This is a genomic window from Pseudomonas sp. FG6, from assembly GCF_057809015.1.
In genome coordinates, this window is sequence record NZ_JBMDJD010000015.1 from 56,418 (window position 1) to 113,082 (window position 56,665).

The 56,665-nt window shown below is 62.9% G+C and carries 53 protein-coding genes and 2 pseudogenes (2 of these 55 only partly in view); 19 read left to right on the forward strand and 36 right to left on the reverse strand.

Going from position 1 to position 56,665, the window contains the following annotated elements; translation table 11 throughout:
• Together ACODSJ_RS12090 and ACODSJ_RS12095 are read right to left on the reverse strand one after the other, a co-directional pair.
• Positions 1–965, reverse strand: partial view of an MBL fold metallo-hydrolase RNA specificity domain-containing protein gene (locus ACODSJ_RS12090; RefSeq protein ID WP_489101941.1) — the 5' portion only. It extends 394 nt beyond the left edge of the window; the window shows 965 of its 1,359 coding nt (coding positions 1–965); it begins with the start codon at positions 963–965; the stop codon falls past the left edge of the window.
• A gap of 51 nt (positions 966–1,016) precedes the next feature.
• Positions 1,017–1,907, reverse strand: coding sequence for a universal stress protein (locus ACODSJ_RS12095; RefSeq protein ID WP_489101942.1), 891 nt, complete (start codon positions 1,905–1,907; stop codon positions 1,017–1,019).
• Between the two features lie 225 nt (positions 1,908–2,132).
• Between ACODSJ_RS12095 and ACODSJ_RS12100 the strand changes: the two genes are divergently transcribed.
• Entirely contained in the window at positions 2,133–3,116 is a 984-nt protein-coding gene (locus tag ACODSJ_RS12100) for a zinc-dependent alcohol dehydrogenase family protein (protein ID WP_489101943.1), read from the forward strand.
• 118 nt (positions 3,117–3,234) lie between these two features.
• Positions 3,235–3,798 carry a GNAT family N-acetyltransferase gene (locus ACODSJ_RS12105; protein ID WP_489101944.1) on the forward strand — a complete coding sequence of 188 codons (564 nt, stop codon included), beginning with the start codon at positions 3,235–3,237 and terminating at the stop codon, positions 3,796–3,798.
• Positions 3,799–4,013: 215 nt separating this feature from the next.
• On the opposite strand, the gene ACODSJ_RS12110 is transcribed toward ACODSJ_RS12105, so the two are convergent.
• From ACODSJ_RS12110 to ACODSJ_RS12120, 3 genes are all read right to left on the reverse strand, one after another.
• The gene (locus tag ACODSJ_RS12110) at positions 4,014–4,925 is read right to left on the reverse strand and encodes a universal stress protein (RefSeq protein WP_489101945.1); all 912 of its coding nucleotides are present in this window, start codon (positions 4,923–4,925) and stop codon (positions 4,014–4,016) included.
• A 121-nt stretch (positions 4,926–5,046) separates the two neighbouring features.
• The gene (locus tag ACODSJ_RS12115) at positions 5,047–6,291 is read right to left on the reverse strand and encodes an MgtC/SapB family protein (RefSeq protein ID WP_489101946.1); all 1,245 of its coding nucleotides are present in this window, start codon (positions 6,289–6,291) and stop codon (positions 5,047–5,049) included.
• A complete protein-coding gene (locus ACODSJ_RS12120; RefSeq protein WP_489101947.1) occupies positions 6,288–6,500 on the reverse strand; it encodes a hypothetical protein in 213 nt (70 codons plus the stop codon). Before ACODSJ_RS12120 ends, ACODSJ_RS12115 begins: the two co-directional genes overlap by 4 nt.
• A 252-nt stretch (positions 6,501–6,752) precedes the next feature.
• Here ACODSJ_RS12120 and ACODSJ_RS12125 point away from each other — a divergent pair, with 252 nt between their 5' ends.
• Entirely contained in the window at positions 6,753–7,676 is a 924-nt protein-coding gene (locus tag ACODSJ_RS12125; RefSeq protein ID WP_489101948.1) for a universal stress protein, read from the forward strand.
• On the opposite strand, the gene ACODSJ_RS12130 is transcribed toward ACODSJ_RS12125, so the two are convergent.
• Together ACODSJ_RS12130 and ACODSJ_RS12135 are read right to left on the reverse strand one after the other, a co-directional pair.
• On the reverse strand, positions 7,673–7,816 hold the full coding sequence (locus ACODSJ_RS12130) for a helix-turn-helix domain-containing protein (RefSeq protein WP_489102010.1): 144 nt from the start codon (positions 7,814–7,816) through the stop codon (positions 7,673–7,675). The genes ACODSJ_RS12125 and ACODSJ_RS12130 overlap by 4 nt on opposite strands.
• Positions 7,790–7,945: pseudogene (locus tag ACODSJ_RS12135) on the reverse strand (sigma 54-interacting transcriptional regulator); the annotation flags it as partial. The pseudogene ACODSJ_RS12135 and the gene ACODSJ_RS12130, both read right to left, overlap by 27 nt.
• A gap of 33 nt (positions 7,946–7,978) precedes the next feature.
• Between ACODSJ_RS12135 and ACODSJ_RS12140 the strand changes: the two are divergent.
• From ACODSJ_RS12140 to ACODSJ_RS12155, 4 genes and pseudogenes are all read left to right on the forward strand, one after another.
• Positions 7,979–8,143, forward strand: a pseudogene (locus ACODSJ_RS12140) (pyridine nucleotide-disulfide oxidoreductase); the annotation flags it as partial.
• Positions 8,144–8,201: 58 nt separating this feature from the next.
• Entirely contained in the window at positions 8,202–8,978 is a 777-nt protein-coding gene (locus tag ACODSJ_RS12145) for a sulfite exporter TauE/SafE family protein (RefSeq protein WP_489102011.1), read from the forward strand.
• A gap of 45 nt (positions 8,979–9,023) precedes the next feature.
• Complete coding sequence (locus ACODSJ_RS12150; protein WP_489101949.1) at positions 9,024–9,458, forward strand: YeeE/YedE family protein; 435 nt, start codon at positions 9,024–9,026, stop codon at positions 9,456–9,458.
• 1 nt (position 9,459) lies between these two features.
• Entirely contained in the window at positions 9,460–9,879 is a 420-nt protein-coding gene (locus ACODSJ_RS12155) for a DUF6691 family protein (protein ID WP_489101950.1), read from the forward strand.
• A gap of 21 nt (positions 9,880–9,900) precedes the next feature.
• Here ACODSJ_RS12155 and ACODSJ_RS12160 read toward each other — a convergent pair whose 3' ends face one another.
• Genes ACODSJ_RS12160 through ACODSJ_RS12190 form a run of 7 tightly spaced genes read right to left on the reverse strand, consistent with a single transcriptional unit; the run spans position 9,901 to position 16,194 of the window.
• The gene (locus ACODSJ_RS12160) at positions 9,901–11,268 is read right to left on the reverse strand and encodes an ATP-binding protein (RefSeq protein ID WP_489101951.1); all 1,368 of its coding nucleotides are present in this window, start codon (positions 11,266–11,268) and stop codon (positions 9,901–9,903) included.
• Positions 11,265–11,927 (reverse strand): response regulator, encoded by a 663-nt coding sequence (locus tag ACODSJ_RS12165; protein WP_489101952.1) that lies wholly within the window; start codon positions 11,925–11,927, stop codon positions 11,265–11,267. The genes ACODSJ_RS12160 and ACODSJ_RS12165 overlap by 4 nt, the downstream gene beginning before the upstream one ends.
• Before the next feature lie 10 nt (positions 11,928–11,937).
• Positions 11,938–12,582, reverse strand: a complete 645-nt coding sequence (locus ACODSJ_RS12170) for a tetratricopeptide repeat protein (protein ID WP_489101953.1) — start codon at positions 12,580–12,582, stop codon at positions 11,938–11,940.
• Entirely contained in the window at positions 12,579–13,388 is an 810-nt protein-coding gene (locus tag ACODSJ_RS12175; RefSeq protein ID WP_489102012.1) for an SDR family oxidoreductase, read from the reverse strand. Before ACODSJ_RS12175 ends, ACODSJ_RS12170 begins: the two co-directional genes overlap by 4 nt.
• Positions 13,375–14,049 (reverse strand): iron-containing redox enzyme family protein, encoded by a 675-nt coding sequence (locus ACODSJ_RS12180; protein ID WP_489101954.1) that lies wholly within the window; start codon positions 14,047–14,049, stop codon positions 13,375–13,377. The genes ACODSJ_RS12175 and ACODSJ_RS12180 overlap by 14 nt, the downstream gene beginning before the upstream one ends.
• Positions 14,046–15,527 carry an AMP-binding protein gene (locus ACODSJ_RS12185; protein ID WP_489101955.1) on the reverse strand — a complete coding sequence of 494 codons (1,482 nt, stop codon included), beginning with the start codon at positions 15,525–15,527 and terminating at the stop codon, positions 14,046–14,048. The genes ACODSJ_RS12180 and ACODSJ_RS12185 overlap by 4 nt, the downstream gene beginning before the upstream one ends.
• Positions 15,517–16,194, reverse strand: coding sequence for a thermostable hemolysin (locus ACODSJ_RS12190; protein WP_489101956.1), 678 nt, complete (start codon positions 16,192–16,194; stop codon positions 15,517–15,519). The genes ACODSJ_RS12185 and ACODSJ_RS12190 overlap by 11 nt, the downstream gene beginning before the upstream one ends.
• A 246-nt stretch (positions 16,195–16,440) precedes the next feature.
• On the opposite strand from ACODSJ_RS12190, the gene ACODSJ_RS12195 reads away from it, so the two are divergent.
• Positions 16,441–18,147: an amidase gene (locus ACODSJ_RS12195; RefSeq protein WP_489101957.1), complete on the forward strand. Its 1,707-nt coding sequence runs from the start codon at positions 16,441–16,443 to the stop codon at positions 18,145–18,147.
• Positions 18,148–18,530: 383 nt separating this feature from the next.
• The gene (locus ACODSJ_RS12200; RefSeq protein WP_489101958.1) at positions 18,531–19,883 is read left to right on the forward strand and encodes a S8 family serine peptidase; all 1,353 of its coding nucleotides are present in this window, start codon (positions 18,531–18,533) and stop codon (positions 19,881–19,883) included.
• 102 nt (positions 19,884–19,985) lie between these two features.
• On the opposite strand, the gene ACODSJ_RS12205 is transcribed toward ACODSJ_RS12200, so the two are convergent.
• Both ACODSJ_RS12205 and ACODSJ_RS12210 read right to left on the reverse strand, forming a co-directional pair.
• A complete protein-coding gene (locus ACODSJ_RS12205) occupies positions 19,986–20,429 on the reverse strand; it encodes a DUF4952 domain-containing protein (RefSeq protein WP_489101959.1) in 444 nt (147 codons plus the stop codon).
• 141 nt (positions 20,430–20,570) lie between these two features.
• On the reverse strand, positions 20,571–21,188 hold the full coding sequence (locus tag ACODSJ_RS12210; RefSeq protein WP_489101960.1) for a hypothetical protein: 618 nt from the start codon (positions 21,186–21,188) through the stop codon (positions 20,571–20,573).
• A 282-nt stretch (positions 21,189–21,470) separates the two neighbouring features.
• Between ACODSJ_RS12210 and ACODSJ_RS12215 the strand changes: the two genes are divergently transcribed.
• From ACODSJ_RS12215 to ACODSJ_RS12225, 3 genes are all read left to right on the forward strand, one after another.
• A complete protein-coding gene (locus ACODSJ_RS12215; protein WP_489101961.1) occupies positions 21,471–23,036 on the forward strand; it encodes a sensor domain-containing diguanylate cyclase in 1,566 nt (521 codons plus the stop codon).
• A 119-nt stretch (positions 23,037–23,155) separates the two neighbouring features.
• Positions 23,156–25,156 carry a peptidase U32 family protein gene (locus tag ACODSJ_RS12220; protein WP_489101962.1) on the forward strand — a complete coding sequence of 667 codons (2,001 nt, stop codon included), beginning with the start codon at positions 23,156–23,158 and terminating at the stop codon, positions 25,154–25,156.
• Positions 25,157–25,495: 339 nt separating this feature from the next.
• Positions 25,496–27,232 carry a dipeptidase gene (locus tag ACODSJ_RS12225; RefSeq protein WP_489101963.1) on the forward strand — a complete coding sequence of 579 codons (1,737 nt, stop codon included), beginning with the start codon at positions 25,496–25,498 and terminating at the stop codon, positions 27,230–27,232.
• A 51-nt stretch (positions 27,233–27,283) separates the two neighbouring features.
• On the opposite strand, the gene ACODSJ_RS12230 is transcribed toward ACODSJ_RS12225, so the two are convergent.
• Positions 27,284–27,511, reverse strand: a complete 228-nt coding sequence (locus ACODSJ_RS12230; RefSeq protein ID WP_489101964.1) for a DUF3079 domain-containing protein — start codon at positions 27,509–27,511, stop codon at positions 27,284–27,286.
• 214 nt (positions 27,512–27,725) lie between these two features.
• Between ACODSJ_RS12230 and ACODSJ_RS12235 the strand changes: the two genes are divergently transcribed.
• From ACODSJ_RS12235 to ACODSJ_RS12250, 4 genes are read left to right on the forward strand one after another with little or no spacing between them, the layout of a single operon-like run.
• Positions 27,726–28,256, forward strand: a complete 531-nt coding sequence (locus ACODSJ_RS12235) for an iron transporter (RefSeq protein WP_489101965.1) — start codon at positions 27,726–27,728, stop codon at positions 28,254–28,256.
• 2 nt (positions 28,257–28,258) lie between these two features.
• A complete protein-coding gene (locus tag ACODSJ_RS12240) occupies positions 28,259–28,621 on the forward strand; it encodes a cupredoxin domain-containing protein (protein WP_489101966.1) in 363 nt (120 codons plus the stop codon).
• A gap of 21 nt (positions 28,622–28,642) precedes the next feature.
• Positions 28,643–29,497, forward strand: coding sequence for an FTR1 family iron permease (locus tag ACODSJ_RS12245; protein ID WP_489101967.1), 855 nt, complete (start codon positions 28,643–28,645; stop codon positions 29,495–29,497).
• Entirely contained in the window at positions 29,485–30,852 is a 1,368-nt protein-coding gene (locus tag ACODSJ_RS12250; RefSeq protein ID WP_489101968.1) for a 4Fe-4S binding protein, read from the forward strand. The genes ACODSJ_RS12245 and ACODSJ_RS12250 overlap by 13 nt, the downstream gene beginning before the upstream one ends.
• A gap of 191 nt (positions 30,853–31,043) precedes the next feature.
• Here the strand turns inward: ACODSJ_RS12250 and ACODSJ_RS12255 are convergent, their stop codons facing one another.
• The 12 genes from ACODSJ_RS12255 to ACODSJ_RS12310 form a co-directional block, all read right to left on the reverse strand.
• Entirely contained in the window at positions 31,044–32,663 is a 1,620-nt protein-coding gene (locus tag ACODSJ_RS12255; RefSeq protein WP_489101969.1) for a methyl-accepting chemotaxis protein, read from the reverse strand.
• A gap of 112 nt (positions 32,664–32,775) precedes the next feature.
• Complete coding sequence (locus ACODSJ_RS12260) at positions 32,776–33,471, reverse strand: anaerobic ribonucleoside-triphosphate reductase activating protein (RefSeq protein ID WP_489101970.1); 696 nt, start codon at positions 33,469–33,471, stop codon at positions 32,776–32,778.
• Positions 33,468–33,629, reverse strand: a complete 162-nt coding sequence (gene nrdD, locus ACODSJ_RS12265; protein WP_489101971.1) for an anaerobic ribonucleoside-triphosphate reductase — start codon at positions 33,627–33,629, stop codon at positions 33,468–33,470. The genes ACODSJ_RS12260 and nrdD overlap by 4 nt, the downstream gene beginning before the upstream one ends.
• A 31-nt stretch (positions 33,630–33,660) precedes the next feature.
• On the reverse strand, positions 33,661–35,676 hold the full coding sequence (locus ACODSJ_RS12270; RefSeq protein WP_489101972.1) for a ribonucleoside triphosphate reductase: 2,016 nt from the start codon (positions 35,674–35,676) through the stop codon (positions 33,661–33,663).
• Between the two features lie 290 nt (positions 35,677–35,966).
• The gene (gene moaA, locus ACODSJ_RS12275; protein WP_489101973.1) at positions 35,967–36,959 is read right to left on the reverse strand and encodes a GTP 3',8-cyclase MoaA; all 993 of its coding nucleotides are present in this window, start codon (positions 36,957–36,959) and stop codon (positions 35,967–35,969) included.
• Positions 36,960–36,984: 25 nt separating this feature from the next.
• Positions 36,985–37,956, reverse strand: a complete 972-nt coding sequence (locus ACODSJ_RS12280; protein ID WP_489101974.1) for a peptidylprolyl isomerase — start codon at positions 37,954–37,956, stop codon at positions 36,985–36,987.
• Between the two features lie 10 nt (positions 37,957–37,966).
• On the reverse strand, positions 37,967–38,647 hold the full coding sequence (narI, locus tag ACODSJ_RS12285; protein WP_489101975.1) for a respiratory nitrate reductase subunit gamma: 681 nt from the start codon (positions 38,645–38,647) through the stop codon (positions 37,967–37,969).
• A complete protein-coding gene (gene narJ, locus ACODSJ_RS12290) occupies positions 38,640–39,395 on the reverse strand; it encodes a nitrate reductase molybdenum cofactor assembly chaperone (protein WP_489101976.1) in 756 nt (251 codons plus the stop codon). The genes narI and narJ overlap by 8 nt, the downstream gene beginning before the upstream one ends.
• A 2-nt stretch (positions 39,396–39,397) precedes the next feature.
• Positions 39,398–40,936: a nitrate reductase subunit beta gene (gene narH, locus ACODSJ_RS12295; RefSeq protein WP_489101977.1), complete on the reverse strand. Its 1,539-nt coding sequence runs from the start codon at positions 40,934–40,936 to the stop codon at positions 39,398–39,400.
• A 10-nt stretch (positions 40,937–40,946) separates the two neighbouring features.
• Positions 40,947–44,714, reverse strand: a complete 3,768-nt coding sequence (locus ACODSJ_RS12300; RefSeq protein WP_489101978.1) for a nitrate reductase subunit alpha — start codon at positions 44,712–44,714, stop codon at positions 40,947–40,949.
• Between the two features lie 67 nt (positions 44,715–44,781).
• On the reverse strand, positions 44,782–46,179 hold the full coding sequence (locus tag ACODSJ_RS12305; protein WP_489101979.1) for a NarK family nitrate/nitrite MFS transporter: 1,398 nt from the start codon (positions 46,177–46,179) through the stop codon (positions 44,782–44,784).
• On the reverse strand, positions 46,157–47,458 hold the full coding sequence (locus ACODSJ_RS12310) for an MFS transporter (RefSeq protein WP_489101980.1): 1,302 nt from the start codon (positions 47,456–47,458) through the stop codon (positions 46,157–46,159). The genes ACODSJ_RS12305 and ACODSJ_RS12310 overlap by 23 nt, the downstream gene beginning before the upstream one ends.
• Before the next feature lie 307 nt (positions 47,459–47,765).
• Here ACODSJ_RS12310 and ACODSJ_RS12315 point away from each other — a divergent pair, with 307 nt between their 5' ends.
• From ACODSJ_RS12315 to ACODSJ_RS12325, 3 genes are all read left to right on the forward strand, one after another.
• Positions 47,766–49,565: a HAMP domain-containing protein gene (locus tag ACODSJ_RS12315; RefSeq protein ID WP_489101981.1), complete on the forward strand. Its 1,800-nt coding sequence runs from the start codon at positions 47,766–47,768 to the stop codon at positions 49,563–49,565.
• Entirely contained in the window at positions 49,562–50,209 is a 648-nt protein-coding gene (narL, locus tag ACODSJ_RS12320; protein ID WP_489101982.1) for a two-component system response regulator NarL, read from the forward strand. Before ACODSJ_RS12315 ends, narL begins: the two co-directional genes overlap by 4 nt.
• 185 nt (positions 50,210–50,394) lie before the next feature.
• A complete protein-coding gene (locus ACODSJ_RS12325; RefSeq protein WP_489101983.1) occupies positions 50,395–51,072 on the forward strand; it encodes a Crp/Fnr family transcriptional regulator in 678 nt (225 codons plus the stop codon).
• A gap of 225 nt (positions 51,073–51,297) precedes the next feature.
• Here ACODSJ_RS12325 and ACODSJ_RS12330 read toward each other — a convergent pair whose 3' ends face one another.
• The 7 genes from ACODSJ_RS12330 to pdxH form a co-directional block, all read right to left on the reverse strand.
• Complete coding sequence (locus ACODSJ_RS12330) at positions 51,298–51,678, reverse strand: putative zinc-binding protein (protein ID WP_489101984.1); 381 nt, start codon at positions 51,676–51,678, stop codon at positions 51,298–51,300.
• Positions 51,679–51,689: 11 nt separating this feature from the next.
• Positions 51,690–52,160, reverse strand: coding sequence for a ubiquinone anaerobic biosynthesis accessory factor UbiT (gene ubiT / locus ACODSJ_RS12335; RefSeq protein WP_489101985.1), 471 nt, complete (start codon positions 52,158–52,160; stop codon positions 51,690–51,692).
• Positions 52,154–53,044, reverse strand: a complete 891-nt coding sequence (locus tag ACODSJ_RS12340; RefSeq protein ID WP_489101986.1) for a U32 family peptidase — start codon at positions 53,042–53,044, stop codon at positions 52,154–52,156. Before ACODSJ_RS12340 ends, ubiT begins: the two co-directional genes overlap by 7 nt.
• 10 nt (positions 53,045–53,054) lie before the next feature.
• Positions 53,055–54,050: a ubiquinone anaerobic biosynthesis protein UbiU gene (gene ubiU / locus ACODSJ_RS12345; protein WP_489101987.1), complete on the reverse strand. Its 996-nt coding sequence runs from the start codon at positions 54,048–54,050 to the stop codon at positions 53,055–53,057.
• Between the two features lie 125 nt (positions 54,051–54,175).
• The gene (locus ACODSJ_RS12350; RefSeq protein ID WP_489102013.1) at positions 54,176–55,411 is read right to left on the reverse strand and encodes a molybdopterin molybdotransferase MoeA; all 1,236 of its coding nucleotides are present in this window, start codon (positions 55,409–55,411) and stop codon (positions 54,176–54,178) included.
• A complete protein-coding gene (gene moaB / locus ACODSJ_RS12355; protein WP_489101988.1) occupies positions 55,408–55,962 on the reverse strand; it encodes a molybdenum cofactor biosynthesis protein B in 555 nt (184 codons plus the stop codon). The genes ACODSJ_RS12350 and moaB overlap by 4 nt, the downstream gene beginning before the upstream one ends.
• 88 nt (positions 55,963–56,050) lie before the next feature.
• Positions 56,051–56,665 carry the 3' portion of a pyridoxamine 5'-phosphate oxidase gene (gene pdxH / locus ACODSJ_RS12360; RefSeq protein WP_489101989.1) on the reverse strand. The gene runs 33 nt beyond the window's last position, so the window shows 615 of its 648 coding nt (coding positions 34–648); its start codon lies off the right edge, out of view; its stop codon occupies positions 56,051–56,053.

The following is a 56,665-nucleotide window of genomic DNA, read 5'->3' on the forward strand; positions in this document are numbered from 1 at the left end:
GCCGGTTCACGTCGCTCGTCCAGGACCATGGAATCCTTGGCCGAACGCACCGGGTGGGCGATGTGGCACATGCCTTCGCATTCTTCCCGGGACAAGCGATGCTCATCGCAGAACCGCTGGTACAAGCGGGTGACGTCGATGGCCATGGGGCTGTTGAGGTAGATCGGGATATCTGCAATCGCCTGGCGCTGCTTGAGGCGATACAGGTGGTACATCAGCAACTGCGCCCGGCCCACCGTGAACGAGGGCACCAGGGTGATGCCATGGCGCGCGGTGGTGCGAGTGATGACCTCGGCCAGTTGATCTTCCGGTGATTCGCGGGGGTGCCGGCGGTCGCCGTAGGTGGACTCCACCAGCAGGTAGTCCGCCTGCTCGATGGTCTGCGGGGCGAACATCACCGGATCCTCGGGCCGGCCCAGGTCACCGGAGCACACCAGCGTCCTGCCCGCGACCTGGATCTGTACCGTCGCCGCGCCGAGGATGTGCCCGGCGCGACGCAGCACGAGTTTCATTCCCCGGCCGATGTCCACCGGATGATCGAACGCCACCGGGTGCAGCAGTTTCAACGCCCGCTCGGCGTGTTCGCGGGTGTACAACGGCAACGCCGGGCTGTGCTTGGAAAACCCCTTGCGATTGGCGTATTCGGCTTCTTCTTCCTGCAACCGGGCGCTGTCGAGCAACAGGATCCGGGCCAACTCGCAGGTGGCCGGCGTGGCGTAGATCGGGCCGCGATAACCGTTGCGCGCAAGCACCGGCAGGTACCCGCTGTGGTCCAGGTGCGCGTGGGTCAGGACAATCGCGTCCAGCTCGCGCATCGGCAAGTCGAAAGGGTCCCAGTTATGCAGGCGCAACTGTTTGTAGCCCTGGAACAACCCACAATCGATCAGGATGCGCTGGTCCTCATGCTCCAACAGGTATTTGCTGCCGGTCACCGTGCCGGCAGCCCCCAGAAATGTCATGCGCATGAGCGTGCTCCTGAACAATCGTTGACTGTTGCGCCCTTCACGGGCTCGGCATCACACCGCCAGGACGCTGCAAGACACCTGGTAGAGGATGTGTTCCGTCGTGCTGCCCAACAGCCCTTGCAGAGCGTCGTGCTGGGACCGACCCATGACGATCACATCCACCTCCTGCTCAAGGGCGAACTCACTCAAGGCCGCCACCGGATGCCCAAGCAGAAAATGCCTGCGCTCGGCCGGCACACCGAACAGATTGGCCAATTCCTGGAAAGACTTCTCCAGGCTCTTGCGCAGCTCCTTGCCGAGCTTGGACACCAACAGGCCGCCACCGCCGGCGTCACCCAGATAGGCCGACGACTCCTGCGAGGCGTAAACCAGATGCAACTCGGCATCGCACTGCACGGCCAGGCCCAGGGCCTGGCGGATGATGCGCTCGTTGAGGCCGCTGTTCCTGGCAAACGCACTGGACGGATCCACGGCGGCGACCACTTTGCGCGGCAACGCATGGCCGGACGCACCCACCAGGTACAACGGCACCGGGCATTCGCGCAGCAGACGCCAGTCCAGCGGGGTGAAAAAGGCCCGCTTGAGCACCGACTCATGCTGCACTTGCTTGATCAGCAGGTCGGGCTGTATTTGCGTGACATGTTCCAGGATCTCTTCGCGCATCGCGTCGGCCCATCCGACCTCGGTGGTGACTCGCAGCCCCCGGCGGCGCATTTTGTCAGCCTCCTCCTCCAACCAGTTGCGGTGGTCTTGCAGGTAATTCTGGCGCGCCTCTTCGCGAGGCTCTTGTTCGAGCAGCGAGAGGACATCCAACGAGGGGATCAACGCGGTGACATGCAGGTGCGCGCCGCTGGCCGCTGCCAGGGCGGCGCCGTGGTGAAGGGCCGGAGAATGCCGCTGTGCCGGGTTGATGATCAACAACAAGCGTTGGTACTGGCTCATGATGAATCTCCGAACGTCGGCCCGAGCGCCTTGACGCGCCCAGGCAATCATATTCCGGGGCGCCCGGTTCGTCCCGGAGGCCGGCCCATGCCTGATTCTGACGCGCGGCGATGAACCCGACTTGATTTACATCAGAATCACGAAGGCCAGGCTCATCCATCTTGTCGGCTGATGGGGTTAGCGCCACCTACCGCCGTGGCGCCCCCCTTATTCAGGAGACCGCTCATGCGCGCCATGGTCCTGCACACGCCCGGCCAGCCCCTGCAACTGGAGGAGCGCCCCGTGCCGGCGCCGGCCGCCGGGCAGTTGCTGATCAAGGTACTGGCCTGCGGCGTCTGCCGCACCGACCTGCACCTGTTTGACGGCGAGCTTCCTCAGGCACGCTTGCCGCGCGTGCCTGGCCATGAAATTGTCGGCGAGGTCACGGCCGTCGGCACGGATGTGACCACGCACCGGATCGGCCAGCGGGTCGGCGTGCCGTGGCTGGGCTGGACGTGTGGCGCATGCGACTTCTGCCGTTCAGGCCGGGAGAATCTCTGCGACCAGGCGCTGTTCACCGGTTGTCAGCTGGACGGCGGCTATGCCGACTACGCCGTGGCCGATGCACGTTTCTGCTTTCCCCTCCCCGACACGCTGGACGCCGCCGAAGCCGCGCCGTTGCTGTGCGCCGGGCTGATCGGCTTCCGTGCCTTGCAAATGGTGCCAGACGCCCTGCACCTTGGCCTGTACGGGTTCGGCGCCGCCGCGCACCTGGCGATCCAGGTCGCCGTGGGACGCGGCCAGAAGGTCTACGCCTTCACCCGGCCCGGCGATGAGAACGGCCAGGCCTATGCCCGTTCACTGGGCGCCGCGTGGGCTGGTGCGTCGGACCAGGCCCCTCCCCACCCGCTGGATGCCAGCGTGATTTTCGCCCCCGTCGGCGCGCTGGTGCCGACGGCGTTGCAAGACACCACCAAGGGCGGTTGCGTGGTGTGCGCCGGCATTCATATGAGCGACATTCCGAGCTTCCCCTATCGCCTGCTGTGGCAGGAACGCAGCGTGCGCTCGGTCGCCAACCTGACCCGCGCGGACGGCGTGGCGTTCTTCGAGCAGATCCAGCGCACGCCCGTGCACAGCAAGGTGACCTGCTACCCGCTGACGCAAGCCAATCAGGCCCTGGAGCAACTGCGGGCCGGACAGGTCAACGGCGCCATCGTGCTCATCCCCTGAATCGATGGGCGGACACCCAAGCACTGATCCAGATCAGAACCCGGCTCCTACGCGGGCGTAGAACAGTCATCAATACATGGCGTTGCCGCGCCGCTCATATCCGCCGGAGGACCGCATCATGCTCACCGTCAAAGACCACAATGAACACGCCGCGGCCCTGTATGCCAGCACCCGTGGCAAGCACTGGATCCAGGCCCTCAAGGACGGTCGGCACGTGCTGATCCGGCCGATGAAGGATGAGGATCGCCAGCGTGAGTACGACTTCATCAAGCGCCTGTCGCCAGAGTCGCGGCACATGCGTTTCTTGGCGCAGGTCAACGAGCCCGGCGCAGCCATGCTCGATCAATTGATGGATGTCGACTACAAGACCCGCATGGCCTATGTCGCCCTCGTCCACGAGGACGGCCAGTTGATCGAGATCGGTGTCAGCCGCTATTGCGCGACCAGCGAAACCGCATGCGAGTGCGCCGTGACCGTTGCCGACCTGTGGCAGCATCTGGGCCTGGGCACGTTATTGATGGAACACCTGATAGAAGCGGCACGCAAAAACGGCTTTCACCGGCTGTACTCCGTCGATGCCGCCGACAATGCCGCCATGCGTGACCTGGCCCGCAGCCTGGGCTTCGAGACCCGTTCCGACCCCGACGACACCCGCCAGGTGATCCACAGCCTGCCTCTCTAGTGGCCTGTACGGTTAATTCGAGTACTCAAATTCGAGTGCCAGGGCTTGCCAGGCAAGGCGCCATGACGAGTCGTAGCCCGCTACGGCGAGGAATGGCAACGCAGCCTGGTAAGTCCTGGCGCCGAAGTTGAGTGCGCGAATTAGCCACACAGGCCACTAGCCAGGCATCGCTGCGTGAGCGCTCGTTTCGAAGCCTCACGCAGCGACAATGGCCTTCACTCCTGCGGCTTGATCGCCCATACGCTGCAGGGCGCGCGCTGCAGGATCTGTTCAGCGGTGCTGCCCAAGCGCCGGTCGAGGCCGCGATGCTGCGTCGTGCCCATGACGATGACGTCACACTGATGGTCGGTGGCGAACGTACAGATGCTGATCAACGGTGAATCTTCAATGAAATGGCGCTGCTGGGGTGGCACGCCATGACGCTCGGCCAAAGATTCGAACACCGCGTGCTGCTCCTGGCCCAGCGCCTCGTAGATGCCGGTGGCCAGGGGAAGCGCGCCAACGCCCATGTCCGAGGCGTACACGGCCGTCCAGTCGAAGGCGTGTAACAACTCGACCTGCGCGCCGCACTGCTCGGCCAGTTTTACCGCAGCGTCGACGATCTGGTCGTTGAAGACCAGGTCCTGGTCCTCGCTGCGCAGCACATCGACCACCGCCAGGATCCGACGGGGCCGTGGATGACGGGCGTCCGTGACCAGATGCACAGGCACCGGACAATCCCGGAGCAGGCGCCAGTCCAAGGGGGTGAAAAAGATCCGCTTCATGGCCGGTTCGGGCTCGGCATCCTTGATGATCAGCATCAGCGGCATTTCCATGACGTAGTGCTGCAAGGCTTGATACGCGTCCTTGGCCCACACCACCTCGCTCGTCACGTCCACCCCGTGCCGACGCGCCAGCTCAGCCTGCTGCCACAACCAGTGGCGATGGGTTTCAACATAGCCATCGCGGGCCTGCTTGACCTGCTCGGGCGCGAACAGGCCGGCGACCGACAGCAGGTCCAGGTAATCGATGGCGACGATGTGCAACGGCAGGTCCATCGCCAACGCCAGCTCGGTGGCACGGTCAAATGCAGGCGTACGGGTCATGGCGTCGGGCGCCACTAACAGCAAACGTCGAGTCTGAGACATGGAACACCTCGGCACGTGGCGACAGCCACTTGGGTCAATGGAGGGTTTCAGGATGAGGGTTTGCCCAGACACGTCGTTGATCTTTATCAAACCGCCATCAAGTCAAGGAAAAACCCGTGGTTCAAACGTGGGGAACCAGGAGCGCGACCCACATTGCCAGCGTGATCAGCACCTGCCCGGGAATGACATACCGGGCGAACCCGCGCCCTCCACTGAACCAAGACACCGCGCATTTGCTCAGCGAGTTGCTGCTGAAGGCCATCAGGGCCGGCGCGGCGACACCGTCGAACGACAGCAGCCCACCCTTCGCCAGGGACGCGACGGAGGCCGTCGAGGCATGGACGTCGGCCAAGCCACTGAAGACAGCGGTGACAATGACGCCGGCCTGCCCGAACTCATCGAGCATCATCGACGACAACACCGTGATGCCGGTCATCATCAGGGTGACCGTCAGCGCCAGTTTCAGGCTGAACGCCCCACCCACCTTGATGGACTCGGCGGCGCGAACCCTGGGCCGGGGAAACATCAGCACGGCGGCATAGACCAGGGTAGCCAACAGGCCAAACAGTAACGGTGCCCACATCCAGCGCAACAGCGCGGGCTCCACGGCGCTGAGAATAAGCCCCATCTGGACGACGGTCGCCAGGTTGGACAACACGGCGGCGGCGCTCAACACCTTGAGGTTCATCGGCTCCTTGGCCGCCATGCTGCCCATGGCGGCCACGGTCACCGTGGCGGAGGCGAACCCGGAGGCAATCGCCCCCAAGGCATAGCCATAACGCGTGCCGAGGGTTCGCACCGCGATGTGCCCCAACGCCCCGACGGCCATCAGCATGACGGTCAGCGTACAAATGGTGCGCAGGTTAATCGCGTTGTAGGGCCCAAGGTAACGGTCCGGCGCCAGCGGGAGCACCACCAGCGCCGCGATCAACAGCACCAGGCCATCGCGCAACTCGACAGCGGTCAATTGGTCACGGGCAAAGTGGTGCAACGCCTGGCGGCTGTCCAACAACCCGGCGATCACCACTCCGATGGCAATCGCCAGCGCCGGATCGCTCACGCAGAGTGCGCCCAGGGCCAGCACCCCGAATAACGCCACTTCACTGGTAATGCCCGCGTCCTTGCCCAAAGTGCGCCAATACGCGGCCGTCACCAGCGCGCCCAACCCAAGCGCCACGAACCCCAGCAGCAAGGCGCCGCCGACCTGGGCTGTGACATAGCCCAGCAAAGACGTAATGGCATAGGTGCGCAAGCCGGCGAAATGGCTTCGTTCGTCCTCACCTTTGCGGCGCTCGCGTTCAAGGCCGATCAGCAGGCCGATCCCCAGCGCGGCGGCGGCATTGGCAAAACCCAGGGTTGGGGTCATGGTGCGGCGGGCGCAGGTGTTCGCCGGGCCGCTGGCACCTGCGGCGCAACCGGTCGCAGCGCCGGCCAGGGATGCGGCGCATCAATTCGCCCCTGCAATGTCCTGGCGAAGGCTTGGGCTTCATCCAGGCGCTTGAACCCCACTTGCCAGGCGTCCAGGGTGACCACCCAACGTTGCCCCGCCTGTTGCTCTTTTATGCGAATAATCATGACCTGCCTCCCGACAGCGCCCCTATGACCTGTCGAGCGTGCGCCGCTGCCGCGCCTTGCGGATTGATCATGATCAAACAAAGCGCGGTTGCTCGAGTGCGTACCGGCCCGGACCAGGCTTTTAGGATGAGTTTGATGCAGGTCAAGTCAGCGGCGCCGATGGCGACCATGATGAGCCTGTACAGAGCACCAGACACCACGCCGGGCGAAGGGTCGCCCCGCGTCAACAGGCCCCTGCCCGGGAGGTTTGCCATGTCCGCACAATCACGCTTGATGCTGGTCGTCTCACCGCTGATGGAACACAGTCCGGCTTTCGATCGGGCAGCCGCGCTGGCCAAGGCCGAGGGTGCCGCGCTGCACATTGTCGCCTTCGACTACCTCGAAGGCCTCGCCACGGCCAACCTGGTCAACGAACAGGCCTTGGAGCAGATGCGCCTCGGCTACATCGAGCGCCATCGCCAGTGGTTGGAAGAACAGGCCAGGCCACTGCGCAAGCTGGGAATTGAAGTCACGACAGAAGTGACGTGGGTCGAGCGCCCCTTGCAGGAGATCCTGATTCACCTCAAGGAAGAACCGATGACCGCGCTGGTCAAGACGGTGGAACACGATTCCTGGCTCTCGCGCCTGATGTTCACGCCCTTGGACGTGCACCTGCTGCGCGAATGCGACGTGCCGCTGCACTTTGTCAACAAAGCCAGCCACGCACGGCCGCGCAAGATCCTGGCAGCCATCGATCCATTTCATCACGACGCCGGCTATGAAGGACTCAACGACCGGATCCTGAACGAAGCCAGCAAACTGGCGGCCTCCTGCGACGCGGCGCTGGAAGTCATCTACGCCTATGACCTGTCGTCCATCACCGCCGCCCAGTACGGTTTCGGCGATGGTTCGGTGTTCTTCTCCTCGACCCTGGCCCGTCAACTCTACGAATCCCAGGGCACCGCCTTCGACGCCCTGGCCGAACGCAACGGCATCGCCCCGGAACAACGGCGCATGATCATGGGCGACCCGGCCAAGGTACTGGCCAGCTACGCGGCGTCCCACGACATCGATGTCATCGTCATGGGGCGTGTGCGCTACGCCAATCAGCGCAAGCTGATCGGCAGCACCATAGAAAGCCTGCTGTACAAGATGCCGTGCAGCTTGTGGGTGATCGCCCCGCAGCCGGTTGGCTAACCGTCGCTGTCCAGCCCTTGGGCCTTGAGCCGTCGGTACAACGTACGCTCGCTCAGGCTCAGGTGCCGGGCCAGTTCGCTGCGGCTGCCGTGGAACGTCGCCAGGGCCTCGGCCAGCGTGCCGTCCTGGGCCGTTTCCACCAGGCCGGGCTTGCGCATCGTCGCCCCCGTGAAGGCGCCCTTCTCATGGCCGAACAGCTCGCTCTCGAACAACGTTTCGGTCAAGCCGGTACAATCGACGACCACAAAGGGCCCGTTGGCCCGGTCACTGTGCGGCTCATATTCCAGAAATGAAATCAGAGAATGGACATGCCTCCCGACACGTTGCGCCATAAGGCACGGGCTAATATTCATACAATGGGTGACGTCGCCAACACCCGCAGCGCCAGGACCGCCGCAGCCGCCCGCAAGCAGGCTCCGGTCGTGGCGCATAACCTGTGGCTGGCAAAACCGGAGCTGGCGGACTTATGAAGTCGAACCTGAAAGCCGGGAGTACGAAAACGTGACCGTGCCATTACTCGGGTTCATGGTGGGCATCATCCTGGCGTTGACGGGTGCAGGCGGCGGCATATTGGCCGTTCCATTCCTGGTTTTCGGTGTGGGCCTGAGCATGGCTGAAGCCGGGCCGATCGGTTTGCTCGCGGTGTGCCTGGCCGCCACCCTGGGCGCCGTGATGGGGTTGCGAAACCGCACCGTACGCTATAAAGCCGCGCTCCTGACCGCCAGTGTCGGGATCGTCTGCTCCCCCGTCGGGCTCTGGCTGGCCCAACGCACCCCCAACCGCCCGCTGACGATCCTGTTTGCCATTGTGCTGATGTACGTGGCGTTCCGTGCCTTTCAAAAATCATTGCCCGGTTACGCCGGAAAAAAAGCCGCGCTGCGGCAAAAACCACCGCCGTGCCTCTTGGATGACCGCCGAGGCAAACTCAACTGGACCGGCCCGTGTGCATGGGCTCTCACGGCCTCAGGCATGCTGGCCGGGGTGCTCTCCGGCCTGCTGGGCGTGGGCGGTGGTTTCGTGATGGTGCCGGCGCTGCGGCGCTACACCAACTTGAGCACGCAGTCGGTACTCGCCACCTCGCTGACCGTCATCGCCCTGGTGTCCATCTCCGGGGTGGTTGCAAGCTCGGCCGCCGGGCACTTGCAATGGGCGGTTGCCGTGCCGTTCTCCCTGGGAGCACTCTTGGGAATGGCGGGCGGGCGCCTGATCGCGGCCAGGCTGGCGGAGCCCCATCTACAAAAAGGCTTTGCCCTGCTGTCCGTGCTGGTGGCAATAGCCCTGCTGGTGAAAGCCATTGGCTGATCCCGGGGTCGTGATATCAACGTTGTTGCAGTGGAGGAACATCTCATGAATGTCGACTGGCTCAACTTCACACCCTGGTCATCCCTGGCGGGGGGTGTGCTGATTGGCTTGGCGGCGAGCCTGTTCGTCGTTGCCAATGGGCGCATCGCCGGCGTCAGCGGCCTGATTGGCAGCCTCTTGCAACGAGGCGGCGACGGCGCGGGGGAAAAGGCACTGTTTCTCCTCGGGCTGCTCGTCGCCCCGCTGCTCTGGGGAGTGCTTGCCGTCGTGCCGACGATAACGTTCCAGAGCGGCTGGTTCGGCCTCATCGTCGCCGGCCTGCTGGTGGGCGTGGGCACCCGCTATGGCTCCGGCTGCACCAGCGGCCATGGGGTGTGCGGCGTCTCGCGCCTGTCGCCACGCTCGCTGGTCGCCACGGCGTGCTTCATGCTCAGCGGTTTTGCCACGGTGTTTGTCCTGCGCCACGTGCTGGGGGTGTGACATGCTCAAATTGACTGCATTCCTGGCTGGGCTGCTGTTCGGCGTCGGCCTGCTGTTGGCGGGCATGACCAACCCGACCAAAGTCCTGGCATTCCTGGACTTGGCCGGGGCCTGGGACCCTTCCCTGGGCCTGGTGATGGTCGGGGCCATCGGGGCCGCCTGTGGTCCGTTGGCCTGGGCACGCCGGCAATCGCGCTCGCTGCTGGGAAGCCCCATGCAGCTACCCGTCAAGCGGGAGCTGGACCGACGCCTGATCGGCGGCAGCCTGGTGTTCGGTATCGGTTGGGGCGTCGCGGGCATCTGCCCCGGGCCCGCCGTGACCACCCTGCTGACGGGGCATTGGCAAGCCTGGGTGTTCAGCGTGGCCATGGTGGCGGGCATGGTGCTGTTCAGCACGCTGGAGAGTCGCCGCAGCCGCTGAGGCGGCTTGCGGCAGGGTGAGTTAAAAGCGGGCGATCTCCAACGTCGCGCGCAGCCCTCCCTCGGCCCGGTTCTCCAACCGGACCTGGCCCCCCAGGCGCTCGGCGATGGCACGCACGATCGTCAACCCCAGGCCCGCGCCCTGATCATTGCCACGGCTGTAGAAACGCTCGAAGAGCCGGTCACGCTCGGCTTCGTCGATTCCCGGGCCCTCGTCCTCGACGGCCAGCTCGTAGTGATCTGCTTTCTTTGCCAACCGAACCGTGATCACCCCGTGGTCGGGCGAGAAGTTGGCCGCATTGGTCACCAGATTGTTCAGGGCGATATCGATGACCGCCGGGTCGATCCTGACCGCCCCGACTTCAGCGCTGACATCCAGCACCGGTTCGAGTCCCTTGCTCAACAGCCAGGGGGTCAGTTGCACCAGGCTTTCACGAACCGTGGCGGCCAGGTCGATGGCCGTCGGGGTGCGCACGTCAGCCTGCGGTTCGAGGCGCGCCATGGTGAGCAGTTGATTGACCAGCCGTGTGGCCCGGTCGACTCCCGCGATCAGGTGGGCCAGGGATTCGCAGCGACTTTGCTCGCTCCCCGCCTCCATCAGGTTCTGGGCATGCACCCGGAGGACCGCCAGGGGCGTGCGCAGTTCGTGGGCCGCGTCGGCGATGAAGCGACGCTCGCGGCCCATCAACTCCTGGATCTGCGCCAACACACGGTTAAGCGCCGCCTGCATGGGCTCAAGCTCAGTCGGTAGCGGCATCATGCGCAAGGGTTCGAGCGAACCTGGATGCCTGCCGCGCAAAGTGGCAGCCATATCGACCAGGGGCTTGAGCCCCCACCCAATGGCCAGCCAGATCACGATGGCCAGGACCAGGCTGCCGATCAGGTTGGGCACGACGGTATGACGGACAATGCGATCGACCAGGTCGGCGCGCACGTCGTCACGCTCGCCAACCCAGATCTTCAAGCCATACTGCGGGTCGTCCAGGACAAACGTTCGCCACTGGCGCTGTTTCTGATCCACCACATCGCTAAAGCCTGCACCCACGGGTGCTGCCGTGAAGGTCGGTGCACTGACGGTATGGACCAGAATCGCGCCTTGCGCATTCCAGACCTGAAACGCGATCTTGCTTTCGTAGGGATGGCCGGCTCCGCCGGGGGTCGCCTGCCCCAGCGCCTGGTTGAACGCCTGGTACAACTCGGTGTGGGCCTTGCTGGCCATCGGCATGCGCATGACACCTTGCAGCAAGCGCGCGTTCTGGGCCAACTGGGCGTCATAGACTTCGGCAATCTCGTGGTTGCTGTCATGCACATTGAAGATGCTGATGATCAACTGGCCCAGGAACAGCAGGCCAAGGATCAGCGTGAGGGTGCGCCGGCGGATCGAACTCATCGACACTCCTCCACCAGGTAGCCGACACCTCGAATGGTGCGGATCAGGTCGGTAGAGAATTTCTTGCGCAAGTGGTGGATGTGCACTTCCAGGGTGTTGCTCTCGGCCTCTTCGCTCCAACCGTAGAGCAACTGCATCAGATGATCGCGGGTCATGACCCGGCCCGGTGGCGAGAGCAGTTCGTGGAGCAGTTGATACTCCTTGGGCGTCAACGCCACAGGCTTGCCCTGATAGCTGACTTGCTGGTTACCCGGGTTAAGGCTGATGCCGGCGTGTTCGATCAGCGCCTGGGCCCTGCCCGCACTACGGCGCAACAAGGCCCGCAGCCGCGCCTTGAGTTCCGCCAGGTCGAAGGGCTTGACCAGGTAATCGTCGGCGCCGGCATCCAGTCCGGCAATGCGGTCTTCGGTGGCGTCCCGGGCGGTGAGAATCAGCACCGGCAGGTTCGAACCGCCGTCACGCAAGCGGCGCAGCACTTGCAGGCCATCCATCCGTGGCAGGCCCAAATCCAGCACGGCCAGGTCAAAGGCTTCGCTTTGCAACGAATGCAAGGCGCTGCTGCCGTCCTGCAACCAGTCCACGGTGTAGCCTTCGCGGCCCAGGGCCTGGCGGATGCCGTCCCCCAGGGCCACGTCATCCTCGATCAGTAATAGACGCACGCACACTCCGTCAGTCGAGTTTCTTGTTCACGTCCACCAGCAACGCTTCGATCTCTTTGCGGCGCCCGGTGTCGGCACTTTCCCGACCGGGCCGGGGCGCGGCCTGCAAGGCTTTTTGCAGGGCCACCTTGGCTTCAGCGTAGCGCTTCTGGCGGTAGAGGTGATCGCCCCAGAAGTACAGGCTGTCGATGCCATTCGGATTCATTTGCAATGCCTGGGTGAGCAACTGCTCGGCCTTGTCCGAATCGCCAAAACCCAAGGGCCAGCCTGGCACCCGGTCATAGAGCGCGCCAAGGCTGGTGTAGGCCGAACCTTGCAGGGCCTTGGGGTCCAGCGTCAAGGCGGTTTCCAGGTCACCTTTGGCTTCCTTGACCTTGCTCAACGCACCGATCCCGCCCTTGGCCCCGGCCCAACTGCTGTTGACGATGCCGGACCAGATCCACGCCTCGGCCACCGACTGTCGTTCCTGCTTGAACGTCGAGGCCTGGGCGGCCAGCTTCTCGAAAGCGTCGGCGCGTTGCCCTTCGGGCAGTTCATATTGGATGTGTGCCCAGCTTTGCTGGATGGCCGCAAGGCGTTGCTGGTCGGCGCTGTCCAGGGCCCAGACGCTTTGGCTCAACGCACCGAACAGGACACAGGCGAGGATTTTTTTCATGGCTTGGGGTGCTCGTTCTCGGGTTTATGGCTCAGGCGGCGGACCAGTGGCAATTGCTTGCGCAAGCCACGGTCCACCAGGTTGGGCAGCAGGCTGTTGAGGCCGACGAAAAAGCGTTCGGGCCAGCCCAGGTACAGTTCCCGGCGGTCGCCGATGATGGCGTGGATCACCGCCGACGCTACGGTCTGCGGATCGTCGACATTGGCCTTGAGCGCGTGATTGAGGGCGTCGGCCGCCGGGCTGTTCATCGACGTGCGCGTGGCCCGGGGCGCCACGTAGAGCACGCCGACGCGGGTGTCCGCCAGTTCCCGGCGCAGGGCCTCGGAAAAACCGCGCAAGGCAAACTTGCTGGCGCAATAGCTGGCGTAGCCGGGATAGCCGATCGACCCGTAGGTCGAGCCGACATTGACCACCATGGCGCTGTCGGCCTGTTCGAGCAGGGGCAGCAGCAGTTTGGTCAGGCAAATCGGCGCACTGACGTTCACCGCCAGCATGGCGTTGATTTCGCTGTCGTCCAGCTGTTCGAGCATGGCGAAGTGGTTCACACCCGCGGCATTGATCAGCAAGTTGATGCCGCCGAAGGCCTCGGCGGCAGCCAGGACCTTGCGCCGTTCCGCAGAGACAGTCAGGTCGGCACCCGCCCAGAACAGCTGCTGCGGGTAACGCTCCATCAATGGCAGCAGCGCCTCGCGGTGCCTGGCCACGGCCAGCACCCGCGCACCGCTGGCGCACAGCGCGTCGGCGATGGCCTGGCCGATCCCGCCGCTGGCGCCCGTCAGCACCACGCGAGCATCACACAGGCGCATGTTCATGCCCTCCATCACGGGGCAAGCCCCGGAACATGTCGGTGTACAGTCCATACACCACTTTGGAGGCATGGATCACCGCCGCCTGGTCCGCCGGGTCGTCGAGCCGGTTCATCAAGCTGCGGTAGGTCTGCATGTGCTCAATGTCCAAGGACCCGTGGGAGCTCAGGTAGCTGAACGCACTGGCGGGCAGTTCCAGGCGCTGGCGAATGCTCTCGGCCGCATGGGTCGCCAGGGCGATGCTGGTGCCTTCGAGCACGTTGACCATGCCGAACAACCCCACCGGGTTGCCTCGGGCAATCAGGTCGTAGAGGTAGCTGACCATCAGCTCGATGGGCAACGCGGGTTGGCCGTTGCGCACCGCTTCCTTGTCGCCACCGCAGGCAGCAATGTCATCGAGCACCCATTGCTCGTGTCCGTACTCTTCCTCGATATACTCGCACACGGCCTTGCGCAGCCATTCCAAATGCGCAGGCAGGCGTGCGCCGCAGGCCATCATCAACGGCACGGTATGGCGCACGTGGTAATAGGCCTGGATCAGGAAGCCCCGGTAGCTGGTCAGGCTGACCTGACCTGCAAGAGCGTCGCGGATGATGGGCAGGTTGAACAACGTCTGGCGTTCTTGCTGGGTGGCTTCTTGCAAGGTGTCGAAAAAACTCATGACGGGGATTCCTCAGGCAGGACAGGTTCGGTAAGCAGCGTCCGGTAATGCTCGACGATGGCCTCGCGGCGCGGTCGGCCGTTGGCGGTGAGCATGCCGTTGGCGGCGCTGAAGGGTTGGTCCAGGCGCGTCCAGCGATGGATCCGGGCGTAATCGGGGAGCGCGGCGTTGGCCTTGGTCACGGCCATTTCCAGCGCCTGGTCGGGGCACTCGGGTCGGATCGGCCAGAGCAATGCGTGGTTGAGCGGCATGGCTTCGCCGTAGACAAAGGCCTGGGCGATCTCACCGCCCTGGGTCAGTTCGGCTTCCACCCATTCGGGATTGACGTTGCGACCGAAACTGGTCACGAACTGATGTTTCTTGCGCCCCCGCAGGTACAGAAAACCCTCGGCGTCGAACTCGCCCAGGTCGCCGCTGGGCCACCACGGGCCCTGGTGCGGTGGCTCTCCCAGGTAACCGAGCAAGGTCGAGCCCTTGATCAGGACTTCGCCGTCGTCGGCCAGGCGCACCTCCACATGGGGCAGCGGTCGACCGACACTGCCGGCACGCTGGGCCTGCGGTCGATTGAGGCACACCACCGAGGCGCATTCCGACAGCCCATAACCTTCAAACACCGGCAGGCCCAGGCGCTGGGCACGCTGCAACAATTCCTGGGAGGTCCGTGCCCCGCCCACGGCGGCAAACCGCAAGGTGCGCGGGTCGAACGCGTGCTGCTCGGTCGCCATGACCAGCATCAACAGCAACTGCGGCACCAGAATCAGGCTCTGTGCCCGACGCTCGGCCAGGCAACCGAACAGGCGCGCCGGGTCGATTCCGCTGGCGCCCTGGATACCGAGGGTCTTCTGGCTCGGCAGGCTGAGCATCGCGCCGGCATACAACGCCGCGTAGCAGCCGAGGTTCTCCAGCAGGATTGCCAGGGGCAACAAGGCCAGGTGATGGCCGGGCGCGACCGGGCGGCTGGCCTGCTCCAGCTCATAGGCCACCCGCAGCAGGCTGTCGGCGCTCAGGCACACGCCCTTTGGCGTCCCCGTGGTGCCGGAGGTGAAGGTCAGCTTGGCGGTACCAGGCGGCAAGCGGCCCGGCTCGTCGAAATGTCGCTGCCAGAACGCCCCGCTGCGCTGATAGCCAGCGGCTTGCAGCTCAGCGTCGAACACCGACTCGGCGAGCACGCGCTCGGCCTGGCTCTGCTCCAGGCAGTGGCGGCGCTGGGCCTGGCTGAAAAACGCCGGGAGGATGACGCAGCACACCCCCTCGAACAGTGCGGCGAGGTCCCAGAGCATCGCTTCGATGCCATTGTCCAGGGCCAGGGCGAGGACGCCGATGTGTTCGTCGCGCAGGCGTTGCTGGCGTAGCTGCACCTCGGCATAGAGCGTGGCGTAGTCCATTTGCCCATCGTCACCCCACAGCGCGACAGCCTGTCCCTGGCGCTGGGCATGTTCGTGCAGGGTACGTTTGAATCGCTGCATTTCAGGCGACATGACAGGTCTCCCCCAGCGTTGTCGGCAGTCCCAGGCGAGTGAACAGGCCGGTGTTGCGCAGATGGATGAAACCGGCGCGGATGTTGCCGACATGGACCCACGGCTGGCTCTCGTAATAACGGCCCCAGAGGTGGCGATCCTCCCCTAGCCGCTGCGGGTCGGCCGGACACAGGGTCACCGGCTTGAGCCCCAGGCGATGGAAACTGTTGACCAGTCCGACGTTGCCGGTGAATGCCACCCACTCCAGGCCGCCCATGGCCAACAGATAAGTGATCGCGATGATGCTCAACCGGGCACTGCCGGTGTCGCTGGCGGCCAGGTTGCCGACCTCCACAATGCCTTCGCGGTCCACCGGGCGATCGGCGGCGGCGTTGATCAACGGCTCGATGGGTTCGTCCAGGTAGCGCTCCAGGAACAGCGGCCCTTGCGCGGCGAGGCGCACCCCGGCCACGGCACAGAGCCGCCCCTGGGCATCGTCGAGCCCGAACAGCTCGGGCATGAAGTGCCGAATGTCAGCGCCATGGACATGACGGAAACGTTGTTGGATAAAAGCTTCGAATTCCGCCCGCCGCGCCTGTCCCGGCAGGGCCTGGTGCAGATGGCGGACGGCTTGGCCGGCCTCGCCGAAGGCCAGCGGCAGGTGGATGTTCCAGTCAAGATCAGCCATGGATAAACGTTCTCCCTCAAGCGGTTGGGAGAAGTATCGGGAGCGTTTCTTAACGAAACCTGAAGGTGGAATGTTTTTGTCAGGTCCGAGAAACAGTCTCGGTCAAACCTGGCTGCCCTTGCTCGCTCTTCCGTAGTACAGTAAGCAAAACTCGATAAATATCCACCTTTAGATAACCTGAAGTGCCAGGCCCCAACGCCAATGGACCCGCACACCCCATCATCCTTCTGCCGCGGCGGTAACTGCATGATCGACATCACCGAAGTTTCCATTGCCCAACTGCGCGCTGCGCTCGAATCCGGCCAGACCACTGCGGTCGAGCTGGTCCAGGCCTATCTCGCCCGGATCGATGCCTACGACGGCCCCGACACCCCTACCGCCCTCAACGCCGTGGTCGTGCGCAATCCCGAGGCGCTGAAGGAAGCACAAGCCTGCGACGCCCGTCGCGCCAGCGGCCAGACCCTGGGCCCCCTCGACGGCATTCCCTACACGGCCAAGGACAGTTACCTGGTCAAAGGGCTCACCGCCGCTTCCGGCAGCCCGGCGTTCAAGGACCTGGTTGCCTATCGCGATGCGTTCACCGTCGAACGGCTTCGCGCCGCCGGGGCAATCTGCCTGGGCAAGACCAACATGCCGCCCATGGCGAACGGCGGCATGCAGCGCGGGGTGTACGGCCGCGCCGAGAGCCCGTACAACGCCGATTACCTCACCGCCCCTTTCGCTTCGGGCTCCTCGAACGGTGCCGGAACCGCCACCGCCGCCAGTTTCGCCGCCTTCGGCCTGGCCGAAGAAACCTGGTCGAGCGGACGCGGCCCCGCCTCCAACAATGGCCTGTGTGCCTACACGCCGTCGCGCGGGGTGATCTCGGTGCGCGGCAACTGGCCGCTGACGCCGACGATGGACGTCGTCGTGCCCTACGCCAGGACCATGGCGGACTTGCTTGAAGTGCTCGACGTGGTGGTCGCGCAGGATCCCGATACCCGGGGCGACCTGTGGCGCTTGCAACCTTGGGTGCCGCTCCCGAGCGTCGACTCGGTCCGCCCGGCCTCCTACCCAAGCCTTGCCGCCAACCCCGGCGCCCTGGCGGGCGTGCGGTTCGGTGTCCCGCGCATGTACATCAACGCCGACCCTGAAGCGGGCACCTCCGAAGCGCCGGGCATCGGCGGCCCGACGGGCCAGCGCATCGTCACCCGCGACTCGGTGATCGACCTCTGGAACGACACTCGCAAAGCCCTTGAAGCCTGCGGCGCCGAAGTGGTCGAGGTGGATTTCCCACTGGTGTCCAACTGCGAAGGCGATCGTCCGGGGGCGCCGACGGTGTTCACCCGCAGCCTGGTTTCCAAGGAGTTCCTGCACCATGAACTGTGGGACCTGTCGGCCTGGGCGTTCGATGACTTCCTGCGGGCCAACGGGGACCCGAAACTCAATCGCCTGGCCGACGTCGATGGGCCGCTGATCTTTCCCCACGACCCCGGCACCCTGCCCAACCGCGAAGACGACCTGGCGGCTGGCATGGACGAATACGTGAAAATGGCCCAGCGCGGCATCACGCCCTGGGATCAGATCCCGACCCTGCCGGACGGGCTGCGAGGCCTCGAAGAAACCCGGCGTATCGACCTTGAGCAATGGATGGATCGGCTCGGGCTCGATGCGGTGATCTTCCCGACCGTGGCCGACGTCGGGCCGGCGGATGCCGATATCAATCCGGTGTCTGCCGACATCGCCTGGAGCAACGGCGTCTGGGTCGCCAACGGCAACCTCGCCATCCGCCACCTCGGCGTACCAACCGTCACCGTCCCGATGGGGATCATGGCGGACATCGGCATGCCGGTCGGGCTGACGTTTGCCGGGCGCGCCTACGACGACTCATCCCTGCTGCGCCTGGCTTCGGCATTTGAAGCGACAGGGTCCAAACGCCGGATCCCGCCACGGACGCCGCCCCTGTCGGCTTGATCAGCCATACAGAAGACATACCGGTGGAAGCGGCGGCTCGGTCGATGAAGAGGTCGACTGTGCCGTCGTCATCGCGAGCAAGCTCGCACACGTTAGATTTGCGCCAAGCCCTGTGGGCGAGCCTGCTCGCGACGACGGTGGATCAACTGGCATCGGCGCTGGAGGCCAGGCGGTTTCCGCCGCGTGACGGCGGCCAGGCTTCTGCTATTCTCAGCCATGTCCCGAGTTTCCCAAGGACTTACATATCGATAACGAGCAAGCAGTCGAGAGCGGCAAGAGCGCTACCGCAGTGGCACCAGCAGGCGGGCTGAACCTGAACAGGCACAGCCTTGGCCGTAGTTTGCATAGCAAGTAACTCTCAGAATGCTCCATGGAGGTGCGTGATGAATGAGTCCCATAACTTGCTTGTGAAGTTTACCCCGAACAGTATTTCCAAAGTAACAAATGGAAAGATACTCTTCAATCAATCAGCAAAACTAGCAAAGGATGCGAGTTTTTTATCTCATTTAGAATATCGCCACGCCATTCCAGACCTGACAGAGACGGGCAACATAAAAAACAAAGAAAACAGTATTGATTTCTCCCAATACAAGGGGCTCGTTTACATTAAAAACGCACCCTTCCTATCACTTGAAGAACTGCAGAGCCTCGCAACGACGCTGAGGAATATGGATATTGTAGAATATGTCGAAATCGAGCCAGTCGAACCTGAGCCCGATCCAACCGGAACTGCTCCAACGCCGCCAGGCGAATGTATGCCAGCAGCCCCCACGAGTACAACTCCAAACTTTGTAGACCGGCAAGATTATCTCCAAGGTGATTTGGGATCAAATGCTATAGGCATTGATGCCATGAATGCGTGGCGATTATATGAAGCTACAGGTCGAGGAATTAGATGTGCAGATATCGAAAACGGCCATTTCGCTTACGATCATGAGGATTTGGAAGGTACCAACTTCATAGAACTCGTTCCAATGCCCGGTGAGAACACCAATGACCACGGGACTGCAGTTGCTGGTGTCGTCTTTGGTAAAAACAACGGATTTGGCATCTTGGGCGCTGCCTATGATATTGACGTGTTTTACGGTATTTCGCAGGGGCCTCTTGGCCGGGTTGGCGGTATTGCCGAGGGCTTGAAACATTTAAGGGCCGGCGACGTATTCATCTATGAAATGCAAACTGGCGGTCGTGAGGGCCGATTGGTGCCCGCTGACTTTAACAGGGGCGTCTGGGACATAACAAAACAGGCCACTGATGCTGGAATTATTGTTGTCGCTGCCGCCGGTAATGGCGGTGAAGATCTGGACCATCCGTTTTATGAGGAATACAGAAGCCGTGGCGACAATGGAAGCATTCTCGTCGGTGCTGGAACACGGACCGGCCGTAATCGCTTCGTTTTTTCTACCTATGGCAGCCCGGTACATTTACAGGCTTGGGGTGATGGGTATGTGACCACTTGCGGCGTTGGTGATCTTTATAATGAGGGGCCTACAAGAACTTATACTTCACTTTTTGCAGCAACCTCCGCGGCCACGGCAGTTGTAGGAGCCGCCGTCATTGCGGTGCAGTCATGGTTTAAAAGGACTGGCACAGTAATAACGCCGAGACACATGAGAGAGCTATTGATTCGGACGGGCACACCTCAAGGAACAGGCGGGCATATCGGTCCACTGCCCCATATCGTGAACGCCATTGCTTCACAGTCTGAGGTCGAATCGTCGACACCGGCAATCTAAAGAAGCCAGCGGCCGCCCGCTCGCTCCACGGGCGGCCGCTGGCCATGCTGACGGTGCTGGTGCCGTCAATTGATGACGATGTCGACTATAGACCGCCCGCGCCTACGGCTCTTCCAGAAAACGGGTCACGCTGACGTGGAACAGGGGGATCCGCGGCCAATCCTGGCGACGGTTGACCAGGGTTTCACCCGAGCCCATCGAGACTTCGAAAGACAGCGCGCCCTCGTGCAGCTCTCCGTCCCGCCCGAGCTTGCCGATCGAATCCCAACCGCAGCAATAGAAGCCAAGGGCAGGCAGGTTCGCCACCTTCATGAAATAGCCCTCCACCGCTGCAGCGTACCGGCCTTCGACCTGATAATCAGCCACCAGGACCTTGAGCCCGTAGAGCACGTCCGCGCGGCAACCGACGAACGCCAGATGCGGTGGTTTGTGCTGGAGATCGAGCAGCAGGTCGCCGCACGGAGCGTTTTCACCCGGCGCAGCCAGGCCGGCGCTTGGGAGTGACAGCGCGATGAAGGTTGCGACAATAAGCTGTGCCAGGGTCAAATTCTGCCTCGATCCATCCAGGTCCGACGATCATCATGATGGCAGAATCCGCATCGCCGGCCATAGCGACATCGCCCCGACGGTGCGGATGATGAAGGCCGAAGCAGTGGCGCTTTTCCCCGAACCGTTTCACTGCGCTGCTTACCAGGTATTGATCTGCGCAAGCTTGGTGGCCAGGGGAAGCAGGTTCCAATTGTCCTTCGCCGCGCACCCGGCGGCATCGTGAGCCCAGCGGTACCAGACGTGCAGGGTCTGCGCGCCGGCGATCGCAGCTGCAAAAGGATTGAGCAGTCCCCCGCCCCCGACACCCTGCAACCATGGCAAGCAGTACTGGCAGGGATGCAACTGAACGTACATCACCCAATGCCCGGCATTGGGTGCCGGCAGGCCATGGGGGACCAGGCCGTTACCGCCCGCCACTACCAGGGCATTGCGCTCCGCGTGGCCGGAAAAACCGACCGCAGGCGCGCCGGGTACGACCGCGGCCGCTCCGATAATCGAAAAGCGTGAATTGCCGAATACAACGCCATACGGCAAGGCGGCTCCGCCTCCGACCGCCTGGCCCACGGGAAAGCCCGCACCGGGATTGGGCACGGTCGCCAACGCGGCCCAACAGGACCCATGGGCCAGGCCAGCGCCCGGTAGAGCCTGCGTGTGGGCATGGGTCGCGCATTGCCGGGCAAGCTCCAGCGCTTCGAGATAACCCGCATTCATGACGCCGCCCACGGCCACCGTGAACTGATGCAGAACAACCGGCATAAGATTATCCCTGTCTTGATCGGTTGGACCTCGGGCCGCCAGCGAACTCGTCCAGCGTTCAGCCGCCCTCCGGGAGACGCCGATTGAGCGTAGTTGTCACCACGGAAAATGCAAAATGGACGTACTGTTGCACGCCCACCAGCCCTTGACGCATAAGCGCCAGCCACTGACAGTGGACGAGCGCGCCCCTGCCTGCCTTCGCACCGCTCGCTAAAGTACTGAAATCGAATAAGATAGGCACCGCGCCAACGATGCGCAGACCCGTCGTAAAAGGAAATATTGATGCTCGGACGCAAACGGCCAGAGCCAGTGGTTGACAGCTCTGAAGCCTTCCCTCCCCAGACCGCACGGGCTGGCGCTGCCTTGCGGCTTACCGTGAGTTTCATGCTCGTGGTGGTCGTGGCATTCCTCACCGTCGAGGGCTGGCGGACCTGGCGCGATTATCGAGCCGCCTTTGCGTCTGCGCGCGATTCGGTGAGCAACCTGGCGCGGGCAACGGCCCAGCATGCCGAAGACACCATCCGCCAAGTGGACGTGGTCACTGCCGCCCTGGGTGAACGGGTCGAAGGCGACGGGATGCAGAGCCTGGACATCCCGCGCATCCACAGACTGCTGGTGCAGCAAGCGGCCATCATGCCGCAACTGCACGGGCTGTTTATCTATGGCGCCGATGGGCAGTGGCTGGTCACGGACAAGGAAACCATCCCGGAACCGGCGAACAACGCCGACCGTGACTACTTCCAGTACCACCGCACCCATGAGGACCGCAACGTGCGGATCGGTTCCGTGATCCGCAGCCGCTCCACCAACGACCTGATCATCCCGATCTCACGCCGCCTGAACAACCCCGACGGCTCGTTCGCCGGGGTGCTGTTGGGGACGGTCAAGGTCAGCTATTTCGTGGACTATTACGGCGATTTCAAGATTGACGACAAAGGCGCCCTGGTCCTGGCCACCCGGGAGGGAACGATCCTGGTCCGCCGCCCCTTCGTCGAATCGGTGATCGGCAAGAGCCTGGCCGACAGCGTGATCTTCAGGGAGCACCTGCCCACTTCGAACCAAGGCGTGGTGGAGGCCAAGGCGGTCGTCGACGGCACCGAGCGCGTCTACAGTTACCGGGCGCTGACCACCTACCCGCTGGTGGTGGAAGCGGGCCTGTCGCGCGACTCGATCATCGCACCGTGGCGTCGCGACTTGCTCAAGACGGGCGTGGTGCTGCTGTTCCTCATCGCGATACTGGTGGGCTTCGGACTGATCGTACTGAGCCAGTTGCGCTACCGGATGACCATGGAGAAGCAGATTCGCAGCGCCCACCAGACCATGAAGGACATGGCGCTGACCGACAGCCTGACCGGGCTGGGCAACCGCCGACGGCTGGACAACACCTTGGCCGACGAGATACGCCTGGCCAAGCGCCAGGGTTCGTCCCTGGCGCTGATCATGCTCGATGTCGACTATTTCAAGCGTTTTAACGACAGATACGGCCATGCTGCCGGAGATGAATGCCTCCGGGCAATCGCCGGCGCAATCCAGAACACCATCAAGCGCCCCGCTGACCTGGCGGTCCGCTACGGTGGCGAAGAATTCACCGTGTTGCTGCCCAACACCAACGGCGCGGGCGCCATCACGGTCGCCCAAGAGATCCTGGAGGCGATCAGGGCCTTGCAGATCGAACACGGCGATCATCCACTGGGCATCGTCACGGCCAGCGCGGGCGTCACCGTGAGCCAGCCGGGCACCGAGGACGTGACGCCGGCCATGCTGATCAAGGCCGCCGACGCCTTCTTGTACCTGGCAAAAAACACCGGGCGAAACCGCTGGTGCAGCGCTGGCGCGTCCCAGGGATGACCCTGGGATAACCGCCGCGCATCGGTCCAAGTCACGCAAATTCAAGTCCGCAGGTGCCTGCCGGGCGCCCGACGGCTACAATGCGCGCTTCGACCGCGACCTGCCTGATAAAAAAATACATGTCCTTGCCCAAACATCATCTGGAATTGCTCAGCCCCGCCCGCGACGTGACCATCGCCCGCGAGGCCATCTTGCATGGCGCCGACGCCGTGTACATCGGCGGCCCGAGTTTCGGCGCGCGTCACAACGCCTGCAACGAAGTGGGCGATATCGCCCGGCTGGTGGAATTCGCCCATCGCTACCATGCCCGGGTGTTCACCACCCTCAACACGATCCTGCATGACAACGAGCTGGAGCCGGCCCGCCAATTGATCCACCAACTGTACGACGCGGGCGTCGATGCGTTGATCGTCCAGGATCTCGGGGTGATGGAGCTGGACATTCCGCCGATCGAACTGCACGCCAGCACCCAGACCGATATCCGCACCCTGGCACGGGCGAAGTTCCTCGACCAGGCCGGTTTTTCGCAACTGGTGCTGGCCCGCGAGCTGAACCTGCAGGAAATCCGCGCCATCGCCGACGAAACCGATGCGGCCATCGAGTTTTTCATCCACGGCGCGCTGTGCGTGGCGTTTTCCGGGCAATGCAACATTTCCCACGCCCAGAACGGTCGCAGCGCCAACCGTGGCGACTGCTCCCAGGCCTGCCGCCTGCCCTACACCCTCAAGGACGACCAGGGTCGCGTGGTCGCCTATGAAAAACACCTGCTGTCGATGAAAGACAACAACCAGAGCGCCAACATCCGCGCCCTGGTCGAGGCCGGTGTGCGCTCGTTCAAGATCGAAGGACGCTACAAGGACATGGGCTACGTGAAGAACATCACGTCCTACTACCGCCAGCGCCTGGATGATGTCCTCGAAGACCGCCCGGACCTGGCTCGCGCCTCCAGCGGTCGCACGGTGCATTTCTTCGTGCCGGATCCGGAAAAGACCTTCCACCGTGGCAGCACCGATTACTTCGTCAGCGACCGCAAGATCGACATCGGCGCCTTCGACTCACCCACCTTTACCGGCGTGCCGGTGGGCGTGGTGGAGAAAGTCGGCAAGCGCGACCTGCAAGTCGTGACCTTCGATCCGCTGTCCAACGGTGACGGCCTCAATGTGCTGGTCAAGCGCGAAGTGCTCGGTTTCCGGGCCAACATCGCCGAACCCAAGGGCGAATTCGAAGAGGACGGCCAGAAGCAGTATCGCTACCGTGTCGAGCCCAACGAGATGCCGGCGGACCTGTACAAACTGCGTCCCAACCACCCGCTGAGCCGCAACCTGGACCACAACTGGCAGCAAGCACTGCTCAAGACCTCTTCGGAGCGTCGTATCGGCCTGTCGTGGGTCGCCCGCCTGCGCGAGGAGCGCCTGGAACTGACCGCCACCAGCGAGGAAGGCATCCGCGCCAGCGTCGCCCTGGACGGCCCGTTCGGCCTGGCGAACAAGCCTGAGCAAGCGCTGGAGCAACTGCACGACCTGCTGGGCCAATTGGGCACCACCGAATACCACGCCAGCACCATCGAACTGGACGCGCCCCAGGCGTATTTCATTCCCAATTCGCAGCTCAAGGCCCTGCGCCGCGAGGTCATCGAAGCCCTGACGGCGGCCCGCGTCGCAGCGCATCCCCGGGGTGGTCGCAAGGCCGAGACCAGCCCGCCGCCGGTGTACCCGGAATCGCACCTGTCGTTCCTCGCCAACGTCTACAACCAGAAGGCCCGGGACTTCTACCATCGCCACGGTGTGGAACTGATCGACGCGGCGTTCGAGGCCCACGAGGAAACGGGCGAAGTACCGGTGATGATCACCAAGCATTGCCTGCGCTTCTCGTTCAACCTGTGCCCCAAGCAGGCCAAGGGGGTCACCGGTGTACGGACCAAAGTCGCGCCGATGCAGCTGATCCAGGGCGATGAGGTCCTGACGCTGAAGTTCGACTGCAAACCCTGCGAGATGCACGTCATCGGCAAGATCAAGGGGCACATCCTTGACCTGCCATTGCCAGGCAGCACGGCAGAACCGGTGGTGGGCTATATCAGCCCCGAAGACCTGCTCAAGACCATCCCCCGCGCGCCGCACTGAGTCAGCGGTAGCGAGACCGAGTCGCCTTCAATCGCGAGCAGGCTCGCTCCCACAGGGATCTGCGTAGATCACAAATTCTGTGATCAGCTCAAACCCTTGTGGGAGCGAGCCTGCTCCGGGCGGCGTTCCGACGATAGCGGTGGGTCAGCTTGCATCCATGCTGATGCCACCGTGATCGGTTGCGAGCTCATTTTCGTTACTGCGCCGTTTTTGCGTTTCATCGCGACAGATTCCGCCCAAAGGCTCCCTCCGCCTCTCCTTGCAGTGTTAGGTTGCCCCTGCGTGTTTCAACCATGAAACACATTCCTCCCAACCGCCTGCAAAGGAATGCCCACCACGATGAATTTCTCGCTCAAGCAATTGGCCGTGACCACGTTGGTACTGTCCAGCCTCGCCTCCACCGCCCCCGCATTCGCCAACCTCACCGCGCAACAGAACGCGACCCTGGTCAAATCCTTTACCGACACGTCCGTCACGGATTTCCGGCAATTCCTGGCAGGCGTGGCCAAAAGCGAGCCGGGGAAAGCCGCCAACCTTGGCCCCGCCATCAGTGGATTCCTCGACAACAAACCGCTCTCGGCCGAACAGCAGAATGAAATCCATCGCTTGCTGGGCGTCTATGCGCGGGTGAAATATGGCAAGGCTGCAACCGAGACGCTGAAGGAACTGGTGGCCATCCCGACCTTTCGCAAGGACGGCGTCCCCCAGCATGAAAACCCCGAATTCCTCAAGATTGCCGACAAGATCAAGGGCCTGGCCGAGTCCTTCAACCTGGACTTTCGCAACGTCGACAACCGCGTCTATGAAATCACCCTTCCAGGCAGCGGGGACGAAATCGTGGGCATTCATGCCCATGCCGACGTGGTGCCGGTGACGCCGGAAAACTGGGTGCTCAAGGACGGCACGCGCCTGGATCCCTTCAAGGTCACCCTGGTCGGCGACCGCCTCTACGGTCGCGGCACCGAGGACGACAAGAACGGCATCGTGGTGGCGCTCTACGCCATGAAGATCATCAAGGAAGAGAAACTGCCGCTGGCGAGGCAGTTCAAGTTGTTGATCGACACCACCGAAGAAACCAGCGGCGATGCGATCCCCTACTACTTCGAGCACAACCCCACGCCCAACTACAACCTGGCGCTGGATGGCGGCTACCCGGTGGTAATTGCCGAAAAAGGCTATGGCACCGTCATGGCGAACTTCGCCCGACGCGACGCAGAGGGCGAAGGCGCGCAAATCACCGCGTTGACCGGTGGCCTGGCGACCAACCAGATTCCATCGACATCCGTGGCCACCTTCAAGGATGAGAAACCCGCCGAGCTAGCCCCCCGCCTGCTCAAGGCCGCCAACGACTATGCCTTGCGCAATGGCGGCAATTTCGAGGTGACGAGCAAGGTGATCGGCAACGACATCCAACTGACGTTCACCGGTGTGTCCGCGCACTCCTCCGAACCCGAATCCGGCATCAACCCGGTGGCAAGGATGCTGGGCTTTATCAACAGCCTCGACCCAAATATCGCCCTCAAGCACAACCACATCACCGACGCCGCCCGCTACGCCGCCGACAACTGGGGCCTCGACTACCTGGGCAACACACTGGGGATTGGTTTTTCCGATGCTTTCATGGGGCCCTTGACCGCTTCCCTGACCTACGTGGGCATGGACGAGAAGAACTTCAAGCTGGCGGTCAACCTGCGGGTGCCGGTGGGCAAGTCGACGCAAACCCTCAAGCGCGAAATCACCGACAAACTGGACGCCTGGACCCAAAAGACCCACGTTCCAGTGGCCTTCGACTACAGCATTGATGAACCGATGTACCGCAACCCCGAGGGTGAATGGGTCAAGGCGCTACTGGCGGTGGCGAGCGAGAACCTGGGCATGGAGCACAAATATGGCACCTCGGCCGGCGCCACGTCCGTCCATGACCTGCCCAACGGCGTGCAGTTCGGCCTGGCCATGCCCAACGTCAAGTACACCGGTCATAACGACAACGAGTTCAAGACGGTGGAACAGTTCCTGCTGGACTTGCAGATCGTGACGGAGATGATGGGACGCGTCGGGCAGTTGCCGAAGCTCTGAAACAGGCGTGATTGTGGCGAGGGAGCTTGCTCCCTCACCATAGGTATTACTTCATTCCTTCGGTTGAGCGGCGTTTTCAACCATGGCCTTGTCGGTGATATCGACGAGCTCCAACCCCCAATCGCCATGCAGGTACCAATCCTCCCCGATCATCTCCGACGGATGCATCGTTCGATCGGCGCCGTTGCCGCAAGCCAGGGCGCTCGTCGGACAGTAGCGGTCGCAACCCCAGCAGATGCGTTCGGGATGCTTGGGATTGAGAGGGAAAGGCTTGGCCATAGTGAACCCCGATAGCAATGGGTGTTCTTGAACCTTACCGGCTCAAGGCCGGCACCGTCTTGATCAGAATCAAGAACAGCCCATGCGCTATAGCCATTTGCGAATCGATCGCAGAATCAATCGCAGAATCTAACGAAAAATTGACAATAATCATTATTATTCGCAGCGAAGCTTTCTAGACTTGGCCATCTCTTACATCGTCCAGGAAGTCATCATGCGCACCGTTGCTCCCCTGTCCCTCGCCCTGCTGTTTCTCGCCCCACTGGCCCAGGCCAAGGAATACCCCATCGGCGAACCCCAGATGTGTCCAGGACTGGAAGTCGGTGCGGTGTATCTGCAACCGATCGAAATGGCACCGGCCGGCATGATGCGCCCTACGGCTGACTCCGATGTTCACCTGGAAGCCGACATCCGCGCCACGGCGGACAACCCGCAAGGCTTCCAGGAAGGCAGCTTCGTGCCTTACCTCAACGTGTCGTTCCAACTGAAAAAACAAGGCAACGACACCGAGGTCAAAGGCGACTTCCATGCCATGGTCGCTAATGATGGCCCTCACTATGGCGACAACGTGAAGCTGCTCGGCCCAGGCAAATATCAACTGACCTTCACCATCCTGCCACCCGGCGGCCATGGTTCCCTCGGCCGGCACACCGACAAGGAAACCGGTGTAGCGCCTTGGTTCGAGCGTTGCGAACTGCGTTATGAATTCGTTTATGCCGGCATCGGTAAAAAAGGCGGGTACTGAGGATGAACCGCCCATCCTGCGCCGGGCAACTGGCGCGCCGTCGGCGCCTGGCGGGGTTGACGCTGGCCGGTCTGCTGCTGCCTGCCCTCGCCCATGCCGAACTGCCAACCTATGAGTTGAGCATACGCGACGGGCATTTCACCCCGCAGCAACTGCAAGTGCCGGCCGGCCAGCGCTTCAAGATCGTGCTCAAGAATGTCGGCCAGGGCCCGGCGGAGTTCGAGAGCACGCCCCTGCGGGTGGAAAAGGTCCTGTCGCCCGGGGTCACCACGTTCGTGGTGATCCACCCGCTGCGCCCCGGGCAGTATCCGTTTTTCGATGAGTTCAATTCGCAACTGCCCGAAGGCGAAATTCTCGCCCAGTGACCGTCAACAGGAGGCGTTTGCATGAGTCAATCGATGTTTATTGTCTGGCGCGAAAGCGTCGAGGCGCTGCTGGTGATCGGGATTCTCCAGGCCTGGGTCAGCCGTCAGCAACAGGCCAGCCGACTGCTGCGCTACGTCTGGGCCGGCGCGGGGCTGGGCTTGCTGTTGTCTGGTCTGTTGGCCGGCCTGATCATGCTGGCCGGCGAAGCCATGAGTGGTGCCGCCAACGAATGGTTCCAGGCATCACTGGCGCTGGTGGCGAGCGTGCTGATCGTGCAGATGGTCGGCTGGATGCACCACAACGCACGCTCACTCAAGCAGGACCTGACGCGTCACGCCGATCAGCGCCTGAGCCGCCAGGGTGGCCTGGGACTGCTGGTGCTGGCATTGCTCGCGGTCAGCCGCGAAGGCAGTGAGACCGTGGTCTTTTTGTACGGCGCCGGAGCGCGCCTGGAAGGGCCGCAATTGGGGCTGTTCGCCGTGGGTGCGGCGGCGGGCCTGGTGTTGTCATTGCTGACCGTCTCGGTGCTGCACAGCAGTCGCCGGTTCATTTCCTGGCCGCGCTTCTTTGCCATCAGCGAAGCGATCCTGTTGCTCTTGGGGGCCGCATTGTTGGTCAGCGGCATCGAACGGATCGGCGGGCAACTGCTGGCGATGGACTGGCCCGAAGCGGTGTATCGCGCGATTGGCGACGCACTGTGGGACAGCAGCGCGCTCCTCGACGACGGCCACGGCCTGGGCGGTTTCCTTGCCGACTTCACCGGTTATCGTGCAAGCCCCAGCCTGCTGACTTTGCTGGTGTGGCTTGGCTATTGGCTGGTCGTTGCCGGATGGCTGCGGCCCCGTAAGGTGGAAACCCTGCCATGCCCAACCTGAATCCCTGGCTTCAACGCCTGGGCGATGGAATGCGGCGCCACGGCGCGACTATTCGCGCCGTGCAGTGGGCGGTCGTGCTGTTCTACGCGGTCTTGCTGGTGGTACCGGCCCTGCTGCCGGTACCGGACAGCCAGGCGCACATGCTCAACAACCTGACGTTGTTGGCGCAGTTTCTGTTCTGGGGCCTGTGGTGGCCGTTCGTGTTGCTGTCGATCGTGTTGTTCGGTCGACTCTGGTGTGGCGTGTTGTGCCCTGAAGGCGCCTTGAGCGAATGGGCCAGCCAGTATGGCAAGGGCCTGGGCATGCCTCGAGGGCTGCGCTGGGCAGGCTGGCCGACGCTCGCGTTCTGCCTCACCACAATCTATGGCCAACTGATCAGCGTCTATGACTATGCCCAGGCGGCGTTGCTGATCCTGGGCGGGTCGACCGTCGCGGCAGTGATCGTGGGGCTGTTGTTCGCCCGTGGCAAACGGGTCTGGTGCCGCTATCTGTGCCCGGTCAGTGGCGTCTTCGCCCTGCTCGCCCGCTTGGCCCCGGTGCACTTCCAGGTGAATGAAGAACGCTGGCAAGAAAACCTCGCGCCACGTCGCCCACCGCCCAACTGTGCACCGCTGCTGGACATTCGTCGCCTGCGCGGCGCCGCCGACTGCCACGCCTGTGGGCGTTGCAGCGGCCAGCGCGACGCGGTGCGCCTGATCGCCCGCTCCAGCAACCAGGAAATCCTTCACTCGACGGCGACCAACCTCTCGCCCTGGGACGCACGCTTACTGCTGTTTGGCGTGATCGGCCTCGCCATGGGGGCCTTCCAGTGGACCGTCAGCCCCTGGTTCATCGCCCTCAAGCAAGAGCTGGCCCAATGGCTGGTCGCCCATGACGTTTTCTGGCCGCTGCAAGACAACGCACCCTGGTGGCTACTGACCCATTACCCGCAACTCAACGACAGTTTCAGTTGGCTCGACGGCTTCTGCATTCTCGCCTACCTGGGCATGAGCGCGGTGCTGCTGGGCACGTCCCTGATGTTGTTGATGCGCCTGGCGGCAAGACTCACGGGCGATGGCGCACAGTATTGGCCCCTGGCCATTACCCTGACGCCCCTTGGCGGTGCAGGTCTTTTCCTAGGGTTGTCGGCCACCACGGTGAAACTGCTGCGCTATGAAGGGCTATTGCTGGAATGGGTACAACCGGCCCGGGCCGGCTTGCTGACCGCGGCGATTGCCTGGAGCCTGTGGCTGGGCTTCAAGCGCCTTAGGCAAACGGCCGTGTCACCGATCCGACAAGTCTCGGCCATGGCCTGCCTGGCCCTGGCCAGCGGCCTGGTGGGGTATGGGTGGTGGTTGCAGTTCTGGGGTTGGTAAAAAGCGGGCTTGCTCGCGAAGACAGTGGCACCTTCAGCATTGATGCAAGCTGATCCACCACCCTCGCGAGCAAGCTCGATCCCACAGGGGATCGGCGTGAATCACAAATGCTGTGATGAGCGCTATTCCCTGTGGCGAAGGAGCTTACTCCCACAGGGAATGTGCCAGGCTCAATGGCCGCGAGCCTGCGCCTACACTTTGAACCGCGCCACCGTTTCATGCAGCGAGCCGGCCATCTGGGCCAGGTCCTGGCCGGCGGTGTCGGTGTGTCGGGCGCCCAGCAGTACCTGCTCGGAGAGGTTGCGGATGCCCACCAGGTTGCGATCCACCTCGCGGGCAACCAGGGCTTGCTGTTCCGTGGCGCTGGCGATCATCAGGTTGCGTTCGTTGATCTGCGAGATCGAATGGGCAATTTCATCCAGCGCATCGCCGGAGCGCTGGGCCACCTGCAACGTGGCCTGCACCAACTCGCTGTTGCTTTGCATGGAGCTCACCGCGTGCCCGCTGTCCTGGCGGATGTTGCCGATCATGTCTTCGATTTCCCGGGTCGACTCCTGGGTGCGATGGGCCAGGGCCCGGACCTCGTCGGCCACCACTGCAAAGCCCCGCCCGGCATCGCCGGCACGGGCTGCTTCGATCGCGGCATTCAAGGCCAGCAGGTTGGTCTGTTCGGCGATGCTGCGGATCACGTCCAGCACGGAACTGATGTCCTGCACTCGCCCGGCCAGTTGCTGGATGCGCCCCGAGGTGTCCGTCACGCCTTCGGCCAGCGCGGTGATGGAGGCGACGGTCTCCTGGACCTGCTGCCGACCACGCTGGGCGGTCTGCTCGGAAACCCGCGAGGCTTCGCTGGTGCTCACTGCGTTGCGCGCCACTTCGTCCACCGCAGCGGTCATCTGGTTCACGGCCGCCGCGGCCTGTTCGATTTCCTGCCCCTGCAACTGCAACGTGCTGCTGGTCTGGCTGCTCACGGCGCTCAGTTCTTCGGAAGAACTGGCCACCTGGTCCACCGACGCCGCAATGTGCCGGACCATGGTGTTGAGGCTCTGCTGCATGTCATGCATGTGGCCCATCACGCTGTCATTGGCGCCAACGCCCACCGGTACGCGGATCGTCAGGTCACCCTGGGCGATGTGGCTCAGCACCCGCGCCGCATCATTGGGTTCGCCGCCCAGTGGGCGGGTCACGCTGCGGGTGACCAGGATCGCGACGGTACTCACCAGGGCCAGGCAAGCCAGCACCAGCGCCAGCATGTCGCGTCGCGCCGCGTTGTAGCGCTCCTGGGCCAGCGCTTGGCGCTCGACGAAGACCTGGCCCTGCATCGCCATCATGCCTTCGAGGCTTTTGTACACCTCGCGTTCCGCCGGGATGACACCTTGCCTGAGCTGCGTCATGGCCTCCTCCATCGCGCCCTGGCGGATCAACGCCTGGACCTGGACGAAAGCGGCCACGTAGGCCTCGCGCCGCTTCTTCAATTCGGCATACGCGGCCTTGCCTTCCGGCTGGTCGAGCAGTGGTTCCAGCGTGGCGAATGCCTGGGTGATCCGTTGCCGGGTGGCGTCGATCGATTGCTGCACCTGGGCGTTGTTCTTGTCGATCAACAGGTCCCGGGTGCTCCTGGCGTTATCGCGCACGCCCGTGGCGATCACCATGATCGGGTCAATCTTCGGCCAATCCTGCCGGACAATCTGCTCGGCCTGGTCGCGCAGCATCGCCAAGTCACTCAGGGCGTAGAACGTCAAGGCGATCAAGGCCAGCGGCGCAATGGCAAAGCCGAGCACGATACGTTGGGCGGTGGTGAGTCTGGTCATCTCAAATGCTCCCTGTTCAACTCTCTGCCAATGGGCAGCGCATCTGAAAACCTTGAAAGAAAGAAGGCCCGGTCATCCCGGGCCACTGTCGGTCGTTCATCCCGGAGGACGGTCAACTGCGCAACACAAACGAGGGGAATAATTCGCGCATGGCGGCCCAGAGCTCAGGTTGCAAGGCTTGTGCCGAAACGCTGGAGAGGTGCGGATCGAGCATGCGTGCCGTGCGCACCAACTGCACGGCAAAACGCCGCACGCCCAACTCGCTCAAGCGCCGGGCGAGGGTCAGCAGTCGCTCGGGATCGAACAAATGCCAATGCACCGTGGTGCGGCACTCATAGTCCACGCCACTGGCGAGCAGGTGGTCGAGGCTGCGCCAGTTGGCCGCGCCACTGCCTTCGACCCGGGTCACGTCCAAGGCATCTTCGGGCAGCGCCTTGATGTCGAAACCCACCCAGTCGGCTTGCCCGACCACTTTGGCGAAGGCCGCCGGCTTGATACCGGCACTGTGCAGGCCGATGCGAAAGCCCATCTGCCGCACCTCGTCCATGGCCGATGCGAGACCGTCCTGCAAGGTCGGTTCGCCACCGCTGAAGACCACGGCGTCGAGCAGGTCGCGGCGGCGTTGCAGGAACGCCAACACCCGGCACCAATCCACCTCCTCGCTGCCGCGTGGCGGGATCAGTTGCGGGTTATGGCAGTAACGACAACGCCAGGCACAACCCTGGCAAAACAGTACGCAAGCCAGCTGGCCCGGATAATCGAGGGTGGTCAGGGGCACCATGCCCCCGACCCGAAGCACTCGGCTCATGGACGCCCGGCCGCACTTTCAGTGAAATGCACGCGCTCGCGGTGCTCGGACTGCTTGCCCGGATTGAAGGCCGCCACCGGGCGGTGATAACCCATCACTCGGGTCCATACTTCGCAACGTTGACGTTGTGCTTGGGGAATGGTTTGCGATGCGTTCATGGGTGAAGCTCCTTGCGGTCGATGGATCGGATCAGTGAACGGTGCCGGCGAGTTGTTGCTTGAGCAGCAAGGCCTCGTCGCATTTCGGGCAGAACTCGTGCTCGCCCGCCAGGTAGCCGTGCACCGGGCAGATGGAGAACGTCGGCGTAACTGTCAGGTACGGCAGGCGGAAGCGTCCGAGGGCCTTGCGCACCAGTTGCTTGCAGGCCTGGGTGGACGAGATCTGCTCGGCCATGTACAGGTGTAACACGGTGCCGCCGGTGTATTTGCATTGCAGTTCGTCTTGCAGCTCCAGCGCTTCGAACGGGTCGTCGGTGAAGCCCACCGGCAGTTGCGAAGAGTTGGTGTAGTACGGCGCGACCGCACTGCCGGCTTGCAGGATGTCGGGGTAGCGCTTGAGGTCTTCCTTGGCGAAACGGTAAGTCGTGCCTTCGGCGGGCGTGGCCTCAAGGTTGTAGAGGTGGCCGGTTTCTTCCTGGAAGCGCAGCAGCGTGGCGCGCACATGATCGAGCAAGCGCAACGCGAATTCCCGGCCCTGCTCGGTGTGCAAGCCTTGCTGGTCATCGGTGAAGTTGCGCAGCATTTCGTGCAGGCCGTTCACGCCGATGGTGGAGAAGTGATTGCGCAAGGTACCCAGGTAGCGCTTGGTGTAGGGGTACAGGCCGGCGTCCATGTGGTGCTGGATCACCTTGCGCTTGACCTCCAGGCTTTCCTTGGCCATCTCCATCAAGGTATCGAGGCGCTGCAACAGGGCATTGGTGTCGCCCTTGTACAGATAGCCCAGGCGCGCGCAGTTGATCGTCACCACGCCCAGGGAACCGGTCTGCTCGGCCGAACCGAACAGGCCGCCGCCGCGCTTGAGCAGCTCGCGCACGTCCAGTTGCAAGCGGCAGCACATCGACCGCACCTGGTTAGGTTGCATGTCCGAGTTGAGGAAGTTCTGGAAATACGGCAAGCCGTAGCGGGCGGTCATCTCGAACAGCCGGTCGGCGTTTTCGCTGTCCCACGGGAAGTCGTGGGTGATGTTGTAGGTCGGGATCGGGAAGGTGAACACCCGCCCTTTCGCATCGCCGGCCTGCATCACTTCGATGTAGGCGCGGTTGAGCAGCTCCATTTCCTCTTGCAGGTCACCGTAGGCAAACGGCATTTCCTCGCCACCGATCACCGGGATCTGTTCACGCAGGTCCTGCGGGCAGACCCAGTCGAAGGTGAGGTTGGTGAACGGCGTCTGCGTGCCCCAGCGCGATGGCACGTTGAGGTTGTAGATGAATTCCTGCAGCGACTGGCGCACCTGCTGGTAGCTGAGTTTGTCCTTGCGCACGTAGGGCGCCAGGTAGGTGTCGAACGAACTGAACGCCTGGGCCCCGGCCCATTCGTTTTGCAGGGTGCCGAGGAAGTTGACCATTTGCCCCAAGGCGCTGCTCAGGTGCTTGGGCGGCGCAGCTTCGACACGCCCGGGCACGCCGTTGAGGCCTTCGTGCAACAGCGTGCGCAGGGACCAGCCGGCACAGTAGCCCGCCAGCATGTCCAGGTCGTGGATGTGCAGGTCGCCTTCGCGGTGCGCTTCGCCGATGGCCTGGCTGTAGACCTCGTCGAGCCAGTAGTTGGCGGTGACCTTGCCCGATACGTTGAGGATCAAGCCGCCCAGGGAGTATCCCTGGTTGGCGTTGGCTTGCACGCGCCAGTCTTCGCGCTCCAGGTATTCGTTCATCGACGTCGCGACTTCCACCAGCGTGCGGCGATCGCGGCGCAGGCGCCCGTGTTGCTCGCGATAGACGATGTAGGCACGCATGGAGAGGAAGAAACCGGCGTCCATCAGCACGCGCTCGACACGGTCCTGGATTTGCTCGACGTTCAAGCGAGTCTGCCCTTCCAACCGCGCCAATACCGCCTTGAGCAACTCCTCGGCGTCGGCGTCGGCGTATTCGCCGGTGGCCTTGCCGGCGGCGATCAACGCCTGGCGGATCTTGTCCGCATCAAAGGCGACGACACTGCCGTCGCGCTTGTGCAAGCGGTTACAGCCTACTGAGATCAACGTGCTCTGCATTTTGGCTCCAGACACAACATATAGATTTTCAAGACACTTAAAACACAATATGCAGTGGAGGTTACGGGCAAAAGGCGGGTTTGCAATTGATCGATATCAAGAATGGGGGTTGAGGTTTGATTGCGGGGGATGGTGAGGCGGTCAGGGGGCGATGCTGGCTGGACTGCCGTCATCGTCGGATCGTCGCCCGGAGCAAGCTTTGCTCCCACAGGTGATTTGTGTGTGCACAGGATTTGTGAACACCGAGATCTCTGTGGGAGCAAAGCTTGCTCGCGATAGCGGTGGGTCGGTCAGCCCCCACTCATGTTCATGAACCGCACGATCTGCACCTCCCCGTCCGGGGTGAAGTCATGGCGCAGCGGTTTGCCACGCAGCGCTTGTTGCACGGCATGGATCACCGGTTGGTCATCCAGTGGATACCGGCGCAGCAAGCCGCGCAGGTCCAGGGAGTTTTCTTGCCCCAGGCACAACAGCAACCGTCCTTCGACGGTCATGCGTACGCGGTTGCAGCTGGCGCAGAAGTTGTGGGTGTTGGGAGAAATGAAGCCGATCCGCGTGTCGGGATGTTGTTCCAGGCGCACGTAGCGCGCCGGCCCACCACTGTTCTCGGTGCTGTCGAGCAACCGATGATGAGTGGCGATCGCGGCCCGTACCTCGTCGCTGGAACAGAACGACTCGCCCCGGGAACGTCCCACCTCTCCCAACGGCATTTCCTCGATGAAGCTGATGTCGATGCGCTGCTCGATCGCGTATTGCACCAACGCCGGGACTTCATCGAAGTTACGCCCCTTCATGACCACGCAGTTGAGCTTGATCCGCTCGAACCCCGCCGTCGTCGCCGCTTCGATACCCGCCAGCACCTGGTCCAGGCTGCCGTTGCGGGTAATCGCCCGAAAGCGATCCCCGTCCAGGCTGTCGAGGCTGATGTTCATGCGCTTGACCCCAGCCTCGACCAGCGGCCGGGCCAATCGGCCCAGCTGCGAGCCGTTGCTGGTCATCACCAGTTCCCGCAGGCCAGGCAGTGCCGCGATGTCGCGACACAGCCCGACGATGCCTGGACGGATCAACGGTTCACCACCGGTCAAGCGGATTTTCTTCACCCCCAGGCCCACGAACAGTCGCGCCAGGCGTTGCAACTCCTCCAGGGTCAACACTTGCTGACGCGGCAGGAAGGTCATGTTTTTCGCCATGCAGTACACACAACGAAAATCACAACGATCGGTCACCGACATCCGCAAATAATCGATCTGGCGCCCAAAACCGTCCTGCAACACAGCGTTCATGAATATCCCCTGATTGAGCCGGTGCTTACTGAACCAGCGGCGAGTCGGCACCCTGGAGGTGGATGCCGCGAATATCGGCCGCCCCCACCAGCGTTTGCAGGTACTGCACCAGCGCTTTTTGCCAGACGCCCTGCTCCAGCTGGGTACGGATCGCCGTCGCCACTGCCTCGTAAGGCAGCGGTTGACCGTCGATCCGTTGGTCGATGCTGATCACGTGCCAGCCATAACGACTTTCCAGTGGTTTGCTGGCCAGTCCCGCTTCCAGGGTGAACAGTTGACGCTCCAGCTCAGGCACGGTCTGGCCCTTGCTGATCTGCCCCAACGATCCGCCCTGCTCCTTGGAAGGGCAAGCCGAGTACTTCAGCGCCAGATCGGCAAAACTGCCCGGGTTCTGGTCCAACCGCTCCAGCAGCAATTCCGCCTGGACATGGGCGAGGCTGCGGGCCTCGGCGTCGTCCGGGGCGCATTCGAGCAGGATGTGCCGTACTGCCAGCAACGGCGCGCTGTGGAAGCGCGCACGGTTGCTTTCGTAGTAACGCACGCAGGTGTCCTCGTCACATTGCGGCACCTGCACCTCACGCTCCAGAAGCAGCCGCGTGGCCGCTTCCTCTTCGTTTTCACCGGCAGCCACCTGCAACGTCAGGCCCAGCTGCGCAATGCGCTGCTGGAGCAATTCGCGGATCACCAGGGCCCGAGCGGCCTGGTAGACCGCATCCTCACGGCTCTCGGCCGGGTGATATTGCAGTTCCTGGGCCATCGCCTGCGGCGCGATCGACACGCCGTTGACGCTGATGATCGGCCATTCCTGTTCGCTGCTGGCAATCAACTCCGGGGCTTGATCTTCAGCCGCCGCAGTGGCCTGGGCCGGTGCAAACTGCACCGCCCCTGCCGGTTCGATATCGGCAACCGGCGCCACGGCCGGAGCTGCTTTCACCGCGGAGGAAGCGCAGCCACCACCGCCGCCGCCACCACCGCCACATCCGCATCCACTCGCCATGATCTTCTCCTCAGAATTTCTGCCGAACGATTTGATAACGACGTCCCAGGTACCAGACTGGCGCACTGATGATGTGGACCAGACGAGTGAACGGGAACAGCACGAACAGGGTCAGGCCCAGCGCGACATGGAGCTTGTAGACCAGGCTCACCGGCGCGATGGAAGTCGCGGCGTCCACTGGACGCAACAGCACAGTGTTCTGTGCCCAGTCAGCCAGCATCACCATCACCGAGCCGTCCATGTGGCCGGTAGAGGCCACGATGGTCAGCAGCCCCAGCACCAGTTGCACCAGCAAGACCACCAGCACCAGGATGTCCGAGGTGTTGGAAGTGGCACGTACCCGTGGGTCGCTCAGGCGGCGGTTGAGCAACATCAGCAGGCCGATCAGGCCCAGCATCCCGAAGAAGCCACCGGACACCATCGCCAGCAACTGCTTGTTCTCGGTGCTCAGCACGTGGTGATAGATCGCCGAAGGTGTCAGCAGGCCGACAAAGTGACCGGCCAGCACGAACAGCACACCCACGTGGAACAGGTTACTGGCCACGCGCATGCCGCTCTTGTTCAGCATCTGGCTGGAACCGGCCTTCCAGGTGTACTGGGACAGGTCGAACCGCGCCCAACTGCCGATCAGGCAAATCGCCAAGGCGACGTAGGGGTACACCCCGAACAACAACAGATCCCATTTAGACATTGCGTACCTCCCCGGCCGGCGCTGCGGCCAGCCCTTCATGCTGAAAATCCACCCAGTGCAACGGCACTGCACTTTCTTCCCGAGCCTTGCCCGGGGCGCTTGGCAGCGAGCTGCAGCGGTCCTGTTGCTCGGCCTTGAGGAAGTCCACGGCCTCTTCTTCCCAGATTTTGTCCAGGGCTTCGAGGGAGTCGTCGCGCACTTCGGCCTTCACCTGCTCGCGCAGTTGGGCCACCGCGTCGCGCGGCTCCGCCCCGGCGATCTGCAACAGCGCCCGGAAGCAGTTGGCGTAAGCGCTTTCACGCTCCTCCAGCCGCGCCGCGAGCAACGCCAGCAGATGCTCGACATCCGCCAGGCCCTCGCGGGCCTCCAAGTCTTCGCGGGTGGACAAGAACTCCAGGTACAGCGGGATGTAATCGGGCAACTCCTTCACGCCGATCGCAAAACCCGCTTCCTCGTACTGGGCCATCATGTCCACCATGGCCTGGCCCCGGTCACGGGACTCGCCGTGGACATGTTCGAACAGCAGCAGCGACAGCGAACGACCCCGGCCGAACAGGGCACCGTAGTGCTCCTGGCCGTCCATCAGATCCTTGCCGCAGATCACTTCCAGCAGCTCGAACAGACCCGCGCGCTGGTTGGGGCTGATTTCCCGCGCCTGGAGGATCGCTTCCTCCAGTTCGTCGCGCCCTTCCACCAGCCTCTCGGTCGGGTAGTCAAGCAGCAACGAAATCACCTTGAGAATGCGCATGCTCATTCCTCCCACAACTGCACGGTCTTGATCACGTCACGACGGTTGGCTTTCTTGCCACCGAACATGTTGGTGTCGGAGCTGCCGCTGCAACCGCTGCCGAAGCTGAAACCGCAACCGGAACGTTCGGCGAACGCATCGCTCATCGCGTCTTCACGGTGAGCACTTGGCACCACGAAACGGTCCTCGTAGTTGGCAATCGCCAGGTAGCGGTACATCTCTTCCACCTGGTTCACGCTCAGGTCGACATCGGCCAGCACTTTCAGGTCTTGCACGCCGTCGACTTGCTCGGAACGCTTGTAGGCACGCATCGCCAACAGACGCTTGAGGGCCAGCTTGACCGGCTTCTCATCGCCAGCAGTCAGCAGGTTGGCCAGGTAGCGCAGCGGAATACGCAGGCTGTCGACGTCCGGAATGACCCCGTTCATGCCAACGGTGCCCGCTTCGGCGGCGTTCTGGATCGGCGACAGTGGCGGCACGTACCAGACCATAGGCAGGGTGCGGTATTCAGGGTGCAACGGCAGTGCGAGTTTCCAGTCCACGGCCATTTTGTAGACCGGCGAACGTTGCGCCGAATCGATCACCGATTGCGGCACGCCATCGGCCAGGGCCTGACGGATCACAGCAGGGTCGTTCGGGTCGAGGAAGATCTCCAGTTGCTTCTCGTACAGGTCCTGCTCGTTGGCGGTGCTCGCCACCTCGGCGATACGGTCGGCGTCATACAGCAGCACGCCGAGGTAGCGGATCCGGCCCACGCAGGTTTCGGCGCAGACGGTCGGCATACCGGCTTCGATACGCGGGTAGCAGAAAATGCATTTTTCCGACTTGCCGCTCTTCCAGTTGAAGTAGATCTTCTTGTACGGGCAGCCGCTGATGCACATGCGCCAGCCGCGGCACTTCTCCTGGTCGATCAGGACGATACCGTCCTCTTCGCGTTTGTAGATCGCACCGCTCGGGCAAGACGCCGCGCACGCCGGGTTCAGGCAGTGCTCGCACAGGCGCGGCAGGTACATCATGAAGGTGTTTTCGTACTCACCGTAGATGTCCGCCTGGATCTTGTCGAAGTTCTTGTCCTTGCGACGCTTGGCGAATTCAGTACCGAGGATTTCCTCCCAGTTCGGGCCCCACTCGATCTTCTCCATGCGTTTGCCGGACACCACCGAACGCGGCCGCGCAACAGGCTGGTGCTCGCCCAGCGGGGCGGTGTGCAGGTGCTGGTAGTCGAAGTCGAACGGTTCGTAGTAGTCATCCAGGCTCGGCAGGTCCGGGTTGGCGAAGATGTTCGCCAACACGCGGAACTTGCCGCCGATGCGTGGGTTGATCGAACCGTTGGCATTGCGGACCCAGCCGCCCTTCCACTTGTCCTGGTTTTCCCATTCTTTCGGGTAGCCGATACCAGGTTTGGTCTCGACGTTGTTGAACCAGGCGTATTCCATGCCTTCACGGCTGGTCCAGACGTTCTTGCAAGTGATCGAGCAAGTGTGGCAACCGATGCATTTGTCCAGGTTCAGGACCATGCCGATCTGTGAACGAATTTTCATCTCAATCTCCTCAATCCAGCTCAGTCGGCAGTGGGCGCGGCAGGTCATCGCCGCTGGAACCGTCGAGCCAGTCGACCTTGGCCATCTTGCGTACCACGACGAATTCATCGCGGTTGCAACCGACCGTGCCGTAATAGTTGAAACCGTAGGCCTGCTGTGCGTAGCCACCGATCATGTGGGTAGGTTTGAGCACGACACGGGTCACCGAGTTGTGGTGGCCGCCGCGGGTCTTGGTGGTTTCCGAGCCGGGCACGTTCACGATCCGTTCCTGGGCGTGGTACATCATCACCATGCCTTCCTTGACGCGCTGGCTAACGACCGCACGAGCCGTCAGGGCACCGTTGGCGTTGAAGCATTCGACCCAGTCGTTGTCCTCGATACCGGCGCGCTTGGCGTCGATTTCCGAGAGCCAGACAATCGGCCCGCCGCGGCTCAGGGTGAGCATGATCAGGTTGTCGGTGTAGGTACTGTGGATGCCCCACTTCTGGTGCGGCGTGATCCAGTTCAGCACGATCTCGGTTTCGCCATTGGTGCGCTTGCCCTTGACCACGTCGATGGTGCGGGTGTTGACCGGCGGACGGTAGTTCATGAACTGCTCGCCGAACGCCTGCATCCAAGGGTGATCCTGGTAGAACTGCTGGCGACCGGTGATGGTGCGCCATGGGATCGACTCATGGACGTTGGTGTAGCCGGCGTTGTAGCTCACGTGATCGTCTTCCAGGCCAGACCAGGTCGGGCTGGAGATAATCTTGCGCGGTTGCGCCTGGATGTCGCGGAAGCGGATCGCCTCGTGCTCTTTCGACACGGCGAGGTGGCTGTGGTCGATGCCGGTGAATTCCGACAGTGCCGCCCAAGCCTTGACCGCTACGTGGCCGTTGGTTTCCGGGGCCAGGGACAGGATCACCTCGGCAGCGTCGATGGCGCTGTCGATTTTCGGCCGCCCTTGGCTGATGCCTGCTTCAACTTCGTGGTGATTGAGCTCACCCAGGAATTTGACTTCGGTATCGGTGTTCCAGTTGATGCCCTTGCCGCCGTTGCCGAGTTTTTCCAGCATCGGGCCCAGGGACGTGAACTGCTTGTAGATGTTCGGGTAGTCACGCTCGACCACTTGCAGGTTCGGTGCGTTCTTGCCCGGTTGTGGTGCCACGCCAGCGGTTTTCCAGTCGGTGCCGCCAAACGGCTGGGCCAGTTCGCCGACGCTGTCGTGCATCAACGGTACGGTGACCAGGTCTTTCTCTACGCCCAGGTGGCCGACCGCCATGGAGGAAAACGCCTTGGCGATGCCTTTGTAGATTTCCCAGTCCGAACGCGATTCCCACGCAGGATCGATGGCCGCGGACAACGGGTGGATGAACGGGTGCATGTCCGAGGTGTTCATGTCGTCTTTTTCGTACCAGGTAGCGGTCGGCAAGACGATGTCCGAATACACGCACGTCGAGGACATGCGGAAGTCCAGCGTGGTCACCAGGTCGAGCTTGCCGATGGCGCCCTCGTCCACCCACTCGGCTTCGGTAGGCTTGCAGTGGCCGACCTTGCCGATGTCTTCGTTCATCACGCCGTTCTTGGTACCCAGCAGGTACTTGAGCATGTACTCGTGGCCCTTGCCCGAGGAGCCCAGCAGGTTGGAGCGCCAGATGAACATGTTGCGCGGGAAGTTCACCGGGCTGTCAGGTTGTTCGCAGGAGAAACGCAGGGAACCGTCCTGCAGCGACTTGACCACGTAGTCCTTCGGATCCAGGCCCACCGCGGCGGCATCACGGCAGATGTGCAGCGGGTTGGTGTTGAGCTGGGGTGCGCTCGGCAACCAGCCGGCCCGTTCGGCGCGGATGTTGTAGTCCAGGGCGTGCTCGGGGAACTGCGATTTGTCGGCCAGCGGCGAGAGCACGTCGTGCATGCTCATCTTCTCGTGGCGCCACTGGGAACTGTGGGCATAGAAGAAGCTGGTGCCGTTCATTTGCCGCGATGGGCGGTTCCAGTCCAGGCCGAAGGCCAGGGGCAGCCAACCGCATTGCGGACGCAGTTTTTCCTGACCCACGTAGTGAGCCCAACCGCCGCCCGTCTGGCCGATGCAACCGCAGAGCATGAGCATATTGATCAGCCCGCGGTAGTTCATGTCCATGTGGTACCAGTGGTTCATCGCCGCACCGACGATGATCATCGAGCGTCCACGGGTCTTGTCGGCGTTGTCAGCGAACTCACGGGCGATCTGGATCGCCTTCTCGCGGCTCACGCCAGTGATCTGTTCCTGCCAGGCCGGGGTGCCAGGCACCGAGGCGTCGTCATAGCCCTTGGCGACGTTGGCGCCACCCAGGCCACGGTCGATCGCCAGGTTGGCGGCCGACAAGTCGAACACCGTGGCCACTTTCGCCACGCTGCCGTCTGCCAGTACTACACTGTGCACCGGCACACGGCGGAACTGCACGGCTTCGCCTGCCACGTGCTGGAAGTATTGCTGGGTTTCACCGGCAAAGTACGGGAACCCCACCTCGGCGACGTCGCCGCCGATCAGGCTCAGCTTGAGGTCGACCTCACGGCCCTCACCGCCTTCACGAGGCAGGATGTTCCACTTGCCCTTCTCGCCCCAGCGATAGCCGATGGAACCTTGTGGCGAAACCAGCTCGCCGTTGGCATCCATGGCGATGGTTTTCCACTCGGGGTTGTTGTCCTGGCCCAAGTTGTCGGCCAGGTCGCTGGCACGCAGGAAGCGGTCCGGCTGGAAGCCAGCACCTGGCGCGGCGCCGAGCACCGGCTTGAGCATCACCAGCACCGGCAAGTCGGTGTAGCGCTTGGCGTAGTCGGTGAAGTAGGCGCTCGGATTGTCCAGGTGGAATTCTTTGAAGATCACATGGTTGAAGGCCTGGGCCAACGCGGCGTCGGTACCCTGCTTGGGGTTGAGCCACAGGTCGGTGAGCTTGGCGACTTCCGAGTAGTCCGGGGTGATCGCCACAGTCTTGGTGCCCTTGTAGCGAACTTCGGTGAAGAAGTGCGCGTCCGGGGTACGGGTCTGCGGAACGTTGGAACCCCAGGCAATGATGTAGTTGGAGTTGTACCAGTCGGCCGATTCCGGCACGTCGGTCTGCTCGCCCCATACCATTGGCGAGGCAGGTGGCAAGTCGCAGTACCAGTCATAGAAGCTCAGGCACGCGCCGCCGATCAGCGACAGGTAACGCGCACCGGCCGCGTAGCTGACCATGGACATCGCCGGGATCGGCGAGAAGCCCACCACGCGGTCAGGGCCGTGCTGCTTGACGGTGTAGACGTTGGCGGCGGCAATGATCTCGTTGACTTCTTCCCAGTTGGAGCGGATGAAGCCACCCATGCCACGCTTGCTCTTGTAGGAGTCGGCCTTGGCTTTGTTCTCGACGATGCTGGCCCAGGCTTCCACCGGTGCCAGGGTCTGGCGCGCCTGGCGCCACAGCTTGAGCAGCGGCTTGCGGACTTTCGGGTACTTGAGGCGGTTGGCGCTGTAGATGTACCAGCTGTAGCTGGCACCACGAGGGCAGCCGCGTGGCTCGTGGTTCGGCAGATCGTTACGGGTGCGCGGGTAGTCGGTCTGCTGGGTTTCCCAGGTGATCAGGCCGTTCTTGACGTAGATTTTCCACGAGCACGAACCGGTGCAGTTCACCCCGTGGGTGGAGCGCACGATCTTGTCGTATTGCCAGCGGGAACGATAGACGTTCTCCCAGTCGCGAGATTCCTTGCGGGTCTCGCCGTGACCGTCAGAGAACTCGCCTTGCTTGCGGTTGAAAAACCGCAGTTGATCCAATAAATGACTCACAGTGTCTTCCTCTCAGGCTTGCCATGCGGGATCTGCGCCCCGCCCACGCAATTTGGTTAAATTCGACTTAGCAAGGTGTCGCGCTACCCTTGCGGGCGTACCACCACCAGGTGACCACGATGCAACTCAGGTAAAAGCCGACGAACATGTAGAAGGCCATCTCCGGGCCGCCGGTCAGGGCCATCGAAGAGCCAAAGGTTTTGGGGATGAAGAACGCACCGAAGGCGCCTATGGCCGAACTGAAGCCCAGTACGGCGGCCGATTCCTTGCCGGCGCTCTTGAGGGCCTGCTCGCGCACCTCAGGCTTCTTGCCCAGTGCCGCCTTCTCGTGAAGGGTGCGGAAAATCACCGGGATCATGCGGAAGGTCGAACCGTTGCCCACGCCAGTGGTGATGAACAGCAACATGAACATGCCCAGGAAGCCGTAGAAGCTGCCGCCCTCGCCGTGCTGCGGAAGAAAGTGCATGACGCCGAACACCATCACGATCATCAGCACGAAGTTCCACAGGGTGACCTTCGCACCGCCGAGCTTGTCTGCCAGCCAGCCACCCAATGGGCGCACCAGGGCACCAACCAGCGGGCCGAGGAAGGCGAATTTCAGAGCGATGACTTCCGGGAACGAGGTCTTGATCAGCAGCGGGAACGCTGCGGAGAAGCCGATGAACGAGCCGAAGGTCGCCAGGTACAGCCAGCACATCAACCAGTTGTGCTTGCGCTTGAAGATCACAGCCTGCTCGCTGAAGGAAGCGCGGGCGCTGGACAGGTCGTTCATGCCGAACCAGGCGATCAGGGTCACGGCAACGATGAACGGTACCCAGATGAAGCCGGCGTTCTGCAACCACAGCGAGCTGCCATCTGCCAACACCTGTGGCTGGCCACCCATGAAGCCGAACACACCGAAGGAGATCACCAGCGGCACGCAGAACTGCATCACCGACACACCCAGGTTACCCAGGCCGGCGTTCAGGCCCAGGGCGGTGCCTTGTTGGGACTTGGGATAGAAGAAGCTGATGTTCGACATGCTGGAGGCGAAGTTGCCGCCACCAAAACCGCAGAGCAGCGCGATCAGCACGAACACGCTGTAAGGGGTGGCCGGGTTCTGCACGGCAAAGCCCATCCACAGTGCAGGAATCAGCAGCGAGGCGGTGCTCAGGGCAGTCCAGCGGCGACCACCGAAGATCGGCACCATGAACGAGTAGAAGATGCGCAGGGTGGCACCCGACAGGCCTGGCAACGCTGCCAGCCAGAACAACTGGTCGGTGCTGAAGCTGAAGCCGATGGCGTTCAAGCGCACGATCACAGTGCTCCAGACCATCCACACCGCGAAGGCCAACAACAGCGCCGGGATGGAGATCCACAGGTTGCGCCGGGCGGTCAGCTTGCCGCTGCTGCCCCAGAACGCGGGGTCTTCCGGGCGCCAGTCATGAATGACCGGGCCTTTTTCAGGCTTTTGCAGAACGGACATGTTCTTCTCCTTGGGCAATGCTGGAAAACGGGGATTGGGTGGCTGGCAGCTGTTTACCCAGAAATGGGCGCTTGCGCATTTCACTGAAGTACATCCAGGTCAGAGAGACCCAGACCACGCCGTACAGCAACATGAAGCAGGACGAGCGCACGCCAGTGAGGTCCACCAGGGCGCCAAACATGATGGGCAACACGAACCCGCCCAGGCCGCCGGCCAGGCCGACGATGCCGGACACGGCGCCCATGTTTTTCGGGTAGTCGTTGGCGATGTACTTGAAGACCGAGGCCTTGCCGAACGCGAAGGCAATGCCCATCACGAACAGCAGCACCGTGAACACTGTGGCGTTGAGGCCGATGTGGAAGTCGACGATGCCGTTGACGGTCCGCACTTGCAGTTGGGTCTGCGGATAGGAGAGCAGGAACAGGCAGATCCAGCTGACCCACAACACCCACCAGGTCACGCTCTGGGCGCCCCAGCGGTCCGACATCCAACCACCGACAGCCCGCAGCACGCCGCCCGGCAGCGAGAAGCAGGCGGCCAGCAGCGCCGCGCTTTGCAGGCTGAAACCGTATTCCTGCACGTAGTACTTGGTCATCCACAACGCCAGGCCCACGTAACCGCCGAACACGATCGAGTAGTACTGGCAGTAGCGCCACACGGCCGGCTCTCTCAGGGCCTGGAGCTGCTCACGCAAACTGGCGCCGCCCACGCTGCGGTGTTCTTTCTTCTCGGCAGTGAGAAACCAGAACAGCACCGCGGTAATGAACAGAATGGCGCTGAACACCTTCGGCACCAGGTGCCAGCTGCCATACGCGATCAGCGCCGGGGCCAGGAACTTGGTCACGGCCGAACCGGCATTGCCGGCGCCGAACACGCCCATGGCGAAGCCCTGGTTGTGCTTGTCGAACCATTTGGCGACGTAGGCGATGCCCACGGAAAAGGAACCGCCGGCCATCCCGACGAACAGCCCCAGCACCAGGAACTGCCAGAATTCGGTGGCCAGGGTAATCAGGTACAGCGGCAGTACGCAGGACAACATCAGCAGGAAAAACACGATCCGGCCGCCGAAGCGGTCGGTCAGCAGCCCAAGGGGCAAACGCACCAGCGAGCCGGTGAGCACCGGCGTGGCGGCCAACAGGCCGAATTGGGTTTCGTTGAGGGAGAGCATTTCCTTGATTGGAACGCCCAGCACGGCAAACATCATCCAGACCATGAAGCACACGGTGAAGGCCAGGGTACTCATCCCTAGTACCAGCCCTTGTTGCACTTGCGCTCGCATAACGAAGCACCCTAGTCAGTTCAATGAGCGCAGACTAGTGATGCCGACCCCGCAAAAACTTGACTTGGATCAACGAGTCTTTGAGCGGTACTGGCCTATCCTTGGGCTGCCTACCTCTAAAGGGGTAGACCCTGACATTGATAAAACCCTTTGTTTATCAGTATCTTGAGGAAACAGGCCGAAACTTTCAGGGATATGAAGCGGCCGACAACTCTTTAGAGGTAGTGCGTCCAGGATGGGCTGCAACACCCATGATCTGGCGCGTGCTCATGTCCAGTTTGTCGATTTCCCTTGCGGGTCAGCCACAATGATGCGTTGGTTGCGCAGCTCCCTGCCCGCTCGCGCCGGGCTGGCGGTGATCCTCATCGCAATCCTGGCCCTGGCCAGCTCCCTGAGCGCCGGGCTGATCGCCTGGTTCAGCCAGGGCGATGCCGCCGCCATCAATACCGCCGGCTCCGTGCGCATGGAGACCTACCACCTGAGCTGGAAACTGGCGGCCGGGGCCAATGACGAGATCCCCGCGATCATCGAAAGCCTGCAACAACGCCTGGACAGCCCAGCCCTGCGCATCGTCCTGGAAGACGGCCCGACGACGTCCCTGCACCAGAGCTATCTCAACCTGCTGCAACGCTGGAACCAGACCCTGCGTCCGGCCATCGAGCGCGGCGATGCAGCGTTTTTCCAGACCAGCGCCAGCTCCTTCGTCGAGCAACTGGACCAGTTCGTCACGCTGCTGCAACGCCAGAGCGAACATAAACAGGGCTGGCAACAGACGATCCAGGGTGTCGCGCTGTTCAGCACCATGATCATCTTGCTGATCGGCCTGTATGAATTGCAGTACGGGGTGGTCTCGCCGCTGCAAGAGCTGGTCGACGCGACGCAGCGTTTTCGTCGTGGCGAGTTCCAGGTGCGGGTCAACCATCAGTCCGAAGATGAACTGGGCCAACTGGCGACCAGTTTCAACACCATGGCCGAGACGATCGAGCAGTCCCATCGCACCCTGGAAAACCAGGTGCAGCAGAAGACCCTGAACCTGCAACAGGCCAACGCCGCCCTGGAGCTGCTTTACCAGAGCAGTGGCAGCCTGGCCACCCGCCAGGCCAACGCCCAGGAGCTGGATGAACTGATCCGCCGTTTTCAACAGCGCCTGCCCGGCCTGCGCCTGACGCTGTGCCTGCAAGGGCAATTGCAGGCACCGGCCCGACAACTGCTGGCCTTGCACGGCGCCGCCAACCGTCAGGTGTGCGCCAGCAGCGATTGCGCCACTTGCCAGAAACACACCGCGGCCCTCCCCCGCACCTTCAGCATCAGCAACCAGGGTCACGAGTTGGGCGAACTCAAGGCCCACTTTGTCGACGGCCATGAGGCACAACCGTGGGAAACCGCGCTGATCCAGGCCCTGGCCAACCTGATTGGCACGTCGCTGTCGCTCAAGCGCCAGCGCGAACAGGACCATCGCCTGCTGCTGCTCGACGAGCGCACCATCATCGCCCGCGAACTGCATGACTCCCTGGCCCAGGCCTTGTCGTACATGAAGCTGCAAGTCAGCCGCATGCAGACCCTGATGCGCCGTGGCGAGCCCGTGCAGACCCTGGAAACCGTGACCACCGAATTGCGCGAAGGCCTCAACAACGCCTATCGGCAGTTGCGCGAACTGCTGACCACCTTCCGCCTGCAGATCCATGACGATGGCCTGGTGGAAGAACTCAAGGACACCGCCGAGGAGTTCTCCAGCCGTGGCGACTTCCAGGTGCACCTGCGCATCGACGCCCTGGCTTTCGAGCTATCGGCCAGCGAGCAGATCCACATCCTGCAGATCACCCGCGAAGCCTTGTCCAACTGCCTGCGCCACGCCCATGCCGAGAACGCCTGGCTGCAACTGCGCCAGGAAGGCGAAACCGTGCAGCTGTCGATCGAAGACGATGGCCGCGGCTTCAGCGGTGAGGTCGACCAGCGCGAGCACCATGGCCTGAACATCATGAACGAACGGGCCCGCAGCCTGCACGGCCAGCTCCAGATCAATTCCAGAACACCCCAGGGCACCTGCATACGGGTGCGCTTCCAACCCGAATTCCTGGGCCACCACACCGAGAGCATTGCACCATGAACGCCCCCCTGCGCCACACCCTTCTCTTGGTCGACGATCATCCGATGATGCGTCGCGGGATCCGCCAGATGCTCGAACTCGAAGACGACTTGCAGATCGTCGGCGAGGCCAGCCACGGCGAAGAAGCCCTGAGCCTGATCGAACCCCTCAAGCCCGACCTGGTGCTGCTGGACAACAACATGCCGCAGATGAACGGCATCGAAACCCTGCGTCGGCTGCGCGCCATGCACTACACCGGCAAGGTGTTGCTGTTCACCGTGTCCGATGCCGAAGACGACATCCGCGACGCCTTGCGCCTGGACGCCAATGGCTACCTGCTCAAGGACATGGAACCGGAGCTGTTGATCCAGTACATCCGCGATGCCCTGGGCGGCACCCTGGTCATCAGCCCCGGCCTGACCCGCGTCATGGCCCAGGCCCTGCGCTCCCCACCGCGCCAGGTCGAAGTCGAACTGACCGATCGCGAACGCCAGGTGCTCAAGAGCATTGCCGGCGGCCACAGCAACAAGGTGATCGGACACAAGCTCGGCATCACCGAGGGCACGGTCAAGGTTCACGTGAAGAACCTGCTGCACAAGCTCGGCCTGCGCTCGCGGGTCGAAGCGGCGGTTTGGGCGATGGAGCACTTGCGCGGGGCGGGCTAGCCCACTGGAGTCCATGAATAATCACCCAACCTGTGGCGAGGGAGCTTGCTCCCTCGCCACAGGTTGGGCTGCGCAGGTATTGATTTGCCTGCCATGGCAGCCCCATCCCTCTTCAGAGGTAGGCCGGCCGAGGCATAGGCCGCCAGGGCCCAGGGCTCTACCATGACGGCACGCGGAGGTACGCCATGCTGACCCACCCTTCCATCGTTTTAATGTTGCGTCGTCACCACCTGTTCAGCCAGTTGCCGGAGCGGGTTTTCGAAGACGTGTGCGGCCTGGCCGTCCTCAAGCGCCTGGGCTGCAACAGCACCCTCATGCACCAGGGCGATCCGGCCAAGCGTTTCTTCTTGCTGGTCAGTGGCCAGGTCAAGCTGTACCGAGTCACCGGTGAAGGCCAGGAAAACCTGGTCGAAATCATCCAGCCCGGCCAGACGTTTGCCGAGGCCCTGTTGTTCAGCCAGGCCCGTTGCTACCCGGTGAGCGCATCGGCCATCAAGGACAGTGTGGTGGTGAGCATCGAAGGCACGCATTACCGCAAGGCCCTGGAGGACCAACCCAAGGTCTGCCTGGCGATCCTGGCGAGCATGAGCGTGCATTTGCACCAGCGCCTCAAGGACATCGACAACCTGACCCTGGCCAGCGCCAGTCGGCGTGTCATCAACTTCCTGCTGCAGGAGCGCGACCCGCGTAACGGCCAGGTGGTGCTGCAAGTGTCCAAGCGGCTGGTCGCCTCCAAGCTCGGCATCCAGCCAGAGACGTTTTCACGCATTCTCCACCGCCTGGTGGACGGTGGCCTGATCACCATGGAACGACGCAACATTCGCATCCTGGCCGAGGAAGAGTTGGAGGCTTACCAGCAGTAACGCGGCACCACCTGTCCCGTTGTTGATGAGGCAATGCTGATTCATCCCAGACTGTCGACAAACCTGTGGCGAGGGAGCTTGCTCCCGCTGGGTTGCGCAGCAGCCCCATCAGTGCCGACTCAATCAGCCTGACACACTGAGGTGCCAGGTTTCAGGACCGCTTCGCGGTCCAGCGGGAGCAAGCTCCCTCGCCACGAAGGTTGATCCTACAAAGGTTGATTCAAGTTATTGAGCGACCGCGATCAGGGGGATCAACTGCTCGAACAACGCATCCCCCTCCTCCTCCGTGCAATCGACCCCAAAGCGCTTGCGCAGCCCCAACTGATTCAGAATCACATGCACATCCGCCGTCAGGTCGTGCTGTTGCAGGCACGCCTGGACGCATTGCAGCGCGCAACCGTCCAGCGCAATGATCCGTCGCCCCGAGCGCGCCTTGTTGACCAGCGCCGCCACGTGCCCGCCCACCCCGACGATGCAGGACATCTCCGCCAGCCCGGCGCGGTCCAGGCGCAGGGCGGCGGTGTTGGCCAGTTGCGCCACGTTGGAGCAACCGGAGCAGGAGTACACCAGGGGCAGTTCGCTCGGGGCTTTCGTCGGGGTACTCATAGGGGCTCTCATCAGACCGTTGCCAAGCCTTTGCCCGCCCGCTCCAGGTTGCGCCACAACCATGGCGGCAACACTTCCGGGTCGAGGCTGTCGATCAGGTTCTTGAGGGCCAACCCCAATTCAGTGTCCCCCTCGATCACCAGCCGACGACGGAAGAACAGCGTGTCGGGATCCTCCTGCCGGCTGGCCAGCAACAGGAATTCACGCCAGTTGCCGCTGATGGTGACCTGGGCTTGCGCCCGTTCGGCAATGCGCAATCCGTCACGGGCCAGGGTCAGGTACCAGCACAACTTCAGGTCAGGCACCCGCAGGCACAACCAGCGGCCGCGCAACACGTCGAAGCCACCGTCGCGCAAAGGTTCGGCCAGGCAGCGATTGAGCGCTTGCTGCAACGCCAGGCGCTGCACCATGAACGGAACCTTGCCCACCAACGGCAACAACCGATCGGCACCTTTGAGCAGCCACTTCTTCGGACTCAGCACAGGCCTGCCTCCTCTACTTTCAACATGCCGGCATGGCCATGCCAGTAACCATTGCAACCGTCGACGAACAGCGGCGGTGCCTCGCCCTGGCGCACCCTGTCGAAGGCCATGACCACCTCAGCCATGCCCTGGGCGCGGGGGCTCAGGCGCAGCATATCGGCGCCGCAGGCCGTCAGTGCGTTGTAATCGGCCAACAGGTTCGTCACCTCGCCGGACATTGTCTGGATGCCGTTGAGGGTGAACAGTTGCTGGCCTTCCTGGCTGCTCAACGCCAGGCCGTCGGGATAGTTGATGCAGCAGAACTGGCAGTCGTCCTTGGGGCGGTTTTCAGCGCGGGCGGTAAAGCACCGTGCCGAATAAGCCAAGGGCAGATGACCGTAGGAGAAAATCTCCACTTCGGGCACTTCGCGGCCCAGGTCGCGCACTTGCTCCAGCACATCGGCGATCAGTGCCGCCGAACATTCCACCGGCGGCACCCAGCGGATCATGCCGCTCGCTTGCAACTGCGCCAGGGAATGACCGTTGTACAGGTTCAAGGCCGGGCCACCCACGAACGGCAGCTTGCGCTCGGCGAGGAACTGCACGGCCCCCATGTCATTGGCTTCCACCAGCAGCTGTCCGTTGTCGCACAGCCGACGCAGCGAGGAGAGTTCCGACGCCGCTTCGATCAGGGTCAGGCTCGACAACACGATCTGCGCCTGGCTGCACGCTTGCAACTCGCGTCCCAGGCCCAGCCATTGGTCCAGCGAAAACGCCCGGCGCTTGGAGCACACGGTTTCCCCGAGGTAAATCACATCCAATGGCAACGCCGACATCTCGGCGTAGAAATTTCCCAGTTGCGCTTTGTCCCAATAAAACAGGACCGGTCCCAGGCTGAGTTTCATCAGGCCTCCCTCATTGCCATGATCGATGGTAGGCACCCAGGGTGGTCTGGTTGCCTTCTGACAAACCGGCCAACACCTGGCGCCATTCTTCCTGTACCCGAAAACGTTGCGGCGCGGTGCGGTGTGCATCCAGTGCCGCACGCCAGACCCGGGTCACCTGCTCGACGTACGCCGGGCTGCGTTGGCGGCCTTCGATCTTCACGGCCTCCACGCCAATGGCCACGAGTTCCGGCAGCAGATCGAGGGTGTCCAGGCTGGTGGGTTCTTCCAGCGCATGGAAGCGTTTGCCGCCCACCAGGAACCGGCCCTTGCACAAGGTCGGGTAACCAGCCGGCTCGTCCGGGGTGTAACGGTCGATCAACACTTCGCTCAAGCGCGCACTGAGACCCTGGGCATCTTCGCTCCAGCGCACGGCCTTGGCCGGCGAGCAGACGCCGCACAGGTTCGGCGATTCGCCAGTGATGTACGAAGACAGGTGGCAGCGCCCTTCAGCCATGATGCACAGGCTGCCAAAACCGAAGACCTCGATCGGCACCGGGCTGGCCGCTGCCACTTGCCGCACCTGCGCCAGGGACAACACCCGGGGCAGCACGGCGCGACGAATGCCAAAACGCTCGGCGTAGAAAGCCAGGGCCGCCGCGTGGGTCGCCGAGCCCTGTACCGACAGGTGCAGCGCCAGTTGCGGATGACGCTGGCTGGCGTAGGCGAGCACGCCTGGGTCGGCGGCGATCAGGGCGTCCACGCCGAAATCGGCGGCGCGATCCACCGCCCGTTGCCAACGCTCCCAACCCTTGGGTTGCGGGTACGTGTTAACCGCCACGTACAGCTTGCGTTGATTTTGACGGATGTGCGCGACCGCCGCGTCGAATTGCTTGTCGTCCATGTTCAGCCCAGCGAAATGCCGGGCATTGGTATCGTCGCGAAAGCCAACATAAACGGCATCGGCGCCTTGGCGCACCGCCGCTTTGAGGGCAGGCAAATTCCCTGCCGGGCAAACCAGTTGCATGGGGCATCCTCGTGAGAAAACGATGGTTTGTACGCAAATCGCGCAAGCGCTTTGCGTACAAACCTTAAGGCCGCCGCCAGTCTAGCCAGCCACAGCCCGGCGGCCTTGACGGCAATCAATTGCCTTCAATGCATCAACGCGGCAAAGGGTAGATACAGCACGCTGTCGTGCTTGCGCACCTGTGTCTGACAGTCCACCACGGCCAGCCCGTCGGCCCAGCACGCGGCCGTCAACATCGCCGAGCTTTGCTGGGGGTGCAGCTCCACGCACAGGTGTCCGTCGGCGTCCGGGGTCAACCTGGCCCGCAGATACTGCCGACGCTTGTTGCGCTGCAACCAATCGAATCCGGCGGGCACTTGCAACGGCACCGGCATCACCTGGTCCACGCCCTGGGCCCTGAACAGGAACGGCCGCAAGACGATCAGCGCCGTGATCAACGCCGCCGAAGGGTTGCCTGGCAACCCGAGCCAAGGCTTGCCCTCCACATCGCCAAAGGCCAACGGCTTGCCCGGCTGGATTGCCAGGCGCCACAGGTCGATGCTGCCCAGGGACTCGATGGCTTGCTTGAGGTGGTCTTCTTCGCCCACCGACACGCCGCCCGACGTCAGCAACACGTCGCACTCGGCCGCGGCCAGGCTCAGGGCCTGGCGGCTGGCCTGCAGTTGATCGGGCATGACCCCGAAGTCGTGCACCTCGATACCCCAGCCGCGCAGAAGCGCCGCCAGGCTGCGACGATTGCTGTTGTAGATCTGCCCTGGCGCCAATGGCTCACCCGGCTCACGCAATTCATCGCCGCTGCTGAGCAGGCCAACCTGCAACGGGCGATAGACTTCCACCCGCGCGATCCCCGCACCGGCCAGCAATCCCAGCTCCTGGGCACGCAAGCGTGTGCCGGCCTTGAGCAACAGATCGCCTCGGCGCAGTTCCTCGCCTTCCTTGCGCACGTGATCAGCACGGGAGACCGACGGCAGCCAGACACGCTCGCCGTCCACCTGGCAGCTTTCCTGGGGCACCACGGTGTCAGCGCCCGGCGGCAGCGGCGCACCGGTAAAGATCCGTACAACCTGCCCAGCCTGCAACGGCTCGCCCGGTTCGTCACCGGCGGCAATGCGTCCGGCCAACGCCAGGTAACCGCCCTCCTCCGGCAAGTCAGCGGCGCGCAGGGCATAACCGTCCATGGCGCTGTTGTCCCAGGCGGGCAGGTTCATCGGGCAGAGAATGTCGACGGCCAGCACCCGGGTCAGCGCCTGATCCAGGTCGATCCGCTGCACGGGCGGTGGCGGCGGCGCCTGGTCGAGCAAGTGTCGGATAGCCTCGTCCACTGGCATCAACACACCGCTGTCGCACACCCGGCCGCTCACGAGCGCGTCTCGCAAGCGACCGGCGCGATACCGGCTTGCACCTTGAGATGCGGCGTGAAATTGCACGGGCCGGTGCGGCTGTCCAACTGACTGGCCAGGATCTTCTCCCAACCGGTCCGGCATGCACCCGGCGAACCTGGCAGGCAGCACACCAGCACGCCGTTGCTCATGCCCGCCAGTGCGCGCGATTGCAGGGTCGACATGCCGATTTCTGCCAGCGACACCTGACGGAACAACTCGCCGAAGCCGTCGACCAGCTTGTCCAGCAACGGCGCCACCGCTTGAGGCGTGTTATCACGCGCCGTGAAACCGGTGCCACCCGTCATCAACACCACTTGCACCTGGGGGTCGGCGATCCACTCCGACACCTTGGCGCGGATCTGGTAGATGTCGTCCCGCACCAGGCCGCGGTCGACCAGCACATGCCCGCCGGCTTGCAGCAGATCCACCAGGGTCTGGCCCGACGTATCGGTTTCGAAAGTGCGGGTATCGCTGATGGTCAGCACGGCAATGTTCAGGGGTTGAAAAAGGCGTTGCGTCAGATGGGCCATGGTCAGCCGTCCTGTCAGAAAAGATGGCCCAGCCTGAACCGCAATCGTTGCCCGGCCTATTCCTCCATGGAGGTACCTCCCTCGGCACTCACGGCGCCAGGCGACTGCGCTGCCATGCGCCGTCTTGCAGGCGATAGTCGAGACGATCATGCAAACGATCGGCACGACCCTGCCAGAACTCCAGCCGTTCGGGGCGCAGGCAATAGCCACCCCAATGCGCCGGACGCGGGACGGCTTGATCGGCGAAGCGTCGCTCGGTCTGCGCCAACAAGGTTTCCAGCGCTGCGCGATCGTCCAGTCGTCGGCTTTGTGGCGACGCCCAGGCGCCGAGACGACTGGCCAACGGACGGGATTGGAAATAGGCATCCGACAGCGCAGGGTCCAACTTATGGACCTGCCCTTCGATGCGGACCTGACGCTCCAGGCCCGGCCAGAAAAAGGTCATGGCCGCCCAGGCATTGGCGGCCAGGTCTTGCCCCTTGCCGCTGTCATAGTTGCCGAAAAACGAGAAGCCATCGGCGCCGAACCCCTTGAGCAACAACACTCGGCAGTGGGGCCTGCCATGCTCGTCCACCGTGGCCAAGGCCATGCTGTTGGCTTCTACCGGCGGCTGCTCGATCTCGCGGGCCTGTTGCATCCACACGCCGAACAGCGCCATCGGCTCGTCCGGCGCCTGGGCCTCATCCAGCCCATCACGAATGTA

Coding starts and splice junctions, on each gene's coding strand:
- ACODSJ_RS12195 (WP_489101957.1), top strand. CDS start 16,441: ATGATCGACATCACCGAAGTTTCCATTGCCCAACTGCGCGCTGCGCTC.
- ACODSJ_RS12115 (WP_489101946.1), bottom strand. CDS start 6,291: ATGACCCCAACCCTGGGTTTTGCCAATGCCGCCGCCGCGCTGGGGATC.
- ACODSJ_RS12145 (WP_489102011.1), top strand. CDS start 8,202: ATGGTGGGCATCATCCTGGCGTTGACGGGTGCAGGCGGCGGCATATTG.
- ACODSJ_RS12235 (WP_489101965.1), top strand. CDS start 27,726: ATGCGCACCGTTGCTCCCCTGTCCCTCGCCCTGCTGTTTCTCGCCCCA.
- ACODSJ_RS12310 (WP_489101980.1), bottom strand. CDS start 47,458: ATGCGAGCGCAAGTGCAACAAGGGCTGGTACTAGGGATGAGTACCCTG.
- ACODSJ_RS12180 (WP_489101954.1), bottom strand. CDS start 14,049: ATGAGTTTTTTCGACACCTTGCAAGAAGCCACCCAGCAAGAACGCCAG.
- narL (WP_489101982.1), top strand. CDS start 49,562: ATGAACGCCCCCCTGCGCCACACCCTTCTCTTGGTCGACGATCATCCG.
- ACODSJ_RS12280 (WP_489101974.1), bottom strand. CDS start 37,956: ATGGCGAGTGGATGCGGATGTGGCGGTGGTGGCGGCGGCGGTGGTGGC.
- ACODSJ_RS12190 (WP_489101956.1), bottom strand. CDS start 16,194: ATGGCTGATCTTGACTGGAACATCCACCTGCCGCTGGCCTTCGGCGAG.
- ACODSJ_RS12110 (WP_489101945.1), bottom strand. CDS start 4,925: ATGTCTCAGACTCGACGTTTGCTGTTAGTGGCGCCCGACGCCATGACC.
- ACODSJ_RS12125 (WP_489101948.1), top strand. CDS start 6,753: ATGTCCGCACAATCACGCTTGATGCTGGTCGTCTCACCGCTGATGGAA.
- ACODSJ_RS12210 (WP_489101960.1), bottom strand. CDS start 21,188: ATGCCGGTTGTTCTGCATCAGTTCACGGTGGCCGTGGGCGGCGTCATG.
- ACODSJ_RS12150 (WP_489101949.1), top strand. CDS start 9,024: ATGAATGTCGACTGGCTCAACTTCACACCCTGGTCATCCCTGGCGGGG.
- ACODSJ_RS12095 (WP_489101942.1), bottom strand. CDS start 1,907: ATGAGCCAGTACCAACGCTTGTTGTTGATCATCAACCCGGCACAGCGG.
- moaB (WP_489101988.1), bottom strand. CDS start 55,962: ATGGCCCATCTGACGCAACGCCTTTTTCAACCCCTGAACATTGCCGTG.
- narI (WP_489101975.1), bottom strand. CDS start 38,647: ATGTCTAAATGGGATCTGTTGTTGTTCGGGGTGTACCCCTACGTCGCC.
- ACODSJ_RS12240 (WP_489101966.1), top strand. CDS start 28,259: ATGAACCGCCCATCCTGCGCCGGGCAACTGGCGCGCCGTCGGCGCCTG.
- ACODSJ_RS12330 (WP_489101984.1), bottom strand. CDS start 51,678: ATGAGTACCCCGACGAAAGCCCCGAGCGAACTGCCCCTGGTGTACTCC.
- ACODSJ_RS12215 (WP_489101961.1), top strand. CDS start 21,471: ATGCTCGGACGCAAACGGCCAGAGCCAGTGGTTGACAGCTCTGAAGCC.
- ACODSJ_RS12305 (WP_489101979.1), bottom strand. CDS start 46,179: ATGTCCGTTCTGCAAAAGCCTGAAAAAGGCCCGGTCATTCATGACTGG.
- ubiU (WP_489101987.1), bottom strand. CDS start 54,050: ATGCAACTGGTTTGCCCGGCAGGGAATTTGCCTGCCCTCAAAGCGGCG.
- ACODSJ_RS12250 (WP_489101968.1), top strand. CDS start 29,485: ATGCCCAACCTGAATCCCTGGCTTCAACGCCTGGGCGATGGAATGCGG.
- ACODSJ_RS12220 (WP_489101962.1), top strand. CDS start 23,156: ATGTCCTTGCCCAAACATCATCTGGAATTGCTCAGCCCCGCCCGCGAC.
- ACODSJ_RS12340 (WP_489101986.1), bottom strand. CDS start 53,044: ATGAAACTCAGCCTGGGACCGGTCCTGTTTTATTGGGACAAAGCGCAA.
- ACODSJ_RS12160 (WP_489101951.1), bottom strand. CDS start 11,268: ATGAGTTCGATCCGCCGGCGCACCCTCACGCTGATCCTTGGCCTGCTG.
- narJ (WP_489101976.1), bottom strand. CDS start 39,395: ATGCGCATTCTCAAGGTGATTTCGTTGCTGCTTGACTACCCGACCGAG.
- nrdD (WP_489101971.1), bottom strand. CDS start 33,629: ATGAACGCATCGCAAACCATTCCCCAAGCACAACGTCAACGTTGCGAA.
- ACODSJ_RS12120 (WP_489101947.1), bottom strand. CDS start 6,500: ATGATTATTCGCATAAAAGAGCAACAGGCGGGGCAACGTTGGGTGGTC.
- ACODSJ_RS12255 (WP_489101969.1), bottom strand. CDS start 32,663: ATGACCAGACTCACCACCGCCCAACGTATCGTGCTCGGCTTTGCCATT.
- ACODSJ_RS12315 (WP_489101981.1), top strand. CDS start 47,766: ATGATGCGTTGGTTGCGCAGCTCCCTGCCCGCTCGCGCCGGGCTGGCG.
- ACODSJ_RS12325 (WP_489101983.1), top strand. CDS start 50,395: ATGCTGACCCACCCTTCCATCGTTTTAATGTTGCGTCGTCACCACCTG.
- ACODSJ_RS12100 (WP_489101943.1), top strand. CDS start 2,133: ATGCGCGCCATGGTCCTGCACACGCCCGGCCAGCCCCTGCAACTGGAG.
- narH (WP_489101977.1), bottom strand. CDS start 40,936: ATGAAAATTCGTTCACAGATCGGCATGGTCCTGAACCTGGACAAATGC.
- ACODSJ_RS12230 (WP_489101964.1), bottom strand. CDS start 27,511: ATGGCCAAGCCTTTCCCTCTCAATCCCAAGCATCCCGAACGCATCTGC.
- ACODSJ_RS12175 (WP_489102012.1), bottom strand. CDS start 13,388: ATGCGCCTGTGTGATGCTCGCGTGGTGCTGACGGGCGCCAGCGGCGGG.
- ACODSJ_RS12270 (WP_489101972.1), bottom strand. CDS start 35,676: ATGCAGAGCACGTTGATCTCAGTAGGCTGTAACCGCTTGCACAAGCGC.
- ACODSJ_RS12105 (WP_489101944.1), top strand. CDS start 3,235: ATGCTCACCGTCAAAGACCACAATGAACACGCCGCGGCCCTGTATGCC.
- ACODSJ_RS12245 (WP_489101967.1), top strand. CDS start 28,643: ATGAGTCAATCGATGTTTATTGTCTGGCGCGAAAGCGTCGAGGCGCTG.
- ACODSJ_RS12185 (WP_489101955.1), bottom strand. CDS start 15,527: ATGTCGCCTGAAATGCAGCGATTCAAACGTACCCTGCACGAACATGCC.
- ACODSJ_RS12260 (WP_489101970.1), bottom strand. CDS start 33,471: ATGAGCCGAGTGCTTCGGGTCGGGGGCATGGTGCCCCTGACCACCCTC.
- ACODSJ_RS12155 (WP_489101950.1), top strand. CDS start 9,460: ATGCTCAAATTGACTGCATTCCTGGCTGGGCTGCTGTTCGGCGTCGGC.
- ACODSJ_RS12200 (WP_489101958.1), top strand. CDS start 18,531: ATGAATGAGTCCCATAACTTGCTTGTGAAGTTTACCCCGAACAGTATT.
- ACODSJ_RS12225 (WP_489101963.1), top strand. CDS start 25,496: ATGAATTTCTCGCTCAAGCAATTGGCCGTGACCACGTTGGTACTGTCC.
- moaA (WP_489101973.1), bottom strand. CDS start 36,959: ATGAACGCTGTGTTGCAGGACGGTTTTGGGCGCCAGATCGATTATTTG.
- ACODSJ_RS12170 (WP_489101953.1), bottom strand. CDS start 12,582: ATGAAAAAAATCCTCGCCTGTGTCCTGTTCGGTGCGTTGAGCCAAAGC.